This window comes from Stutzerimonas frequens (assembly GCF_024448335.1).
Taxonomy (GTDB): Bacteria; Pseudomonadota; Gammaproteobacteria; order Pseudomonadales; family Pseudomonadaceae; genus Stutzerimonas; species Stutzerimonas frequens.
This window is the reverse complement of record NZ_JAMOHM010000012.1, coordinates 56,022-111,199: the sequence shown is the minus strand read 5'-3', so window position 1 is coordinate 111,199 and position 55,178 is coordinate 56,022. Positions and strand designations below refer to the sequence as shown.

At 65.7% G+C, this 55,178-nt stretch carries 56 protein-coding genes, 1 pseudogene and 2 riboswitches (2 of these 59 cut by a window edge); of the genes and pseudogenes, 31 read left to right on the top strand and 26 right to left on the bottom strand.

Going from position 1 to position 55,178, the window contains the following annotated elements:
- Positions 1-292, top strand: partial view of a catalase gene (locus NAO55_RS16385; RefSeq protein ID WP_102840421.1) — the 3' end only. The gene continues 1,166 nt to the left of window position 1, outside the view; 292 of the gene's 1,458 nt are visible here — the last part of the coding sequence; its start codon lies off the left edge, out of view; it ends in the stop codon at positions 290-292.
- Between the two features lie 66 nt (positions 293-358).
- Here the strand turns inward: NAO55_RS16385 and uvrA are convergent, their stop codons facing one another.
- A complete protein-coding gene (gene uvrA / locus NAO55_RS16380; RefSeq protein WP_102840422.1) occupies positions 359-3,196 on the bottom strand; it encodes an excinuclease ABC subunit UvrA in 2,838 nt (945 codons plus the stop codon).
- Between the two features lie 131 nt (positions 3,197-3,327).
- Between uvrA and NAO55_RS16375 the strand changes: the two genes are divergently transcribed.
- From NAO55_RS16375 to NAO55_RS16360, 4 genes are all read left to right on the top strand, one after another.
- Positions 3,328-4,695: an MFS transporter gene (locus tag NAO55_RS16375; protein ID WP_102840423.1), complete on the top strand. Its 1,368-nt coding sequence runs from the start codon at positions 3,328-3,330 to the stop codon at positions 4,693-4,695.
- Positions 4,696-4,857: 162 nt separating this feature from the next.
- Positions 4,858-5,349, top strand: coding sequence for a single-stranded DNA-binding protein (locus NAO55_RS16370; RefSeq protein ID WP_003281797.1), 492 nt, complete (start codon positions 4,858-4,860; stop codon positions 5,347-5,349).
- Between the two features lie 11 nt (positions 5,350-5,360).
- Positions 5,361-6,245: a sugar nucleotide-binding protein gene (locus tag NAO55_RS16365; protein WP_102840424.1), complete on the top strand. Its 885-nt coding sequence runs from the start codon at positions 5,361-5,363 to the stop codon at positions 6,243-6,245.
- Positions 6,238-7,167: an NAD-dependent epimerase/dehydratase family protein gene (locus NAO55_RS16360; protein ID WP_102840425.1), complete on the top strand. Its 930-nt coding sequence runs from the start codon at positions 6,238-6,240 to the stop codon at positions 7,165-7,167. Before NAO55_RS16365 ends, NAO55_RS16360 begins: the two co-directional genes overlap by 8 nt.
- A gap of 68 nt (positions 7,168-7,235) precedes the next feature.
- On the opposite strand, the gene NAO55_RS16355 is transcribed toward NAO55_RS16360, so the two are convergent.
- Entirely contained in the window at positions 7,236-7,934 is a 699-nt protein-coding gene (locus NAO55_RS16355) for an OmpW/AlkL family protein (protein WP_102840426.1), read from the bottom strand.
- Positions 7,935-8,118: 184 nt separating this feature from the next.
- Between NAO55_RS16355 and NAO55_RS16350 the strand changes: the two genes are divergently transcribed.
- The 6 genes from NAO55_RS16350 to NAO55_RS16325 are packed head-to-tail and all read left to right on the top strand — an operon-like array spanning position 8,119 to position 13,016.
- Positions 8,119-8,904, top strand: a complete 786-nt coding sequence (locus NAO55_RS16350; RefSeq protein WP_102840427.1) for a DUF3450 domain-containing protein — start codon at positions 8,119-8,121, stop codon at positions 8,902-8,904.
- On the top strand, positions 8,901-10,247 hold the full coding sequence (locus tag NAO55_RS16345; protein ID WP_102840428.1) for a MotA/TolQ/ExbB proton channel family protein: 1,347 nt from the start codon (positions 8,901-8,903) through the stop codon (positions 10,245-10,247). Before NAO55_RS16350 ends, NAO55_RS16345 begins: the two co-directional genes overlap by 4 nt.
- Positions 10,240-10,785 carry a MotA/TolQ/ExbB proton channel family protein gene (locus NAO55_RS16340; RefSeq protein WP_011912010.1) on the top strand — a complete coding sequence of 182 codons (546 nt, stop codon included), beginning with the start codon at positions 10,240-10,242 and terminating at the stop codon, positions 10,783-10,785. Before NAO55_RS16345 ends, NAO55_RS16340 begins: the two co-directional genes overlap by 8 nt.
- A gap of 11 nt (positions 10,786-10,796) precedes the next feature.
- Complete coding sequence (locus NAO55_RS16335; protein WP_102840429.1) at positions 10,797-11,210, top strand: ExbD/TolR family protein; 414 nt, start codon at positions 10,797-10,799, stop codon at positions 11,208-11,210.
- Positions 11,210-11,923, top strand: a complete 714-nt coding sequence (locus tag NAO55_RS16330; protein WP_102840430.1) for an energy transducer TonB — start codon at positions 11,210-11,212, stop codon at positions 11,921-11,923. Before NAO55_RS16335 ends, NAO55_RS16330 begins: the two co-directional genes overlap by 1 nt.
- A gap of 1 nt (position 11,924) precedes the next feature.
- Positions 11,925-13,016 (top strand): tetratricopeptide repeat protein, encoded by a 1,092-nt coding sequence (locus tag NAO55_RS16325; protein WP_102840431.1) that lies wholly within the window; start codon positions 11,925-11,927, stop codon positions 13,014-13,016.
- A 51-nt stretch (positions 13,017-13,067) separates the two neighbouring features.
- Here NAO55_RS16325 and NAO55_RS16320 read toward each other — a convergent pair whose 3' ends face one another.
- Genes NAO55_RS16320 through NAO55_RS16305 form a run of 4 tightly spaced genes read right to left on the bottom strand, consistent with a single transcriptional unit; the run spans position 13,068 to position 16,209 of the window.
- On the bottom strand, positions 13,068-13,580 hold the full coding sequence (locus tag NAO55_RS16320) for a DUF3299 domain-containing protein (protein ID WP_102840432.1): 513 nt from the start codon (positions 13,578-13,580) through the stop codon (positions 13,068-13,070).
- 8 nt (positions 13,581-13,588) lie between these two features.
- Complete coding sequence (locus NAO55_RS16315) at positions 13,589-14,854, bottom strand: ABC transporter permease (protein ID WP_102840433.1); 1,266 nt, start codon at positions 14,852-14,854, stop codon at positions 13,589-13,591.
- Positions 14,855-14,857: 3 nt separating this feature from the next.
- Positions 14,858-15,565 (bottom strand): ABC transporter ATP-binding protein, encoded by a 708-nt coding sequence (locus tag NAO55_RS16310; protein ID WP_102840434.1) that lies wholly within the window; start codon positions 15,563-15,565, stop codon positions 14,858-14,860.
- Between the two features lie 17 nt (positions 15,566-15,582).
- Entirely contained in the window at positions 15,583-16,209 is a 627-nt protein-coding gene (locus tag NAO55_RS16305) for a DUF2796 domain-containing protein (RefSeq protein WP_102840435.1), read from the bottom strand.
- Between the two features lie 96 nt (positions 16,210-16,305).
- On the opposite strand from NAO55_RS16305, the gene NAO55_RS16300 reads away from it, so the two are divergent.
- Complete coding sequence (locus tag NAO55_RS16300) at positions 16,306-16,692, top strand: hypothetical protein (protein WP_102840436.1); 387 nt, start codon at positions 16,306-16,308, stop codon at positions 16,690-16,692.
- On the opposite strand, the gene trxA is transcribed toward NAO55_RS16300, so the two are convergent.
- Complete coding sequence (gene trxA, locus NAO55_RS16295) at positions 16,686-17,555, bottom strand: thioredoxin (protein ID WP_102840437.1); 870 nt, start codon at positions 17,553-17,555, stop codon at positions 16,686-16,688. The two genes, NAO55_RS16300 and trxA, sit on opposite strands and share 7 nt — an antisense overlap.
- 207 nt (positions 17,556-17,762) lie before the next feature.
- On the opposite strand from trxA, the gene yedE reads away from it, so the two are divergent.
- Together yedE and yedF are read left to right on the top strand one after the other, a co-directional pair.
- Positions 17,763-18,989: a selenium metabolism membrane protein YedE/FdhT gene (yedE, locus tag NAO55_RS16290; protein WP_102840438.1), complete on the top strand. Its 1,227-nt coding sequence runs from the start codon at positions 17,763-17,765 to the stop codon at positions 18,987-18,989.
- The gene (gene yedF / locus NAO55_RS16285) at positions 18,958-19,197 is read left to right on the top strand and encodes a sulfurtransferase-like selenium metabolism protein YedF (RefSeq protein WP_013981735.1); all 240 of its coding nucleotides are present in this window, start codon (positions 18,958-18,960) and stop codon (positions 19,195-19,197) included. The genes yedE and yedF overlap by 32 nt, the downstream gene beginning before the upstream one ends.
- 19 nt (positions 19,198-19,216) lie before the next feature.
- Here yedF and thpR read toward each other — a convergent pair whose 3' ends face one another.
- The 3 genes from thpR to NAO55_RS16270 are packed head-to-tail and all read right to left on the bottom strand — an operon-like array spanning position 19,217 to position 20,829.
- Positions 19,217-19,738, bottom strand: coding sequence for an RNA 2',3'-cyclic phosphodiesterase (gene thpR, locus NAO55_RS16280; RefSeq protein ID WP_102840439.1), 522 nt, complete (start codon positions 19,736-19,738; stop codon positions 19,217-19,219).
- A gap of 15 nt (positions 19,739-19,753) precedes the next feature.
- Positions 19,754-20,407 carry a class I SAM-dependent methyltransferase gene (locus NAO55_RS16275; protein ID WP_014595794.1) on the bottom strand — a complete coding sequence of 218 codons (654 nt, stop codon included), beginning with the start codon at positions 20,405-20,407 and terminating at the stop codon, positions 19,754-19,756.
- A complete protein-coding gene (locus NAO55_RS16270; protein ID WP_041755354.1) occupies positions 20,404-20,829 on the bottom strand; it encodes a YbaY family lipoprotein in 426 nt (141 codons plus the stop codon). Before NAO55_RS16270 ends, NAO55_RS16275 begins: the two co-directional genes overlap by 4 nt.
- Positions 20,830-20,942: 113 nt before the next feature.
- Here NAO55_RS16270 and nrdR point away from each other — a divergent pair, with 113 nt between their 5' ends.
- From nrdR to NAO55_RS16210, 12 genes are all read left to right on the top strand, one after another.
- Complete coding sequence (gene nrdR, locus NAO55_RS16265; RefSeq protein WP_003304016.1) at positions 20,943-21,410, top strand: transcriptional regulator NrdR; 468 nt, start codon at positions 20,943-20,945, stop codon at positions 21,408-21,410.
- Complete coding sequence (ribD, locus tag NAO55_RS16260; RefSeq protein WP_102840440.1) at positions 21,407-22,507, top strand: bifunctional diaminohydroxyphosphoribosylaminopyrimidine deaminase/5-amino-6-(5-phosphoribosylamino)uracil reductase RibD; 1,101 nt, start codon at positions 21,407-21,409, stop codon at positions 22,505-22,507. Before nrdR ends, ribD begins: the two co-directional genes overlap by 4 nt.
- Positions 22,508-22,634: 127 nt before the next feature.
- Positions 22,635-22,773: riboswitch (FMN riboswitch) on the top strand.
- 120 nt (positions 22,774-22,893) lie between these two features.
- Positions 22,894-23,556 (top strand): riboflavin synthase, encoded by a 663-nt coding sequence (locus NAO55_RS16255; RefSeq protein WP_011912026.1) that lies wholly within the window; start codon positions 22,894-22,896, stop codon positions 23,554-23,556.
- A gap of 11 nt (positions 23,557-23,567) precedes the next feature.
- On the top strand, positions 23,568-24,647 hold the full coding sequence (gene ribBA / locus NAO55_RS16250) for a bifunctional 3,4-dihydroxy-2-butanone-4-phosphate synthase/GTP cyclohydrolase II (RefSeq protein WP_011912027.1): 1,080 nt from the start codon (positions 23,568-23,570) through the stop codon (positions 24,645-24,647).
- A 183-nt stretch (positions 24,648-24,830) separates the two neighbouring features.
- Positions 24,831-25,307, top strand: a complete 477-nt coding sequence (gene ribH, locus NAO55_RS16245) for a 6,7-dimethyl-8-ribityllumazine synthase (RefSeq protein ID WP_011912028.1) — start codon at positions 24,831-24,833, stop codon at positions 25,305-25,307.
- On the top strand, positions 25,304-25,789 hold the full coding sequence (gene nusB, locus NAO55_RS16240; RefSeq protein ID WP_011912029.1) for a transcription antitermination factor NusB: 486 nt from the start codon (positions 25,304-25,306) through the stop codon (positions 25,787-25,789). Before ribH ends, nusB begins: the two co-directional genes overlap by 4 nt.
- 12 nt (positions 25,790-25,801) lie before the next feature.
- On the top strand, positions 25,802-26,764 hold the full coding sequence (gene thiL / locus NAO55_RS16235; protein ID WP_102840441.1) for a thiamine-phosphate kinase: 963 nt from the start codon (positions 25,802-25,804) through the stop codon (positions 26,762-26,764).
- A 51-nt stretch (positions 26,765-26,815) separates the two neighbouring features.
- Entirely contained in the window at positions 26,816-27,313 is a 498-nt protein-coding gene (locus tag NAO55_RS16230) for a phosphatidylglycerophosphatase A family protein (protein WP_102840442.1), read from the top strand.
- Between the two features lie 84 nt (positions 27,314-27,397).
- Positions 27,398-28,045 carry a retropepsin-like aspartic protease family protein gene (locus NAO55_RS16225; RefSeq protein ID WP_102840443.1) on the top strand — a complete coding sequence of 216 codons (648 nt, stop codon included), beginning with the start codon at positions 27,398-27,400 and terminating at the stop codon, positions 28,043-28,045.
- 122 nt (positions 28,046-28,167) lie between these two features.
- Positions 28,168-28,785, top strand: coding sequence for a GTP cyclohydrolase II (ribA, locus tag NAO55_RS16220; RefSeq protein WP_063544111.1), 618 nt, complete (start codon positions 28,168-28,170; stop codon positions 28,783-28,785).
- Complete coding sequence (locus tag NAO55_RS16215) at positions 28,782-29,189, top strand: hypothetical protein (RefSeq protein WP_102840444.1); 408 nt, start codon at positions 28,782-28,784, stop codon at positions 29,187-29,189. The genes ribA and NAO55_RS16215 overlap by 4 nt, the downstream gene beginning before the upstream one ends.
- Positions 29,186-29,986 carry a cobalamin-binding protein gene (locus NAO55_RS16210; protein ID WP_102840445.1) on the top strand — a complete coding sequence of 267 codons (801 nt, stop codon included), beginning with the start codon at positions 29,186-29,188 and terminating at the stop codon, positions 29,984-29,986. The genes NAO55_RS16215 and NAO55_RS16210 overlap by 4 nt, the downstream gene beginning before the upstream one ends.
- Before the next feature lie 22 nt (positions 29,987-30,008).
- Here the strand turns inward: NAO55_RS16210 and NAO55_RS16205 are convergent, their stop codons facing one another.
- The 4 genes from NAO55_RS16205 to NAO55_RS16190 form a co-directional block, all read right to left on the bottom strand.
- Positions 30,009-31,874, bottom strand: a complete 1,866-nt coding sequence (locus NAO55_RS16205) for a TonB-dependent receptor domain-containing protein (RefSeq protein WP_102840446.1) — start codon at positions 31,872-31,874, stop codon at positions 30,009-30,011.
- Between the two features lie 97 nt (positions 31,875-31,971).
- Positions 31,972-32,188, bottom strand: a riboswitch (cobalamin riboswitch).
- A gap of 107 nt (positions 32,189-32,295) precedes the next feature.
- On the bottom strand, positions 32,296-35,949 hold the full coding sequence (locus NAO55_RS16200) for an AAA family ATPase (RefSeq protein WP_102840447.1): 3,654 nt from the start codon (positions 35,947-35,949) through the stop codon (positions 32,296-32,298).
- Complete coding sequence (locus NAO55_RS16195) at positions 35,946-37,181, bottom strand: exonuclease SbcCD subunit D C-terminal domain-containing protein (protein WP_102840448.1); 1,236 nt, start codon at positions 37,179-37,181, stop codon at positions 35,946-35,948. Before NAO55_RS16195 ends, NAO55_RS16200 begins: the two co-directional genes overlap by 4 nt.
- An 811-nt stretch (positions 37,182-37,992) precedes the next feature.
- Complete coding sequence (locus tag NAO55_RS16190) at positions 37,993-38,865, bottom strand: helix-turn-helix transcriptional regulator (RefSeq protein WP_102840449.1); 873 nt, start codon at positions 38,863-38,865, stop codon at positions 37,993-37,995.
- 315 nt (positions 38,866-39,180) lie between these two features.
- Here NAO55_RS16190 and NAO55_RS16185 point away from each other — a divergent pair, with 315 nt between their 5' ends.
- The gene (locus tag NAO55_RS16185) at positions 39,181-39,396 is read left to right on the top strand and encodes a hypothetical protein (protein ID WP_014595808.1); all 216 of its coding nucleotides are present in this window, start codon (positions 39,181-39,183) and stop codon (positions 39,394-39,396) included.
- A gap of 6 nt (positions 39,397-39,402) precedes the next feature.
- On the opposite strand, the gene NAO55_RS16180 is transcribed toward NAO55_RS16185, so the two are convergent.
- The 4 genes from NAO55_RS16180 to NAO55_RS16165 are packed head-to-tail and all read right to left on the bottom strand — an operon-like array spanning position 39,403 to position 42,004.
- Positions 39,403-40,719: an ATP-binding protein gene (locus tag NAO55_RS16180; RefSeq protein WP_102840450.1), complete on the bottom strand. Its 1,317-nt coding sequence runs from the start codon at positions 40,717-40,719 to the stop codon at positions 39,403-39,405.
- Positions 40,716-41,381: a response regulator transcription factor gene (locus tag NAO55_RS16175; RefSeq protein ID WP_102840451.1), complete on the bottom strand. Its 666-nt coding sequence runs from the start codon at positions 41,379-41,381 to the stop codon at positions 40,716-40,718. The genes NAO55_RS16180 and NAO55_RS16175 overlap by 4 nt, the downstream gene beginning before the upstream one ends.
- A complete protein-coding gene (locus NAO55_RS16170; protein ID WP_058075208.1) occupies positions 41,381-41,686 on the bottom strand; it encodes a PepSY domain-containing protein in 306 nt (101 codons plus the stop codon). The genes NAO55_RS16175 and NAO55_RS16170 overlap by 1 nt, the downstream gene beginning before the upstream one ends.
- Positions 41,687-41,695: 9 nt before the next feature.
- Positions 41,696-42,004, bottom strand: coding sequence for a PepSY domain-containing protein (locus NAO55_RS16165; RefSeq protein ID WP_102840452.1), 309 nt, complete (start codon positions 42,002-42,004; stop codon positions 41,696-41,698).
- A 148-nt stretch (positions 42,005-42,152) separates the two neighbouring features.
- On the opposite strand from NAO55_RS16165, the gene NAO55_RS16160 reads away from it, so the two are divergent.
- Both NAO55_RS16160 and NAO55_RS16155 read left to right on the top strand, forming a co-directional pair.
- Positions 42,153-42,512: a copper-binding protein gene (locus tag NAO55_RS16160; protein ID WP_102840453.1), complete on the top strand. Its 360-nt coding sequence runs from the start codon at positions 42,153-42,155 to the stop codon at positions 42,510-42,512.
- 118 nt (positions 42,513-42,630) lie between these two features.
- A complete protein-coding gene (locus NAO55_RS16155) occupies positions 42,631-42,897 on the top strand; it encodes a PepSY domain-containing protein (protein ID WP_102840454.1) in 267 nt (88 codons plus the stop codon).
- Between the two features lie 117 nt (positions 42,898-43,014).
- On the opposite strand, the gene malE is transcribed toward NAO55_RS16155, so the two are convergent.
- The 3 genes and pseudogenes from malE to NAO55_RS16140 form a co-directional block, all read right to left on the bottom strand.
- Positions 43,015-44,292, bottom strand: a complete 1,278-nt coding sequence (gene malE, locus NAO55_RS16150; protein WP_102840455.1) for a maltose/maltodextrin ABC transporter substrate-binding protein MalE — start codon at positions 44,290-44,292, stop codon at positions 43,015-43,017.
- Between the two features lie 14 nt (positions 44,293-44,306).
- Complete coding sequence (locus tag NAO55_RS16145; RefSeq protein ID WP_102840456.1) at positions 44,307-45,923, bottom strand: methyl-accepting chemotaxis protein; 1,617 nt, start codon at positions 45,921-45,923, stop codon at positions 44,307-44,309.
- 159 nt (positions 45,924-46,082) lie between these two features.
- Positions 46,083-46,958: pseudogene (locus NAO55_RS16140) on the bottom strand (thiamine pyrophosphate-dependent enzyme); the annotation flags it as partial.
- A gap of 260 nt (positions 46,959-47,218) precedes the next feature.
- Between NAO55_RS16140 and NAO55_RS16135 the strand changes: the two are divergent.
- Together NAO55_RS16135 and NAO55_RS16130 are read left to right on the top strand one after the other, a co-directional pair.
- A complete protein-coding gene (locus NAO55_RS16135) occupies positions 47,219-48,103 on the top strand; it encodes an RluA family pseudouridine synthase (RefSeq protein WP_102840457.1) in 885 nt (294 codons plus the stop codon).
- 64 nt (positions 48,104-48,167) lie between these two features.
- Positions 48,168-48,947, top strand: a complete 780-nt coding sequence (locus tag NAO55_RS16130; RefSeq protein WP_102840458.1) for a DNA-formamidopyrimidine glycosylase family protein — start codon at positions 48,168-48,170, stop codon at positions 48,945-48,947.
- 248 nt (positions 48,948-49,195) lie between these two features.
- On the opposite strand, the gene NAO55_RS16125 is transcribed toward NAO55_RS16130, so the two are convergent.
- From NAO55_RS16125 to NAO55_RS16105, 5 genes are all read right to left on the bottom strand, one after another.
- The gene (locus NAO55_RS16125) at positions 49,196-50,092 is read right to left on the bottom strand and encodes a ribose-phosphate pyrophosphokinase (protein ID WP_102840459.1); all 897 of its coding nucleotides are present in this window, start codon (positions 50,090-50,092) and stop codon (positions 49,196-49,198) included.
- Complete coding sequence (locus tag NAO55_RS16120; protein ID WP_063544142.1) at positions 50,092-51,672, bottom strand: thymidine phosphorylase family protein; 1,581 nt, start codon at positions 51,670-51,672, stop codon at positions 50,092-50,094. Before NAO55_RS16120 ends, NAO55_RS16125 begins: the two co-directional genes overlap by 1 nt.
- Positions 51,673-51,780: 108 nt before the next feature.
- The gene (locus NAO55_RS16115; protein WP_003301975.1) at positions 51,781-52,551 is read right to left on the bottom strand and encodes a 3-hydroxybutyrate dehydrogenase; all 771 of its coding nucleotides are present in this window, start codon (positions 52,549-52,551) and stop codon (positions 51,781-51,783) included.
- Positions 52,552-52,661: 110 nt separating this feature from the next.
- Positions 52,662-54,053 (bottom strand): GntP family permease, encoded by a 1,392-nt coding sequence (locus NAO55_RS16110; protein WP_102840460.1) that lies wholly within the window; start codon positions 54,051-54,053, stop codon positions 52,662-52,664.
- A gap of 271 nt (positions 54,054-54,324) precedes the next feature.
- A protein-coding gene (locus tag NAO55_RS16105; RefSeq protein ID WP_045159158.1) for a short-chain fatty acid transporter crosses the window boundary here: on the bottom strand, positions 54,325-55,178 show its 3' portion. Its footprint extends 487 nt past the window's final position; 854 of the gene's 1,341 nt are visible here — the last part of the coding sequence; its start codon lies off the right edge, out of view; the stop codon is at positions 54,325-54,327.

The following is a 55,178-nucleotide window of genomic DNA, read 5'->3' as shown; positions in this document are numbered from 1 at the left end:
CGACGCCCCCAAGCAGGCGACGCAGTACGCCGAGCCGGCGCTTGCGCTCTCTGGCGCAGCTGACCGGTATGACCACAGGGCCGATGACGATTATTTCAGTCAGGCGGGTGCTCTGTTCCGTCTGATGACAGCCGAGCAGCAGAACCTGCTGATCGGCAATGTCGTCGGTGCGATGATGGGCGTTTCGCGTGACGTACAGGTGCGTCAGCTGGGCCACTTCTTCAAGGCCGACCCGGCATACGGGGCGGGTGTCGCTCGCGGACTGGGTATCGATCCGAACGAAGTCGCCTAAGCCATATCGAGCGTGGAGCGTTTAGAAACCGGCCTCGTAAGAGGCCGGTTTTTTTGTGCCTGCTCGTCAGTGGCGGTCGCGCTCCAGCAGCGGTTTGAGGAAATGCCCGGTGTGCGACTGCGGCATTTCCGCGACCTCTTCCGGTGTGCCGCTGGCGATGATCTGACCGCCCTTGGAGCCGCCCTCCGGCCCGAGGTCGACCAGCCAGTCGGCGGTCTTGATCACGTCCAGGTTGTGCTCGATGACCACCACGGTGTTGCCGTGGTCGCGTAGGCGATGCAGCACGTCGAGCAGTTGCTGGATGTCGGCGAAATGCAGGCCGGTGGTGGGTTCGTCGAGGATGTACAGGGTCTTGCCGGTGTCGCGCTTGGACAGTTCGCGGGACAGCTTGACCCGCTGCGCCTCGCCGCCGGATAGCGTGGTCGCGCTCTGTCCCAGCTTGATGTACGACAGCCCGACGTCCATCAGCGTCTGCAGCTTGCGCGCCACCGCCGGCACCGGATCGAAGAATTCGCGGGCTTCCTCGATGGTCATGTCCAGCACCTCGGTGATGCTCTTGCCCTTGTACTTCACCTCCAGTGTCTCGCGGTTGTAGCGCTTGCCCTTGCACACATCGCAGGGAACGTAGATATCCGGCAGAAAGTGCATCTCCACCTTGATCACGCCGTCGCCCTGGCAGGCTTCGCAGCGGCCACCCTTGACGTTGAAGGAGAAGCGCCCGGGCCCGTAACCGCGCGAACGGGCTTCCGGCACGCCAGCGAACAGCTCGCGAATCGGCGTGAACAGCCCGGTGTAGGTCGCCGGGTTGGAGCGGGGTGTGCGGCCGATGGGGCTCTGGTCGATGTCGACGACCTTGTCCAGGTGCTGCAGGCCATCGAAGCTATCGTAGGGTGCGACCTCCAGCGTGGTCGCACCATTGAGTGCCGTGGCGGTGATCGGGAACAGTGTGTTGTTGATCAGCGTCGATTTGCCCGAGCCGGACACGCCGGTGATGCAGGTAAGCAGGCCAACCGGGATCTCCAGATCGACGTTGCGCAGGTTGTTGCCACGGGCGCCCTTGAGCTTGAGCAGCTTTTTCGAATCGCGACGGGTGCGCTCCGGCGGATAGTTGATCTTTACCCGGCCGGACAGGTACTTGCCAGTCAGCGAGTTCGGGTGCGCCATCACCTCGTCCGGCGTGCCTTCGGCGACGATGCGGCCGCCGTGCACGCCGGCACCCGGTCCGATGTCGACTACGTAGTCGGCAAGGCGGATGGCGTCCTCGTCGTGCTCGACCACGATCACCGTATTGCCGATGTCGCGTAGGTGGCGCAGGGTTCCGAGCAGGCGTTCATTGTCGCGCTGGTGCAGGCCGATCGACGGCTCATCGAGGATGTACATCACGCCGACCAGGCCGGCGCCGATCTGGCTCGCCAGTCGGATGCGCTGGGCCTCGCCGCCGGACAGCGTGTCCGCGCTGCGGTCCAGGGTCAGGTAGTCGAGGCCGACGTTGACCAGGAACTGCAGACGCTCGCGAATCTCTTTGAGGATCTTGTCGGCGATTTCGCCGCGACGGCCGCTGAGCGAAAGTCCGCCGAAATAATCGGTGGCGTCACCGATGGGCAGTGCCGTGACTGCCGGCAGGGTCTTGTCGCCGACCCATACGTGGCGGGCTTCGCGGCGCAAGCGCGTGCCGCGGCATTCCGGGCAGGGCTGGGTGCTGAGGTATTTGGCCAGCTCCTCGCGTACGGAATTGGATTCGGTCTCGCGGTAGCGACGCTCGAGGTTGGGGATGATGCCTTCGAACGGGTGCGAACGTTTGACGATGTCGCCGCGGTCGTTGAGATAGCGGAACTCGACGTTCTCACGGCCACTGCCACGCAAAATGTACTTCTGATGGTCAGCTGCCAGCGAGTCGAAGGGTTCGTCCAGGCTGAAGCCGTAATGCGAGGCCAGTGAACCGAGCATCTGGAAATAGTAGACGTTGCGCCGGTCCCAGCCGCGAATCGCGCCCTCGGCCAGGGTCAGCTCGCCGTTGACCAGGCGCTTGGCATCGAAAAACTGCTTCACTCCGAGGCCATCGCAGGTCGGGCAGGCCCCTGCCGGATTGTTGAAAGAGAACAGCTTGGGTTCCAGCTCGCTGATGGAGTGACCGCAGATCGGGCAGGCGAATCGCGCCGAGAAGATCATCTCCTCGCCTTCGTCATCCTCCTCCATGGGCGCGACCAGCGCGATGCCGTCCGCCAGTTTCAGCGCCGTCTCGAAGGATTCGGCCAGACGCTGCTGCAGGTCGCCGCGAACCTTGAAGCGATCCACCACGACATCGATGGAGTGCTTCTTCTGTTTGTCCAGCTTGGGCAGTTCGTCCAGCTCATAGAGGCGGCCGTTGACGCGGGCGCGGACGAAGCCCTGGGCACGCAGCTCATCGAACACCGCCAGGTGCTCGCCCTTGCGCTCGCGGATGACCGGAGCCAGCAGCATCAGCTTGCGGCCCTCGGGCAGTGCCAGCACCTGGTCGACCATCTGGCTGACGGTCTGCGCTTCCAGCGGTGCATCATGGTCCGGGCAACGCGGCGTGCCGACCCGTGCGTAGAGCAGGCGCAGGTAGTCGTAGATCTCGGTGATGGTACCGACGGTGGAGCGCGGGTTGTGTGAGGTTGATTTTTGCTCGATGGAAATGGCCGGGGAGAGCCCTTCGATGGTATCGACATCAGGCTTTTCCATCATCGAGAGGAACTGCCGGGCGTAGGCCGAGAGCGATTCGACGTAGCGGCGCTGGCCTTCGGCATAAAGCGTATCGAACGCCAGCGAAGACTTGCCGGAGCCGGAGAGGCCGGTTATGACGATCAGCTTGTCGCGTGGCAGGGTGAGATCGATGTTCTTCAAGTTGTGGGTGCGGGCCCCACGAATCAGAATCTTGTCCAAAACAGCCTCGCGTGGCGGGCGAAAACCCGAAAGTATACGGCCGGGGTAACAGCCGCGGCAAAACCGTGCGCCTGTGCCGAACAGGGTAGGGCTGCTAGAATCGCCGCCGGTTCATACAAGCGAGACCCTCCATGCAGGACCCCTACAGCGAGCGCATGAGCGCCAGCGAAACTCGCGCAGCCTCCGGGCTGGCGCTGGTGTTCGCTTTCCGCATGCTCGGCATGTTCATGGTTTTGCCCGTGCTGGCGACCTACGGTATGGATCTGGACGGCGCAACGCCGACCCTGATCGGATTGGCCATCGGTGCCTATGGTTTGACCCAGGCGCTGCTGCAAATTCCCTTCGGTATTCTGTCCGACCGCATCGGGCGCTTGCCGATCATCTATTTCGGGCTGGCGATCTTCGCCGCCGGCGCGGTGCTGGCGGCGATGTCCGACAGCATCTGGGGTGTAATCGCAGGACGGGTGCTGCAGGGCGCCGGTGCGATCTCCGCCGCGGTGATGGCCTTGCTCTCCGACCTAACCCGCGAGCAGCATCGAACCAAGGCGATGGCGCTGATCGGGGTGAGCATCGGCCTGTCCTTTGCAGTGGCGATGATCATCGGGCCCTTGCTGACGCGCGCCTTCGGCCTTTCCGGGTTGTTCTGGGTGACGGCGGCGATGGCGGTGCTCGGTGGCGTAATCGTGACGGTGCTGCCCAAGGCCCAGGTGCATGTCCGCCATCGCGAATCCGGCGTTGCCAAGCAGGCGCTGGGTATGACGCTGCGTCATCCGGATCTGTTGCGCCTGGATTTCAGCATCCTGGCATTACACGCGATCCTCATGGCGAGTTTCGTCGCGCTGCCGCTGGCGCTGGTGGAGCAGGGGGCACTGCCCAAGGACGAGCACTGGTGGGTCTACCTCACCGCGTTGTTGATCGGCTTCTTCGGCATGGTCCCGTTCATCATCTATGGCGAGAAGAAGCGCCAGATGCGCCGCGTGTTGCTCGGTGCCGTCTCTGCGCTGCTGTTGTGCGAGCTGTTCTTCTGGTGGTTTGGCAATGGCCTGTGGATGCTGGTGATAGGCATGGTCGCCTTCTTCGTGGCCTTCAATCTGCTTGAAGCCTCGCTGCCATCCTTGATCAGCAAGGTAGCGCCGGCCGGCGGCAAGGGCACCGCCATGGGGGTCTATTCCACCAGTCAGTTCCTCGGTGCCGGGCTGGGCGGCGTCCTGGGCGGCATGCTCTATCAGCAGGGCGGGCTGGCCCTGGTGTTCGCTGGCTGCGCGGCACTCTGCGCACTGTGGTTCGTGATCGCCTTCAGCATGCGCGAGCCTCCCTATGTCACCAGCCTGCGCCTGCCACTTTCGGCCGGCGCGCTGAGCAACACCCGGCTCGAGGCCGACCTGCTGCACGTGCCTGGCGTGAGCGATGTGCTGATCGTGCTTGACGAGGCGGCGGCCTATGTGAAGGTCGATACGCTGTATCTGGATAGGGACGCACTCGACCGCCTGGTCGCCTGAACGCTGGCGCAGAGGACGCCGCAGTGCATGCCGGGGCGCAACTTGAGGGCGCGTCGGTTGGTTGTCAGGGGTGGCTGAGGTAAGATTCGCGGTCATCGGGTTTTTGGAGGCAGGATCGCCTCTGGTGCCCATTTAAATCATATGTTCCAAGAGGAGTTACCCATGGCCAGAGGGGTGAACAAAGTCATCTTGATCGGCAATGTCGGCGGCGACCCGGAAACCCGCTACATGCCCAATGGCAATGCGGTGACCAACATCACGCTGGCAACCACCGACAGCTGGAAAGACAAGCAGACCGGTCAGCTGCAAGAGCGCACCGAGTGGCACCGTGTAGTGCTGTTCGGCAAGGTCGCGGAGATCGCCGGCGAGTACCTGCGCAAGGGGTCGCAGTGCTACATCGAAGGTCGCCTGCAGACGCGCGAGTGGGAGAAGGATGGCGTCAAGCGCTATACCACCGAGATCGTCGTTGACATGAACGGCACCATGCAGCTGCTCGGCGGCCGTGGCGGTAGCTCCGATGACGCACCACGCCAGCCGCGTCCGCAGCGCGAGCCGCAGCAGGCCCCGCGTCAGCAGGCTCAGCCGCAGCAGCCTGCTGCCCGGCAGCAGCCCGCGCCGGACTATGACAGCTTCGACGACGACATCCCCTTCTGAGTCCTTCCTGAATGCGAATGCGCCTGATGCTGTTGGGCGGCGGCAATGCCCTGGGTCAGGCGCTCATCCGCCTCGGCGCCGAGGAAGATATCGGCTTTCTCGCGCCGCGCCCGCCCGCCCAGGGCTGGGATGCCGCCAGTCTTACCCAGTTGCTCGACGACAACCGTCCGGATGTCGTCATCAACCTCGCCTACTACTACGACTGGTTCCAGAGCGGGCAGCCCAACGAACCGGCGCTCGCGGCTCAGGAGCGCGCTGTGGAGCGGCTTGCCGAGCTGTGCCAGCACCACGATTTCGTTCTCCTGCAGCCTTCGAGCTACCGCGTGTTCGATGGTGCGCGCACCACTGCCTACAGCGAAAAGGATGAAGTCGCGCCGCTGGATGCCCGGGGGCAGGCGCTCTGGCGCATCGAGCAGAGCGTGCGGGCGCTGTGCCCGCGTCATGTGCTGTTGCGTTTCGGCTGGCTGCTCGACGACAGTCGTGACGGTGTGTTGGGGCGTGTCTTGCAACGGCTGGAGCAGAGCGAGGCGATACTGCTGGCGGACGATCGCCGTGGCAATCCGACGCCGGTGGACGACGCGGCCCGGGTGATCCTCGCAGTGCTCAAACAGCTCGATTGCCAGGCGCCGTTGTGGGGAACCTACCATTACGGCGGTCACGAAGCTTCGACGCCGCTGCTGGTCGCGCAGGCGCTGCTGGGTGAGGCCGCCAGGTATCGCGATGTGACGACTGCCAAGCTGACGCCGGTCGCTCACGCCGACTGTTCCGATGCCGCGGCTGAGCCGCAGCACGGTGTGTTGGCCTGCAAGAAGATATTCACCACCTTCGGCATCAAGCCGCGTGCCTGGCGCACCGGCCTGCCGAGCCTGCTGGAGCGTTATTACCGCCATGGCTGATGCCCCGATCCTGATCACAGGTGGCGCCGGCTTCATCGGCTCCAATCTGGTCGATGCCCTGCTGGCGCGCGGCTATGCCGTCCGCGTGCTGGATAACCTTTCCACCGGCAAACGCGAGAACCTGCAACAGCATGAGCGGCTCGAACTCATCGTCGGCGACGTGGCCGACGTCGACTGTGTTCGTCGCGCGGTACAGGGCTGCCGGGCCGTCGTGCATTTGGCCGCTGTCGCGTCGGTACAGGCGTCGGTGGATGATCCGGTCGGCACCCACCAGAGCAATCTGATAGGCACCTTGAATCTTTGCGAGGCGATGCGAGAGGCGGGTGTGAAGCGCGTGCTTTTCGCCTCGAGCGCGGCGGTCTATGGCAACAATGGCGAAGGCCAGGCCATCGATGAAGATACCGCGAAGGCGCCGCTGACCCCTTACGCTGCAGATAAGCTGGCCAGCGAGCATTACCTGGATTTCTATCGGCGCCAGCATGCTCTGGAGCCGGTGGTGTTCCGCTTCTTCAATGTCTACGGCCCACGGCAGGATCCGTCGTCGCCCTATTCCGGTGTGATCAGCATCTTTACCGAGCGGGCGCAGAAGGGGCTGCCGATTGCGGTTTTCGGCGATGGGGAGCAGACGCGGGACTTCATCTATGTAGGGGATCTGGTCGAGGTGCTGGTGCAGGCACTTGAAGCTCAGGATGCGCCAAAAGGGGCGGTGAACGTGGGGCTCAACAAGGCGACGTCGTTGAACCAGCTGCTCGACGCCATTGGCGATGTGCTGGGCGGTCTGCCCGAGGTGAGCTACCAGGCGGCGCGCTCGGGAGACATTCGTCATTCACGGGCGAACAATGCGCGACTGGTTCAGCGCTACCGCGTGCCGGAACCGCCGACCAGCATGCGCCAAGGGCTGGCCCGTTTATTGGGCAAGTAAGCGAAACCGGAAAAGACAAAAGGCGCCCATGGCGCCTTTTGTCTCTGCGATTCGGTTGGACCGATGCGTCAGAACTTGTAGCCGAGGCCGACCATGTAGACCATCGGATCCACGTCTACGTCTACCTTTGTCTTGGTGACGCCAAGTGCCGTCGGGCCTTTAACAGTAGCTTCGGTATCGATATCGATGTAGCGAACCTGAGCGTTAATCATAAGTTTGTCGGTCAGCATGTAGTCAGCGCCAACCTGGAAAGCCAGTCCCCAAGAGTCATCGACATCAAGACTGCTAAAGCCTTGTGCTTTGCGTTCGCTGCTTAGATCTTCTTGGAAAAAAGTGGTGTAGTTGATACCCACGCCAACATATGGCTGAAAAGCAGCCTTATTGTCCAACGGGTAGTAAACGACGCTAAGAGTCGGTGGCAGGTGCTTCAGATCGCCCAATTTCCCGTCGAGACCTGGAATGCCTACAGCATTGCTCACGCCTTTTACTCCTACCTCATGGCTGAACGGAGTTGCGGCGAGCAGTTCGATACCGACCTTGTCCGTCACCATGTAAGCGAAGTTCAAACCCAATTGGGTATCGCTGTTCAAGGTAGCGCTAGTGCCGCCAGCACTGGCTCCGTCAAACTTCAGATTGCCGCTATCCTCACGCGGATCAACGGTAACCGCACCAGCGCGAACGATGATGTCCCCGGCCTCGAAAGCCTGGGCGAGGGGTGCGATCAGCGCCAGGGCCAGCGCGGAAGCAGTGAACAGGGTCTTGCGCATGATGATGCTCCGTTTGTTGGAATGCGATTGGCCGCCATGTTAGGGAGCAGGCGCCGGGGCTTTTTGATCCAGCTCAATGAAAGCCGCGTCGCCAGCTGCGACGTAATGCCCGGGTTGCTTTGCGTCAATTGCTGGATGATAATGTTTCTCTTTTGAGTTAACGACCGTCTGCAAGGACCCCTCCATGCCTTCCTTCATCACCCGCCTGTTGGCGGTTGCCGTGCTGCCGTGCTGCTTGCACCTGTATGCGGGGTCGCTCTCCGCGGCTCCGCTCGACGCTGCGCTCGAAGAGAGCGAGCGCCTGTCTGCCGAAGCCAAGGCTTCGCAAGCGCGGATCAACCAGCTTGACGATGCCACGCGCGAGGCGCTCAACGAGTACCGCAGCGCTTTGCAGCAGGCTGAGGCATTGAAAGGTTATAACAGTCAGTTGCGCGACTTGGTGGCTGCACAGCGCGAGGAACTCGAGGGCTTTCAGCGCCAGCTGGACAGCATCGAGCGCACCCAGGAAGCGGTGACGCCGCAGATGAGTCGCATGGTCGAGGTGCTTGGCGAATTCATTGCCGCCGACCTGCCGTTCCTGCCCGAGGAGCGCGCCGATCGTCTGGCCGGTCTGCAGGATCTGCTGCCGCGCGCCGATGTCAGCCTGGCGGAGAAGTACCGGCGCATCCTCGAGGCCTATCAGATCGAAAGCGACTACGGTCGCACGCTGGAAGCCTGGCGCGGCGAACTGCCGGGCAACGGTGATTCGCGTAGCGTCGAGTTCCTCCGCCTGGGGCGGGTGATGCTCTATTACCAGACCCTCGATGCCCACGAGAGCGGCTGGTGGAACCCGCAGACGCGCAGCTGGGAAGTGCTCGATGGCAGCGCCCGACGGCCGCTGACCCAGGCTATCGCCATTGCCCGCCAGCAGCAGGCGCCCGCCTATCTGCAACTGCCCGTGAAGACCCTGGCCGAGGAGGCCGCGCAATGAGCCGTCTGTTTTCCCTGTTCCTTGTCGCGCTGCTGCCGCTCACCTCGCATGCGGCGGAGCCGCTCAGCCCTGACCAGTTGCTCGAACGCATCCGCAGCGACCGCGCGGCCGAGGTTAGTGCCATGCAGGCTCGCGAGCAGGCCTTCGTGCGTGACCGTGGCGAGCAGCAGCAACTGCTTTCCCGTGCCCGTGCCGCACTGGCCGAGCAGAAGGCCGAGGCCGAGCGACTGAAGGCCGATTTCGACCGCCAGGAAGCGGAGCTGGCCGAGCAGGAAAGGCTCTTGGCCCAGCGCGTCGGTCATCTCGGTGAGCTGTTCGGCGTGGTGCGGCAGAGCGCCGGTGATATCGCCGGTCAGTGGCAGGACAGCCTGCTCAATGCCCAATATCCCGAGCGCCTCGAGCAGCTGCGCAGCCTGGCCGAAAGTCGCGCGCTGCCATCGGCCGACGATCTCGATGCGTTCTGGATGACCTTGCTCGAAGACCTGGCGGCCAGCGGCCGCGTCGAGCGCGTGCAGCTGCCGGTGGTGGGCACCGATGGTGCGCGTAGCGAGCAGCCGGTACTGCGCGTCGGCAGCTTCTCGGCTTTCACCAGCGACGCCTTCCTGCGCTATGACGCCGATGCCGGGGAGCTGTTGGTGCCGCCGCGTCAGCCGTCCGGCAAGGGCCTGATCGAGGATTACCTGAAAAGCTCCGATGCCCTGGCCACGCTGCCGGTCGATCCGAGCCGCGGCACCCTGCTGGCGCAGTTGCAGCGCCAGCCGGACCTGTGGGATCGCGTCAAGCAGGGTGGTCTGGTCGGTGGCGTGATCCTGGTGCTCGGCGCCATTGGCCTGCTGCTGGCGATCTGGCGCATGGTCTATCTCGGCGGCATTGGCCGCAAGGTTGGAAGCCAGATGCGCGAGCTCAATCATCCGCGCGACGACAACCCGCTCGGCCGCATCATCGGCGTACTGGGGCCCAAGCCGCAGCTGTCGGACCTGGAGACGCTGGAGCTCAAGCTGGACGAAGCCATCCTGCAGGAAACCCCGCCGCTGGAGCGCGGCCAACCGCTGCTCAAGCTGCTCGCCGCCGTGGCGCCGCTGCTAGGCCTGCTGGGTACCGTGACCGGCATGATCATCACCTTCCAGGCCATCACCCAGAGTGGTGGCGGCGATTCGCGGCTGATGGCCGACGGCATTTCCCAGGCGCTGGTGACCACGGTGCTGGGCCTGGTGGTGGCGATCCCGCTGCTGTTCCTGCACAGCCTGTTGGCCAGCCGCAGCAAGGCGCTGATCCAGCTGCTGGAGCAGCAGAGTGCGGGGCTGATCGCGCTGCATCTGTCCGGAGCACCACGCCGTGACTGATCTGCGCGCTCACTGGCTGAGTGTCGTCGACAGCGGTCACGCGCTGCTCGACTTCATGACCGCGGGTGGGGTGGTGATGTGGGCATTGGCCGGCCTCTGCGTGCTGTATTGGACGCTGGTGTTCGAGCGCCTGTGGTTCATGCGTCGGGTCTTCCCGCATTGGGTAGAGTCGCGCCGGCAGGCCTGGGCGCAGCTGGCCGATGAACCCGGCAGCTGGCAGCGCGCCGTGCGCCTGGCCTGGCTGGCGCAGGCACAGCAGCAGCTGTCCGGCCCGCTGCGGTTGAGCAAGACGCTGGTTGCGATGTATCCGCTGCTCGGCCTGCTCGGCACGGTCAGCGGCATGATCGCGGTTTTCGATGTGCTGGCGCTCAGCGGCACCGGCAACCCTCGCGGCATGGCTGCGGGCGTCTGGCAGGCGACCCTGCCGACCATGGCCGGCATGGTGCTGGCCATCACGGGATTGTTCAGTCTGGCGCGCCTCGAGCGAATCGCGCGCCAGTCTCTCGACCGGCTGGCCGACCAGCTGCGTCACGATTGAGGATTAGCGGGATGCGTATGCGTCGTCACCATTACCAGCAGGAAGAAGACACCGGCATCGATCTCACGCCGATGCTCGACGTGGTCTTCATCATGCTGATCTTCTTCATCGTCACCAGCTCCTTCATCAAGGAGTCGGGTGTCGAGGTCCAGCGCCCGCAGGCCGATACCGCGAGCACGCAGGACAAGGGCAACATCCTTATCGCCGTCACCGCCGATGGCCAGGTCTGGATCGACAAGCAGGCGGTGGACGTGCGCAGCGTTCGCGCCCATGTCGAGCGGCTGCGGGTGGATCAGCCGGAGGGCGCGGTGGTCGTCCAGGCCGACCAGGATGCTCGCACCGGGCTCGTGGTACAGGTGATGGACCAGGCGCGCCAGGCCGGCGTGCAGGACGTGGCGCTGGCTGCCAGCACGGGGTCGCGCTGATGCAACCGCGGCTGGTCCGTTTCAGTCTGGCCTTCGTCGCCGCCTGCGTCGTGGCGCTGCTGCTGTTCGCCCTGATGCTGAGCATGGTCAATCCACCGCGCAGCAAGATTCAGGAAGACCCGCTGGCCATCGCCAATTTCGTGCGTATGGATGGACGCAATGAAGACAGCGCCACGCGCACTCGCCAGCAGGCGCCGCAACCACCGCAGCCGAAAACGCCGCAACCACCGACGCCACCGACACCGAACATGGCCACGCCAGATGCCAACCTGCCGAAGCTCGACCTCGATCTGCCGAGCATCGATGCGGGCATTTCGGTCGCGACCGCGCCGGCGCCCAGCCTGTCCGGCCTGACCGCTGCACAGAGCGCGCCCGCGGCCGCTCCGGCACCGGCTAGCGCGGCGGTTGAGGCGGCTGGCAAGCCGGGTGGCCGTGAGCAGGAAGTCATGCCGCTCAACGACGTGCGCCCGGAATATCCCTATCGCGCCCGGCAGCAGGGCATCGAGGGCCATATCAAGCTTGCCTTCACCATCAATCCCCAGGGGCGGGTGGAGAACATCCGCGTACTGGAGGCGTCACCACGCAACGTGTTCGATCGCGAGGCCCGGCGTGCCGCGGCCCGCTGGCGTTTCGCCCCGCGCACCGAGAACGGCGCGCCGGTATCCCGAGAAGCCGTTAAAACCCTGCACTTCCGCCTGCAAGGAGAACGCTGAAATGCTTCGTCTGCTGCTTGTGCTGACCCTTTCCCTCGCTGCTTCGGTTCAGGCTGCCCAGGCCATCGACCCGGCCGTGTTCATGGCGCTCGAGCGAGCGCAGACCGCGCAGAGCAAGGGCGACTATGCGGCTGCACGCAAGGCGCTGGAGGGCGCGAGCGCCAAGCCGGGGAGCAACGAAGAGGCTTTGCTCTGGCGCAGCCGAGGCTATCTGGCCTGGGCCGAAGGCAACAACCGGCAGGCGCTGGAGTGGCTGGACAAGGCCGTGGCCAGCGGCAAGCTGGACGAGCAACTGCTGGCCGGCGAGCGCCTCAACCTGGCACGCCTGAACCTGGTCGAGGGGCGCTATGCCAAGGTCGTCAGCCTGCTGGGCTCGGCCAATCAGGCCGACGAGGAGATCCTGCAGATGCTCGTGCAGGCCTATCAGGGCCTCGGTCAGCATGCCAAGGCCCTGCCGCTGGCCGAGCGTTACGTGCAGGCTAATCCGAAAGCCGGCGACACCTGGCTGCAGTTCCTGGTCGCCGGCAATGCCGAACTCAAACGCTATCAGGCCGCCGAACGCTGGCAACAGAAACTCTTGCTGCGCCATCCCGATCAGGTCAAGGCCTGGCGGCAACTCGCCGGCCTTCAGCAGCTGGCCGGTGCCGAGGATCGCGCGCTGGCTACCCTACGGGCGGCGCACACCAAGGGGCTGCGCTTCACTGAGGCCGAGCTGGACAACCTGGTCGCGCTGGCCAGCGCCGCCGGCCAGCCCTGGCAGGGCGCCAAGCTGTTGGAAGGCATGCTTGCCTCGCGCTTGCTGCCGAGCAATGCGCAACGTCAGGAACGCATGGGCATGCTCTGGTGGCAGGCACGTGAGCGTACCGAAGCCGCCAAGATCTATCGGCAGTTGGCGACCCAAACCGGCAGCGCCAAGTTCTGGATGAATGTCGCACAGCTCGAACTGGAACAGGCCCGCTGGCAGGCCGGTCTCGAAGCGCTGAAACAGGCGGAGCGAGCCGGAGCGGAGCGTCGCCGGGTGCGCGAATGGCGGGAGTGGGCTGAAGACGAGCTCAGCTTCGAGCGCGAACGGCAGGTCGCCAGCGTCCGCTGATTGGCGTGGCGACCACGGCGATCGCTATCGCCGTCGTCCTGCGCCTGCTGGTCACTGCAACTCGTAGGGATAGATCTTCTGCGCCTGCATGCGGTAGCCGGCCTCTGCTAGCTCGCTGCTGGCATGCTCGACGCGCATGGGCCCCTCGATCCAGAACGGCTCGTACAGCGCTTCTACCCGCACGCCCAGTTCGCTGGTGGCATGCACGATCTGGTTGGACGGTGGTGGCGGCACATGGATGCAGGCGCCGAAATAGGGCACCAGCAGGAACTCAATGACGCGCCCTTCGTCGGTCATGTCCAGCGGCACGATATAGCCTGGCAACTTCACCATCTGCCCATCGAGCGCTTCGACCACTGGTGCGGCCGGCGACTGCTGTGCCGCAGCCGGGCCGGCCTCGGCGGCGAGCGGATCGGCGAGCTGGGACATGTCATGTATCGCCAGCGGCGGTGGCGGCGGAGGGGCTCCTTCCGGAATCAGCTCCGACCATTGCAGCAGACGGACTTCAGCCGCGTGCAGGGGCAGCGCGCAGGCCAGGAGCAGGGCGAACAGCAGGCGTGGCATGGGCTTCCTCATAGTCGGATCGACAGGCCATCGGCCAGCGATTGGCGATAGGCCCGCCAGGCCGGCACGCTGCCCATCAGCAGCGCGGCCAGCAGGATAGCGCCAAGCAGGCTCCACTCATAGGCGCTCGGCCAGGCCAGCGGCAGATACAGGCCGTACAGGCTCTGCAGCGGCGCCTGTGCGATGGCGATCCCTGCATACAACAGGGCCAGCCCCAGCAGCGTGCCCGCCAGCGCCAGACCGAAGGCCTCGATGATCAACAGTGCGGCGATATGCCAGGGGCGGGCGCCCACCGAGCGCAGGATCGCCATCTCCCGGCGACGTTCGTTGAGGCTGGTGAGGATCGCCGTCAGCATACCGATCAACCCGGTCAGCACGACGAACAGCGAGACCACGAACAGCGCCTTCTCGGCCGTGCCCATCAGGCTCCAGAGCTCCTGCAAGGCGACACCCGGCAGGATCGCCAGCAGCGGCTCGCCACGGTACTGGTTGATTTCCCGCTGCAGGGTGAAGGTGGCGATCTTGCTGTTCAATCCGAGCAGGAACGCCGTAATCTGCTGCGGTTGCAGGTCGAGCGCGCGCGCCTGATCCGCATCGATACGCGCCGCGCCGCGGGCCGGCACGCCGTTCTGCCAGTCGATGTGCAGCGCTTCCATGCCGGCCAGGCTGATGTGCAGGGTGCGGTCGACCGGCGTGCCGGTGCGCTGCAAGACACCAACCACGCGGAACGGCTTGTCATCGTGCTGCACCAGGCTGACCCGGGCGACGCCATGGGCCAGCACGATACTGTCGTCGAGCCGGTAGCCCAGCGCGCTGGCCACTTCGGCGCCCAGTACCACCTCGAACGGGTCGCTTTCGAAGGCGCGGCCTTCGGCCAGCTGCAGCGGCTGCTTGCGGCCGTAGCGGTAATGCTTGAAGTAAGCGCCGCTGGTGCCCATCACCCGATAACCGCGATGGGAGTCGCCGAGGGAAATCGGGATCGCCCAGTCGACACGCGGGTGTTCGGCGAAGTGCTGGTAGCTGTCCCAGCGGATGTTGTTCGTCGCATTTCCGATGCGAAACACCGAATAGAGCAGCAGATTCACCGAGCCGGAGCGGGCGCCGACTACCAGATCGGTGCCGCTGATGGTGCTGGCGAAGCTGGCGCGGGTTTCATTGCGCACCCGTTCGACGGCAAGCAGCAGGCACACCGACAGTGCAATGGCGAAGACGGTCAGCAGGGCGGTGAAGCGGCGATTGTTCAGGCTCGCCAGGGCCAGGCGCAGAAGATACATCGCTCAGCACTCCGGCGCGCGTGCGGCGCGATTGAGATCGGCCAGCGACAGGCTGCGGTCGAACAGCGGTGCGAGGCTTTGATCATGGCTGACGAACAGCAGGCTGGCGCCCGCCGCCCGGCACTCGGAAAAGAGCAGTTGCAGGAAGGCTTCGCGGCTGTCCGCATCCAGTGCCGAGGTCGGTTCGTCGGCGATGACCAGCTCCGGCTGGCCGATCAGCGCTCGGGCGGCAGCCACGCGCTGCTGCTGGCCGATGGACAGCGCATCGGCCCGCCGCTCGAACAGCTCCTGTGCCAGCCCCAGGTGCTCCAGCAGGCTGGCCGCGGCGGCGTCCGTGCTGCCGTGCCGCTTGCGCGCACGTTCGGCACGTAGCCGCGAAAAATGGCAGGGCAGGCCGACGTTTTCACGCACCGATAGAAAAGGCAGCAGGTTGAACTGCTGGAAGATGTAGCCGGTGTGATCGACCCGGAAGCGATCACGGGCGCCCGCCGACAGGCTGCCGAGGTCACGGTCGAGCAGGCGCACGCTGCCGCGCGCGGCCTTCTGCACGCCGCCGATTAGACCGAGCAGGGTGGTCTTGCCGCTGCCCGAGGGGCCTTTGAGAAACAGGCTCTCGCCGCGCTCGAGGCGCAAGCAGGGGATGTCCAGCAGCTCGGCCTGGCGTGGCCAGGCGAAGCCGAGGTTGTCGATTGCGAGAAGTGGAGCGGTCATCGATGTCCAGTGCTGGTTCAGAAAGGCAGCTGCGTGCGCGCCGGGGTCAGTTCCGCGCCCTGTTGGCCGTTGGGGCCGATCAGTTGTACCTGAATCTTCTCCGTGCCGGGGAAACGTTCGAACAGGCCCTTGAGATCCAGCGCCTGTAGTGCCCCCGGATCGCTGCAATCGAACTGGTAGCTTGCCTCGATATCACTGTGGCCGCCGTGTTCGTCTGCGGCGGCATGGCTGTGTTCGTGCTGGTGGTCATCGTCCTGGTCGCGGCGCTGGTAACCGGCGTGGGCCGAACCGAGCAGTTCGCCATGCAGCTGCTGTTCGCTCACCACGCAGTCGGCAGCCTTTGGCAGGCCGAACAGTGTCGCCGGTTGCTCGAGTTGGGCCCGTGCTTCGGCGATCTTCGCTTCGTCCGCTGGTGTGGCAGGCGCGTGTTCGAAGCCGACCAGATTCATGGCCGGGCTGATGAACTCCAGTTCAAGACGCTTGCCATCCAGCGCGGCGTTCAGGCGAGCCGCACCATGTTCGTGGGCGCCGAGGCTGGCAGCTTCTTCATGTTCGTGATGATGATCTTCATGTGCTTGGCTGTAGCTCAGGGGCAACAGAAGCACGGGTACGGCGAGCAGTAAGTGGCGCATGGTCAGCTCCATTGGCAAGGGTCCGTTACGTTATAACAACTTTGCCGCTTGGCTGGCCAGCGCGGCCCGTGCATGTGAGCATGAACGGATATTTCAGGAGGGGACAGCATGATCCGAATCCGCGGACGCATAGGGGACTGGCCGGTCGATCTGGAAATCGAACTGGGCGAACAGGACTGGTCGGGCCTGACGCGTGGGCTGGGCGCCGTCGAGATCAGCTCGGCCGGGCGGCCTGCAACGGCGGCGTCGCCGCCGGCCGATGCGCTTTGGCACAGCGCCCGGGAATGCCTGCGCAGTGCCGGGAAGCTGGAAGGGCCGCAGTTGTTCGCCGAGCTGGAGGCGATCACCGGGAGCACGCAGCTGGCCAAGCGGTTGCTGGTGCGGCTGCGTCATTGCGATGAGGTGCGGGTCGAGCATGGCAACGATTCGGCCTGCTATCACTGGATCGGCGAGCCCGCCGACGGACTCGCCACCAGCGGCGGCCGGGATCAGTAGATCGCCTGATAGAGCTTGCGGCGATACAGCGTCACCAGCGGATGGTCGTTGCCGAGCAGGTCGAAGACCTGCAGCAGGGTCTTGTGCGGCAGCCCGTCGGCATAGCTTCGGTTGCGCACGAACAGCCTGAGCAGCCCGTCCAGCGCCGCTTCATACTGCTGCCGCGCCAGCTGCTGGACGGCCAGCTGGTACGCCGCCTCGTCATCCTCGCCGTTCTGCGCCAGGCGGCTCTTCAGCGTGGCGGCATCGGGCAGGTCATTGGCCTGACGCAGGAACGTCAGCTGCGCGCGCGCGCCGGCCAGTGCCTGCTTGTGCTCATCGCCCTTCACGGCATTGAGCACGGTTTCCGCCTCGCCCAGCTCGCCCCGTTCGGCAAGGCAGCGCGCGTACAGAATCAGGCCGGCGGCGTTCTCGTTGTCCTCGCTGAGCAGCTGCTGCAGCTGCGCCTCTGCCTCGGCAAAACGGCCTTCGGCGAAGGCTGCCTCAGCGCTTTCCAGCAGATTGCCCTGCGGCGATGCCGGGGCCTGTAAATGGGGCTCGAGCATGGCGCGAATCGCGGATTCCGGCTGCGCACCGGCGAAACCGTCCACCGGCTGGCCGTCCTTGAACAGCACCACGGTCGGCAGGCTGCGGATACCGAAGCGGGCAACGACCTCCTGCTCGATGTCGCAGTTGACCTTGGCCAGCAGCAACTCGCCCTGGTACTCCTCGGTGATCTTCGCCAGCAGGGGCATCAGCGCCTTGCACGGCGCGCACCATTCGGCCCAGAAATCCACCAGCACCGGCTTGTGGAACGAGTTCTCGAGCACCAGCTGTTCGAAACTGGCGGTGGTGACATCGAAGATATAGGGCGTCTGGCTCATCGGAATTCTCGTCGGCGACGGGTGACTGGGAAGCTGTGCATGGTAAGTGGGGGCGCCGCCGGCGAGAAGCAAGAGCTCGCGTGATGGATGCCATTGGTCTATGGTTGCGCCGCCTCTACGACGCGGTATCGCGATCGCCTCGTCGAGGCGAAACCCTTTTCCTAGACCGGTGCGGCGTTTGCAGTCGCGCGTCATAAGGAGCTTCAGATGTCCTTCCTCTCCGATTTCCGGGAGCGCTATCTCGTGCGCTTCTGGTCACCCCTGCCGGCGCTCGTCGCGCTGGGCGTCGCTTCCGCCTACTACTTCGCCATCACCGGGACCTTCTGGGCCGTCACCGGCGAGTTCACTCGCTGGGGTGGACACGTCATTTCCTGGTTCGGCTACACCCCGCAGGAGTGGAGCTATTTCAAGCTGATCGGCCTGGCCGGTACGCCGCTCGATCGCATCGACGGCGTGATGATCATCGGCATGCTGCTTGGCGCGCTCTGTGCGGCGCTGTGGGCGAACAACGTCAGCCTGCGCTGGCCGACCAGCAGGCGCCGCCTGCTGCAGGGTCTGGTCGGCGGCATCATCGCCGGCTTCGGTGCGCGTCTGGCCATGGGCTGCAACCTGGCGGCCTTCTTCACCGGCATTCCAATGTTCTCGCTGCATGCCTGGGCCTTCATGCTGGCCACCGTGGGCGGCGCCTGGATCGGCGTGAAGATCTGCCTGCTGCCCTGGCTGCGCACGCCGCTGAAGGTCGGTAGCCAGGCCAGTTCGCTGTTCGGTGACGTGGAAGGCACGCGGCGGCGGGCCTCGTTGCAGGCGCGCCTCGGCACCGGGGTGGCGGTGCTGGCCATCGCATTCGCCGCCTGGCGCTTCGACACCTCGCTGGTGCTGGGCATGGCGGTGCTGTTCGGCCTGTTGTTCGGCGGGCTGATCGAGCGGGCGCAGATCTGCTTCACCAGTGCCGCTCGTGACCTCTGGACCACCGGCCGAACCCGCGCGGCCTACGGCATTCTTCTCGGCATGGCGGTGGCCTGCGTCGGTACGTTCGGTGCCATCGCGCTGGGGGCAAGTCCGAAGATTTTCTGGATGGGGCCGAACGCGATTCTCGGCGGCGTGCTGTTCGGCATCGGCATCGTCGTCGCCGGCGGCTGCGAAACCGGCTGGATGTATCGCGCCATGGAAGGGCAGGTGCACTTCTGGGTGGTGGGCGTCGGCAACGTCATCGGCGGCACGCTGGTGGCGGTGTACTGGGACCAGCTCGGCACGTCGCTGGCGCTGCCCTATCCGAAGATCAATCTGCTGGAGAGCTTCGGCCCGGCCAGCGGATTGCTGCTGACCTTTGCCGGCCTGGCCATCGCCATGCTGCTGGTGCACCTCAACGCACGTCGTTTTCAACCGAAAAGGAGTCCTGCCCGTGAGCCAGGCCAAACCGAATCTCTCGCTTGATCTGCGGGGCGAGCACTGCCCGTATAACGCCATCGCCACGCTGGAAACCCTGGCGACCATGCAGCCAGGGCAGTTGCTGGAAGTGGTGACGGACTGTTCGCAGTCGGTGCACGGCATTCCCGAGGACGCCACGGCCAAGGGTTACAACTGCCTGGCGGTGGAGCAGCACGGTCCGCTGTTCCGCTTTCTCATCGAAGTGCCGCGCTGAGCGGGCCATGTGACGGTCGCTATGGCGCGGCCAGCGGCCAGCGTCCCAGCGCGTCGTAGCGCACGCCGCCCGGCGTTGCCGTCGACAGATAGAGGCCGAAGTGGTCGGCGTGCCAGGCGAAGCCCGGCGCGGCGCCGCTCGGTCGGCTGCGGGCCTGGCGAGCCAGCGTCAGGTGCGGGAGGAATGGCCGGCTGTCGAGCACCACGCCGAGCGCGGCCAGATGCTCGGCGAGGGTAGCGACCAGCCTCGACAGGGCCTGCGGCGTCGTGCTCGGTTGCAGGCAGATGAAGCCCTTGCCGATGGTGGTGAGCCGGTCCAGCCGGAGGTCGAATGCCGTCCCCTCGATGCCTGATGCCATGGTCAGCAGTGCCTCCAGCCGCTCCTTCGGCTGAGCACCGAGAAAGGCCAGGGTCATGTGCAGATTGGCCTCGGCCACCGGGCGCCCGTCGAATGCCTGGCCGTCACGCCAGGCGCAGATGGCCGTCGCCTGCTCGGGCGGGCAGGGCAGGGCGAAGAACAGGCGCAGACTTTCCTCGCTCATGGTGTCTCCGTATGGCTAGCGCGTCGCGTGGTAGAGGCTCACCTGGCGAAACTCCGCCGGCTCTGCCAGATCCGGCCAGGTGCAGGCATCGAGCACGTCCAGGCGCCGGTACAGCGGGTGGGCGAAGTCCCGCACGCGGGAATCGGCCACCAGCGCTTCCCGGCCTCGGCTGAGAAACTGATCCAGCAGCGGCAGGTTGGCGCGGTCGTAGAGCACATCGGCGACGAGGATCAGATCGAAGCGATCCGCTTCGCCGAAGAAGTCCTGCGAATAGCGTAGCTCGACACCGTTGAGCGCGGCGTTCGCCCGGCAGGCGGCGAGCGCCAGCGGGTCCAGGTCGCAGGCCACCACCTCGGCGGCTCCTGCCTTGGCCGCGGCGATGGCAGCGACGCCGGAACCCGCGCCGAAATCCAGCACGCGCTTGCCGCGCACCCAGTCCGGGCGCTCGGCCAGCCAGCGGGCCAGGACCAGCCCGCTGGCCCAGCAGAAACACCAATATGGTGGCTCGTCGAGAATGCGCCGGGTTTCCTCGGGGCTGAAGGCGCGATCCATGTTGGCCGCATCGATCAGCCAGAGGCGCAGCTCGGTGTCCGGCAGCGTCTCGGCGACCAGGCGGGCATCGCCCAGCAGTTCGTGCAGCGCGGCCTGCAGCTGCGCCGGTGCGCTCACGGTGCCGGAACCAGCTGCAGCGGTCCGAGCGCCTGGCTGGCAGCGCTCGATATGGTGCGCGGCGGCAGGCGCATGATCAGCTGGCCGGCGCGCGTGACGCGGCCGCGCAGCTCGACGCGCTGGCCGGCCGGGAAGGCGTCGGGGTTGAACTGGAGGATGAACGGCAGCTCGCTGCCGCGGCCCTTGAGCTGCACGTTGCTGAGCAGGCGGTCGGGCTGGTCGCGACGGTCGACCTCCAAGAGGGCCAGCTCCACGTCGCTGCCGGCCGGTGCGCCGATCAGGCTGCCGCTCAGTTCGTTGAGCAGTTTGGAGTGGGGTGCGGTGCTCAGCTCGACGGGAGCCGTCGGTGGTTCGCTGGGTTGGCTGCCGCAGCCGACGAGCAGCGTCAGCAGGGCGGGCAGAACGAGAAAACGTGATGGCACAGACGGCCTCCTGAACGGCGATTGCGGGCTTGTATAGCAGCAAAGCCGTCGCCTTGTCTTGCCGGTCGGATGCGCTACCATGGCCGTCCCGACGTACGACCGATTCCAGCCCCATGCATTGTCCCTTCTGCGGTGCCCACGACACCAAGGTCATCGATTCCCGCCTGGTCGCCGAGGGCGATCAGGTGCGCCGCCGCCGCGAGTGCCTGGCCTGTGGCGAGCGCTTCACCACCTTTGAAACCGCCGAGCTGGTGATGCCGCGACTGATCAAGTCCGACGGCAGTCGCCAGCCGTTCGACGAGCAGAAACTGCGCGCCGGCATGCAGCGTGCGCTGGAAAAACGTCCGGTCAGCGTCGAGCGCCTGGAAGCTGCGATCGCCCATATCAAGCATCAGCTGCGCGCCACCGGCGAGCGCGAGATCAAGTCGCGGGTGCTCGGCGAGCTGGTGATGGCCGAGCTGCAGAAGCTCGACGAGGTCGCCTATATCCGCTTCGCCTCGGTCTACCGCCGCTTCCAGGACCTCAACGAGTTCCGCGAGGAAATCGAGCGGCTGTCCCGCGAGCCGGCCAAGCCCGAATGACGGCCGATCACGCCTGGATGGCCCGGGCGCTGCAGTTGGCGCGCAAGGGCCTTTATTCGACCCATCCGAACCCGCGGGTCGGCTGCGTCATCGTCGCCGATGGCGAGCTGGTCGGTGAGGGCTGGCACGTACGCGCCGGCGAGCCGCATGCCGAGGTCCATGCGCTGCGCCAGGCCGGCGAGCGCGCCCGCGGTGCCACCGCCTACGTCACCCTCGAACCCTGCAGCCATTACGGGCGCACGCCGCCCTGTGCCGAAGCGCTGGTCAAGACCGGGGTCGGACGCGTGGTGGCGGCCATGCAGGACCCCAATCCGCAGGTCGCCGGGAATGGTCTGGAGCTGCTGCGCAGCGCCGGTATCGAAGTTGCCAGCGGTGTGCTGGAGACCGAGGCGCGGGAACTCAATGCGGGCTTTATCAAGCGCATGGAAAGCGGTCTGCCATACGTGCGCGCCAAGCTGGCGATGAGCCTGGACGGGCGCACGGCGATGGCCAGCGGCGAGAGCCAGTGGATCACCGGCCCGGCGGCGCGTGCCGAGGTGCAGCGCCTGCGCGCCCGCTCCAGCGTGGTGCTGACCGGCGCCGACACCGTGCTGATGGATGCCGCGCGGCTGACCGTGCGCGGCGCCGAATTGGGGCTGGACGCGGAAACCACTGCGCTAGCGCTGCAGCGCCCGCCGCTGCGGGTGCTGGTCGATGGCCGGCTGCGCGTGCCGCTGGATGCGCCGTTCTTTCAGGCTGGTCCGGCGCTGGTCGTCACGGTGGTCGCCGGCCGCGAGGAGACCTATCTTCGCGCCGGCCACGAGGCGCTGGTGCTGGGGCAGGAGCGGGTCGACCTGAGCGCGCTGCTGCGCGAGCTGGCTGCCCGTGGTGCCAACGAGGTGCTGGTCGAGGCCGGACCGCGGCTGGTCGGTGCGTTCGCCAGCCTCGGCCTGATCGACGAGTACCAGGTGTTCATGGCGGCCAAGTTTCTCGGCTCCTCGGCGCGGCCGCTGCTGGAGCTTCCGCTCGAGCGCATGAGCGAGGCGCGCGAGCTGAAGATCGTCGACATCCGGGCGGTGGGCGACGACTGGAAGATCCTGGCGCGCCCGGCCAACTGATCGGCAACCCGTGTCGGCGGTGTCCGCCGATAGCCTGCGTCTTGCATTCAGATAGCTGCTACCGGGCGATAACGGGCTGCCCCGCGTCGCTATTTGTGTTAAAAACGCTGCCGGGCCGCAAACGGCCCAACGTTCTCAGGGCGGGGTGCGATTCCCCACCGGCGGTAATGGCCACGGCCTAGCCCGCGAGCGCTTGCCCAGGCAAGGTCAGCAGACCCGGTGTGATTCCGGGGCCGACGGTATAGTCCGGATGAGAGAGAGCGGGATATTCCGATGGGCGCCGTCCGTGCACCCGTCATGCATCCCTATCGATCCGTAGCGCCCTGTTTTTCATAAACAGGAGTTCGTCGTATGCAGCGTTTTACCCGCCTTCCACGGGAGGCCACATGTTCACCGGAATAATCGAAGCCATCGGCACCATCCGTGCGCTCACACCCAAGGGCGGCGACGTCCGCGTGCTGGTCGAAACCGGCAAGCTGGATCTGGGCGACGTCAAGCTGGGCGACAGCATCGCTGTCAACGGCGTCTGCCTGACGGCGGTGGAGCTGCCGGGCAACGGCTTCTGGGCCGACGTCAGCCGCGAAACTCTGGCGCGCACCGCCTTCATCGATCTCAAGGCCGGCAGTCGGGTCAACCTGGAAAAGGCCCTGACCCCTACCAGCCGCCTCGGCGGCCATCTGGTCAGCGGCCACGTCGATGGTGTCGGCGAGGTCGTGGCGCGGGAAGATAATGCCCGCGCCGTGCAGTTCCGCATCCGCGCGCCGCGCGAGCTGGCCAAGTACATTGCGCTCAAGGGGTCGATCACCGTGGACGGCACCAGCCTCACGGTCAACGCGGTCAATGGCGCCGAATTCGAGCTGACCATCGTGCCGCACACCCTCGGCGAAACCATCATGGCCGACTACCGCCCCGGGCGGCAGGTGAACCTGGAGGTCGACCTGCTGGCGCGTTACCTGGAGCGCCTGATGATGGGCGACAAGGCCGCCGAACCCAAGGCCTCGGGGCTCACCGAAGGTTTTCTCGCCGAGCACGGCTACTTGAAGAATTGAGGAGACGCCCGATGGCGCTCAATACCGCTGAAGAACTGATCGAAGACATCCGCGCCGGCAAGATGGTCATCCTCATGGATGACGAGGACCGCGAGAACGAGGGCGACATCATTGTCGCCTCCGAGTGCGTGACCGCCGAGCACATCAATTTCATGGCGCGCTTCGCCCGCGGCCTGATCTGCATGCCCATGACCCGCGAACGCTGCGAGCTGCTCAAGCTGCCGCTGATGGCGCCGCGCAACGGCTCGGGCTTCGGTACCAAGTTCACCGTTTCCATCGAGGCCGCCGAAGGGGTGACCACCGGCATTTCCGCGGCCGACCGCGCGCGTACCGTGCAGGCCGCCGTGGCGAAGAACGCCAAGGCCGAGGACATCGTCAGCCCCGGCCACATCTTTCCGCTGATGGCGCAACCGGGTGGCGTGTTGGCGCGGGCCGGCCACACCGAGGCCGCCTGTGACCTGGCGCGCATGGCCGGGTTCGAGGCCAGCGGCGTGATCTGCGAGATCATGAACGACGACGGCACCATGGCCCGCCGGCCGGAGCTCGAGCTGTTCGCCGAGCAGCACGGGCTGAAGATCGGCACCATCGCCGACCTGATCCACTACCGCATGATCCACGAGCGTACCGTGCAGCGGGTTTCCGAGCAGCCGCTGGAAACCGAGCTGGGCCAGTTCAACCTGGTCACCTACCGCGACGGCGTCGAGGACACCGTGCACATGGCGCTGACCCGCGGTGAGATTTCCCCGGAAGAGCCGACCCTGGTGCGCGTACACAACATGGAGCCGCTGCGTGATCTGCTGCTGGTCACCGTGCCGGGTCGCTGGAGCCTGCGCGCGGCGATGAGCGAGGTGGCCAAGGCCGGCAAGGGCGTGGTGCTGCTGCTCGGCAATCCGCTGACCGGCCCGCAGCTGCTGGCGCAGCTGACCCGTCAGCAGCCGCCGACCCCGGCCACCTACAGCACCGTCGGCGCCGGTTCGCAGATCCTGCGTGACCTGGGCGTGCGCAAGATGCGCCTGATGAGCGCGCCGATGAAGTTCAACGCGATATCCGGCTTCGATCTGGAAGTTGTAGAATACCTGCCCGCTGAGTAAGGGTGCCGCGCTACTGCGCTTGGACATACTGCGTTGAAAACAGGCGAGGCTTGCTCATTTACCTCGGTAAACTCCGCCGCCTCACCTGCTTTCGCCTTGTCTGTCCTGCGCTCGCTACGCGCTGCTCCGTAGGGCTGTCCTGTTTTGTCCATAAGCTCTTTAACGCTATACGAGATTTGTACCATGCCCCTGAAGACCATCGAAGGAACCTTCATCGCCCCGCAGGGCAAATACGCCCTGGTCGTAGGCCGCTTCAACAGCTTCGTCGTCGAGAGCCTGGTCAGCGGCGCGGTCGACGCGCTGGTTCGCCACGGCGTCAGCGAAAACGACATCACCATCATCCGTGCACCGGGTGCCTTCGAGATTCCGCTGGTCGCGCAGAAGGTCGCGCAGCAGGGTGAATACGACGCCATCATCGCCCTCGGCGCGGTCATCCGCGGTGGTACGCCGCACTTCGAATACGTCGCCGGTGAGTGCACCAAGGGCCTGGCCCAGGTCTCCATGGAGTTCGGCGTACCGGTTGCCTTTGGCGTGCTGACCGTCGATTCCATCGAACAGGCCATCGAGCGTTCCGGCACCAAGGCCGGTAACAAGGGCGCCGAAGCCGCACTCTCCGCACTGGAAATGGTGAGCCTGCTTTCGCAGCTGGAGGCGAAGTGAGCCTGAATCACGACGATAGCCAGGACGCACCGCAGCCCAAGGCCAAGGGCAAGATCGCCACGCGCCGGGTCGCGCGCAGCCTGGCGATGCAGGCGTTGTATCAGTGGCACATGGCCGGTCAGAGCCTCAACGAGATCGAGGCGCAGTTCCGCGTCGACAACGATTTCAGCGGTGTCGACGGTGCCTACTTCCACGAACTGCTCAACGGCGTGGCGCGCAAGAAGACCGAGGTCGACCAGGCCATTGCGCCGAATCTCGACCGTCCGCTGGACGAGCTCGATCCGGTGGAGCTGGCCATCCTGCGCCTGTCGACCTACGAGCTGATGCAGCGCATCGACGTGCCGTACCGCGTGGTCATCAACGAAGGCATCGAGCTGGCCAAGGTCTACGGCGCCACCGACGGACACAAGTTCGTCAACGGCGTGCTGGACAAGCTGGCCCCCTCGCTGCGCAGCGCCGAAGTGCGCAACCACAAGCGCTGAGGGCCGCTCGCCTTGCTGGGTGAGTTCGAGCTGATCCGTCACTACTTCGCCGCCGCCGCTTGCGCCAGGGCCGGCGGCGAAGTCGTTCTCGGCATCGGCGATGATTGCGCCCTGTTGAAGATTCCCACTGGTGAGCAGCTGGCGGTATCCACCGACACGCTGGTCGCCGGCGTGCATTTCCCTGATCCCTGCGATCCGTTTCTGCTCGGCCAGCGCGCCTTGGCCGTCGCCGCCAGCGACCTGGCCGGCATGGGCGCCATACCCATCGGCTTCACCCTTGCCCTGAGCCTGCCGAGCGGCGATCCGCTCTGGCTCGCCGAGTTCGCCCGTGGACTGGATGCCATGGCGCTCGACTGCAGCCTGCGTCTGATTGGCGGCGATACCACCCGTGGCCCGCTGTGCCTGACGGTAACGGTGTTCGGCCGCGTGCCGGCCGGGCAGGCGCTGACCCGCGCCGGCGCGCAGACCGGTGATCTGCTCTGCGTCGGTGGTGTGCTGGGCGAAGCAGCCGGAGCGCTGCCCCTGGTGCTTGGTCAGGCGGAAGCCGATGCGGATGTCGCCGAACACCTGCTGGCGCGCTACTGGTCGCCACAGCCTCAGCTGGCCCTGGGCGAGGTGCTACGAGGCAAGGCCACGGCGGCGCTGGATATCTCCGACGGGCTGCTGGCTGATTGTGGGCATATTGCCAAGGCTTCGGGCGTGGCCTTGCAGATCGAGCGTGATCGGCTGCCGTTGTCCGAGCCGCTGCGCCGTTTCGCTGGCGACGCCGAAGCGCTGCGTTGCGCGCTGGCTGGCGGCGACGACTACCTGCTGGCCTTCACCCTGCCGCCTGCCGAACTGGCGCCGCTGCAGGCTGCCGGCTGGCCGGTGCAGGTCATCGGCCGGGTGACGGCGGGGCAGGGGGTGCAGCTGCTGGACGCGGCGGGCAACGAGGTGGCCGTGTCCGAACGCGGCTACAACCATTTCAATCCATGAGGGCGTTGCGGGCCTGCTCAGCCCGCGATCAATCCGAGAAGGAACGCTGTTTTGACTGATACCTCGCCGGTCGCGGCCAAGCCGCAAACTCTGGTCTGGTCCGATCCCTGGCACAACCTGGCGTTCGGCTTCGGTTCCGGACTGATGCCCAAGGCGCCGGGCACCTGGGGTTCGCTGGTAGCGCTGCCGTTCGTGCCGCTGTGGCAGTTGCTGCCAGGCTGGGGTTATCTGCTGATGCTCGGCTTGACCATGCTGTTCGGCGTCTGGCTGTGCGGCAAGGTGGCGCGCGAACTCGGCGTGCACGACCACGAAGGCATCGTCTGGGATGAGTTCGTCGGCATCTGGATCACCTTCTGGCTGGTGCCGGAGGGCTGGTACTGGCTGCTGCTCGGCTTCGTGGTGTTTCGCGTGATGGATATCGCCAAGCCCTGGCCGATCAGCTGGGTGGATCGGCATATTCATGGTGGGGTGGGCATCATGCTCGACGATGTCCTCGCCGGGGTCGCCGCCTGGGCGGTCATGCAGGGACTGGTGGCGCTGTTGGTTTGATTGTGCGTCCGGTCGCTGCAGGCGGTCGGCCATTGAAGGATGATCGGCGTTCGCCCCGGGCCCGGTTTCGAGGAAGAAATAGCCATGCGTAGCGTCTCCGTTCTGTTCGCCAGCCTGTTGCTCCTGCCCGCGCTGGCGCAGGCCGCCTCCATGGTGCAAGTGGTCGGGCTGTTTCCGGGCGCTGCGGTGGTCAACGTCGACGGCCAGCGCAAGCTGGTCAGGGTCGGGCAGACCGGGCCGGGTGGCGTCCAGGTGGTCAGCGCCGATGCCAGCGGCGCGGTGCTGCGGGTCGACGGCGTCGAGCGTCACTACAACCTGAGCCGTGAATACAGCGGCGCCTATGCAGCGCCGAGCAAGACCCAGCTGAGCGTGGCCAAGGGCACCGGCGGCCATTACTGGATTGCCGGTGCGATCAATGGCCAGTCGATCCAGTTCCTCGTCGATACCGGCGCCACTTCGGTGGCGATCAACGAGCATCAGGCCCGTCGCTTGGGCATCGACTATCGCGTCAACGGCCGGCCGATGGTGGTGAGCACCGCCAGCGGCACGGCCAAGGCCTGGCGCGTGCACCTGAACAGCGTCAAGGTCGGCGCGATCGAAGTGCTTGGCGTCGAGGCCGTAGTCGTCGCGGGCGGCTCGCCCACCGAGGCGCTGCTTGGCATGAGCTTCCTTGGTCGGGTCAGCTGGCGCGAGGAGCAGGGCGTGCTGGTGCTGGAGTCGAAGACCTCCTGAGTTCAGGCTGATCCGTCCGCCTACACGGCACGATAGACACACTCGACGGCGAACTCTTCAGCCAGATGTGCCCCCGGTTAGTGTTATAGTGTCCGCTTTTCTGCCGCCTGGGATTTCCGCCCGTGTCTGTCGTGTTCGTCGCCGCTTCCCAACTGCCGACACCGTTCGGCGTGTTCACCATGCATGGTTTTCTCGACCAGGACACTGGCAAGGAACATGTCGCGCTGACCCTCGGCGACGTGGCCGATGGCAAGCCGGTGCTTGGGCGTCTGCATTCCGAATGCCTGACCGGCGATGCGCTGTTCAGCCTGCGTTGTGACTGCGGCTTCCAGCTGGAAGCGGCACTGCGCGCGATTGCCGACGAAGGCCGCGGCGTGCTGCTCTATCTGCGTCAGGAAGGACGCGGCATCGGCCTGCTGAACAAGATCCGCGCCTACGAACTGCAGGACGCTGGCGCCGATACCGTCGAGGCCAACGAGCGCCTGGGCTTCGCCCCGGACATGCGTGACTACGGCATCTGCCTGCCGATGCTCGAGCACCTGGGCATCGCCGAGATCAAGCTGATGACCAACAACCCGCGCAAGGTCAAGGCGCTGCAAGGCTTCGGCATCCGCGTGGCCGAGCGCAAGCCGCTGCAGGTCGCGCACAACCCGCACAACCGCAAGTACCTCGCCACCAAGGCCGGCAAACTCGGCCACATGCTCGGCGAGATCCACCAGGGTGAAGCCGAGCAGTCGTGAACCGCCTCGCCGCCCGCCGCCAGCTCGCGCGTGACGGCTGGCTGCACACCCTCCTGATGGTGATACCTGTGCTGGCGCTGGGCCGTGCACCGGCACTGAGCGTTGACTGGGGCCTGCCTCTTTTCGCTGCCGGCCTGGTCTCGCTGTTCTTCAGCCTGCCGGCCTTCACCGCCTTCAAGCACGCACTGATTGCCACCGAGCAGGCGTTGGGAGGCCCTATGGAGGCCGACGCCTGGGCACGCTTGCGTCGCCTCCGCCGGCGTGGCCTGCTGATCGCCTCGCTGCCGGCCTGGTTCGCGGCCGCCGGGGCTCTGCTGGGCATGGAACCGGTTGCCCGCCTGTTGCTGGTATTCGGCAGCCTGGTGCTGCTGGTGCTCTACCGTATTCCGCGGCAGCTGCACTGATGCGTCTCCTGCTGGCCGTCCTGGCTCTGCTGGCCACGTTGCCTGCGGTTGCCGCGCAGCGGGTCGTAAGCCTGGCGCCCTCGCTCAGCGAAATCATGCTGGAGCTCGATGCCGTAGACCGTCTGGCCGGTGTGCTGGACGGCGGCGAACGTCCCGCTGCCCTGGCTCAGGTACCGTCGGTGGGGCGTTATGGACAGGTGGAGATGGAGACCTTGCTCAGCCTGCGCCCCGATCTCGTGCTGCTCTGGCCGGATAGCGTGCCGCGCAGCCAGCGCGAGCAGCTGCAGCAGTTCGGTGTTCCCGTGCTGGTGGTGGCGCAGACTCGCCTCGACGGGCTGGCCGAGCAATTCAGGGTGATCGGCCAGGCGGTCGGCCGCACGGAGCAGGGCGAGCGTCTGGCCGAGGCGTTTCGCGCCGGCCTCGCCGAGCTGCGCACAGCCTACGCCCGTGAACGGCCGTTGCGGGTGTTCTACCAGGTCTGGAACCGCCCGCTGTATACCCTCGGCGGGCAGCAGATCATCAGCGAAGCGATCGAGGTGTGTGGCGGGCGCAACGTCTTCGCCGACCTGACCCTGGCCGCGCCGCAGGTGAGCATCGAAGCGGTGCTCGCCCGCGACCCGGAAGTCATCCTGGCCGGTAGCGGGGCGCAGCTGGACGAATGGCAGGCCTGGCCACAGCTAGATGCCGTGCGCAACGGGCGATTGCTGGAAGTGCCCGACAAGGGCCTGGAGCGCCCGAGCTTCCAGATGCTGGGGGCGATCCGGAAGCTCTGCGAGGTGATGGCGGCAGCGCCCTGAGCGGGCGTGCCGGTAGACGCGATTACAGTGATGGAGTCCAGGTGACGGCGAACAGCGCGGTGCGGCCTTCGGTGTTGTATCCGTAGCGTCCGTTGGCGGTGCTGTAGGTGGTTTCCGCATAGTCCTTGTCGAACAGGTTGTTCAGCTTCAGGTCCAGCTTAACCTCCGAGTTGGCCTGCCAACTCCCACGCAAGCCAAGCAGGCCGTAGCCGCCGAGCTCGATGGTATTTTCAGCGTTGTCATAGCGTCCGCTGACGGCGCGCCAGCCCGCGCCTACCGAAAAGTCACCGAACTGGCGGTCCAGATCCAGGCTTAGCGTGCGCTTGGCGCGACGGGCGAGTGTATGACCGCTATCGCGATCGCGCGGGTCGATCAGGCCGGCAGCGAGGCTAGCCTGCCAACCGAACACGTCCTGCCGGAGGGTGGCCTCCAGGCCGTTGATCCGTGCGGTCTGGACATTCTGAGGAATCCAGAAGGCGTCCGAGACGATGGCATCCTCGATGTCAGTGCGGTACAGCGACAATTCCAGCGACCCGCTGTCGCTATAGCGGTTGCGCCATTGCAGCTCGTAGCTCTTGGATTTTTCGGGCGTAAGGTCCGGGTTTCCGAGCCAGGAGTCGTACAGTTCGTTAAATGTCGGGGCGCGGAAGCCCTCGCTGTAGGACACGATCACGTCGTTGCGGGTATCCAGCGGTACGGTTAGCGCCGCGTTCCAGGTGTTCTCGCTGCCGTACTGTTCGTTCTTGTCGTGGCGCAGGCCAATCTCTGTAGAAAAGGCGTTGCCGGTATAGCGGTGCTGGATGAAGGCCGCCTGGTTCCAACGGGAGTCTTGGGCAAAGTCGCTCGAGCTGTGCAGCTGGTCCTCATGCCAATCGGCACCCAGCAACAATTGATGGGCCGGATCGAGCTGAAGTGTATTCACCCAGCTGGCCGAGTCACGATAGGTCGAGTAGCTGAAAAACACATAGTCAGGAGCCAGGGGGCTGTCGTTTCCGGTGTCCCGCTTGTCCTCGCTGTGCCCGACCTCAAGGCGGCTGTTCCAGACATCATTGAGTTTGGCGTCAACGAACCCGGAGATGCTGCTCAACTGGAAATCCACGGTCGGCTGAAAGCCGTCGAAGGTGTCGTCGAACTCAAGTTCGCCTCGCTGATCGAGCGCGCTGACACCCGCCTCGAGCCGATCATTAAAGCGGTGTGCAACGTTCAGACTGAGCGAACGATTGCGGTAAGCGTCGTCATCGCCATTGGCGCCGAAGCTATCGCGCGTCGCGTCGATACCTTGAGTCTCATCCATCGCGACCCCCAGGTTGAAGCGAGTCTGGCCATTCCCACCGGAGAGGTTCAGGCTGCGTTCGAAGGTGCCGTTGCTTCCCGCGCCGAAGCGGACCGCAGGCGCAAGCCCCTGACCGCTACCTTGGCGGGTGAAGATTTGCACCACGCCGCCGATGGCATCCGAGCCATACAGCGCCGACCGCGGGCCGCGCACGACTTCTATCCGTTCGATCTGATCGGGGCTTAGAAATTCGAGGCTGCTGGTGCCGCTGGAGGTTGCGGCGATGCGCTGACCATCGACCAGAACCAGGGTCTGGGTACTGGAGGTGCCGCGAAGAAACAGGCCGGTTTGGCTGCCTGCTCCGCCTGTGCGGGTGATGCTTACGCCTGGCACACGCTCCAGCAGCTCCGCGACGCTGCGAATCTGCAACCGCTCGATATCATCTCGGTTGAATACAGTGGTTGCCGCCGGGGTCTGGCTGCGTCGCTGTGGTTCGCGGTTTGCGCTGACCACCGTATCGGAAAGCTTCAGCGCTTCGTCGCGTGTCAGCTCAGCAGCAAACACCTGCACGCCAGGCAGCAGCGCCACGGCGAGGGCAAGTCGGGACAGTTTCATTCTTGGAATTCCTCAAAAGATCGCAGACTTTTGAGGAGGGCAGGAACAAGCGCGGGGATGACGGGCAGCAGCGCTTGACGGTGCTGCCCTCCGCAACACCAGTCGAATCCGTCAGGCCGGTCTCCGGGCTTTCGACACGCATCACGCTCACCTTCCCATGTCGGAACACAGTGGTTGTCGAGCGGACGGCGATTCCTGAGGATCGCGGTCGATTACCGTTGCGGGGGCAGCGCCGGCCTTGCTCTTCGAGCGCACCGGCTTCCCGTTTAATGCGGACCTTGCGGTCGTGCACACCTGGGCGGATAAGAAAAACGCGCGAACCTTACGGCCGATGCTGGCGAAACACAAGCGGACCGATGGCCGCAAGCCTGTCAGTGCCGAGTCTGCGAAGGCGGCAAGGTCGCGCCTGAAAGCGCGACCGCTAGGACAGCCCGCCGACGATCTTCAGCCCGCTCTGCCCGTTGCCCTGACGCTGCACCTGAATCTGCACCGGGATGCGTTCGTGCATCTCGGCCACGTGGCTGATCACTGCCACCTTGCGGCCCTGGGCTTGCAGCGAATCCAGCGCGTCCATGGCGATCTGCAGCGACTCGGGATCGAGGCTGCCGAAGCCCTCGTCGATAAACAGCGATTCGATCCTGAGCTTGCTCGATGCCATCGAGGCCAGGCCCAGTGCCAGGGCCAGCGAAACGAGGAAGGTCTCGCCGCCGGACAGCGAATGCACCGAGCGCAGCTCGTCGCCCATCTCGGTATCCATTACCAGCAACCCCAGCGGACTGCCGCCGCGCTTGAGCCGATAACGCCGCGCCAGTTGGCGCAGCTGCACGTTGGCGTGCTGCACCAGAAGATCCAGGTTGTAGGCCTGGGCGATCTTGCGGAAGGCGCCGCCGTCGCTTGAGCCGATCAGCGCGGCGATACGCCCCCAGCGCTGCATTTCGGCGCGCGCCTCGCCGATCTGTGCCAGCAACGCCTGGCTCTGGCGGCGGCGCTTGTCGTCGTCGAGCAGCGCGGCCAGGGTTTCGGCGCAGCGCTGCTCGGCCTGTTCGCAGCGGTGCAGCTGTTCGGCATGTGCCTGTTGCAACTGCTCGGCTTCCGGCACTTCGGCCTGTTGCTGCTGGTGGCTGGCCAGCCGATTGAGGCAGCCATCCAGCCGTTCGCGGCAGCGGGTCAGGGTTTCGGCGTTCTGCTGCAGGCGCTGGCGCGCCTCGGCCAGCAACGTGTCGTCCATCTGCAGCAGCTGGGCGAGGGTGATGTCGTCCAGTGCCGGATGGGCGGTACGCCAGGCGCCCAGTTCCGCGTTCAGCGCGTCGCGTTCCTGCTGCAACTCGGCGTGGCGCTGGCGGCAGTTCTGTTGCTCGCTGTGCAGGCGCGTCAGGCCAAGTTTGCTCTCGTTGAGCTGCTGATCGATCCCGGCCTGGGTTTGCCGCGCAGTCTGGATGGCTGCATCCAGCTGCTGTTGCCAGGCGCTGGCGCTGCTTTGCCCGCCGAGGCTGGCCCGCAGCGTCTGCTGGCAGGCGAGCAGCAATTTCTCGCGCTCAGCCAGTCGCGCGCTGCAGCCTGCCTGTTTCTCCTGGCGATGGCGCTGCTGCAACTGCTCGTCGCTGCGGCGCTGTTCGCCCTGGCGCAGCTCCTCACTCAGCTCGGTCTGCGCCAGCAGCTGCTGCAGCCGCGTGGCGATGCTGGCGTCCAGCTGCATAAAGGTCTGCGCCGGGTCTTCGCGCCAGCGCTGCAGTTGCTTGACTGGCAGCAGTTCGGCGAAGGCAGCCAGCTCCTCGTCGAGTTGTTGGCTATCGCGGGCCAGGGCATCGCGCTGGCGCGCGAGCTGTTGAGTCGCCTCGACACAGGCCTCGCGCGCGGCCTGCCAGGCCTGCTGGAGGGTTTCGCTGCGCTGTTGCAACCCGAGCAGTTGTTGTTGCTGCCGGCTGGCATCGGCGATCTGTTGGTTCAGGTTCGCCAGTTGGGCTTCCAGCCAGTCCGCGCGTGTTCCTTCGGGTTGGCGAAGCAGTTCGGCATGCGCTGGCAGGGCGTGCAGACGCGGGGCCAGCGCCTGCAGCTGCGCCTCGACTTCCACCTGCCGCTGTTGGCTCTGACGCAATTGAGTGCTGAGCGCGACATGGCGATCGCGCAGTTCCTGCAGGCGCTGGTCCTGGGCCTGCAGTGCTTCGCGGGCGCGTTCGGCCTCGCGGTCGTCCTGCTGATCGAGGCCTGCGAGCAGGGTATCGGCCGCATGCCAGGGATGTTCCTGGCTGCCACAGACCGGGCAGGGCTCGCCCGGCACCAGCGCGGCGCGTAGCGCCTCGACATTCGCACTGCGCGCCAGGCGCTGGCGTTCGAGCAAGGCGAGGGTGACGTTCAGCGCCTGCTCGGCGGCGTCGCGCTCGACGCGAACCTGCTTGCCCAGCGGCACCAGGCCATCCAGCTCGGCCTGCTGGCCGGTGGTGGCATCGCTCAGTTCGCGTCGGCTGGTTTCGAGCCCGCGTTGCTGCGCCCAAAGCTCGCGCAGGGCCGCAGTTTCGCGCTCGGCCTGGCGCCATTGGTCCAGCTGCCCGTGCAGTTGGGTGAGCTGTTCGGCCAGGCCGACTTGGCTGCCGCGCTCACGTTGCAGAGCGTCTAGCGCCTCGCGGGCCAGGCTTTGCTGGTTTTCGGCGGCCTTGGCCCGCGCTTCCAATGCCGGGAGTTCGCCCTGACCTTGATGCAGCCGTGCCGCCAGCTGCACGGCCTGTTGCAGGCGCGGGCGGTAGCCGTCCCAGGCGCTGCAGAGCGGTTGCAGCGCGGTGCTCTTGTCCAGTTGCTGGCTCAGCGCGGCAAGTTCCGCCGCGGCGCGCTGCTGGCGTTCGGCGAGCTGCGTGAGCGTCGCTGCGCCTGCAGTCACCTCGGCATCGGCCCGGGTGCTGTCCTCGCGGATAGTGGTCAGGTCGGCATTCAGATGCTGCAGGCGTTCCTCTTCACGGCGCGCCTGGACGAGCCGCGGCTCGGCGTCCTGGCGCGCCTGTTCGGCCGAACGCAGTTGCTCGCTGGCGGCGCTGCATTGGCTCTGCAGCTCGGCCAGGCGCTGCTGCACGGCCTGTTCCTCATGCTGCAGGCGCGCCAGGCTGTCGGCGGCCTTGTCCAGCAGCGGGCCGAGATCCTGCAGGCGCAGGAAACGATGGCGTTGCGGCGCCAGTTGCTCGAACAGGTCGAGGATGCGCCGGGCCTCGGCGAGGTTTTTGCGCTCGTCTTCGGCATCCTGCAGTTGCTGGCATGCCGCTTCGCGCTCGTTTTCCAGACGCTGCAGTTCGCTGAGCCATTGCCGCTGCGCTTCCAGCGCCCTGAGCTGCTGCTGCAGCGCTTTCAGTTCGTCGAGCTGAGCCTGATGTTCGTTCTCCAGAACCTCGCGCTGCTCGGGCTCCAGTGGTTGCAGCCCACCAGCCTGCTGCTCCAGACGGACGAGGCCTTCCTTCGCCTCTTTGGCGGCCTCGAAGGCGGCCTGGCCGAGGCGGCTGTAGAGGCCGGTATCGGTGAGCTTTTCCAGCAGTTGGCCGCGCTCGTCATCCTTTGCTTTTAAGAAAGCGCTGAATTCACTTTGCGCGAGGAGAACGGCCCTGGTGAACTGGGATAGATTGAGACCGAGCTTGAGTTGAATTAACCCTTCAAACTCGCGTTTCTTGCCGCTGGCCAGGAGCGTGCCGCTGTCGAGATCCGTAAGGCTCTGGCTGCTGGCCTGCAGGCGGCCGTCGATCTTCTCGCGGGCGCGCTTGACCTCCCAGCGTGCGCGGTAGCGGTGGCCGTCGACGCCGACGAAATCGACCTCGGCGTAACCGCTGCCGCAGCCGCGGCGCAGCAGGTTGCGCTCGTCGCCACCGCCGATCTCGGCATCCACCTCGGGCACCTTGTTCAGCGGCGAAACGCTGTCGAGTCGCGGCGTGCTGCCGAACAGCGCCAGGCACAGGGCGTCGAGAATGGTGCTCTTGCCCGCGCCGGTGGGCCCGGTGATGGCGAACAGCCCGGCGCTGGCCAGGGGTTCCGCGGTGAAATCGATGACCTGCTCACCGGCCAGCGACGCCAGGTTCTTCAGGCGGATGGCGAGGATCTTCATCGGTCGTCCTCCGCATGGGCGAACTCGACCCGTTGCAGCAGGGTGGCGAAATCATCCAGCGCCTGTTCATCTGCCGGATTGCCGTACTGTTCTTCCCAGGCGCGTGCGAACAGTTCCTGAGGGGTGATCTGGTCGAGGCCGAGGAGCACGTCCGACTCCGTCTCGCCGCGCTTGCCGGCGTATTCGCTGGCGATGCGCACCAGCCGGCAGGCCTTGCCGGTTATCGCGGTTTCGATGCGCTGGCGCAGGTCCGGCAGCGGCTCGTCGAGCAGCACGCGTACCTCCAGCCAGGGCAGGTGTTCGTCGAACAGGCCGGTGGGCGGCAGCGCCTCCAGCGCGGCGATCACCTCGGCCAGCGGGGCGCGGCCGATGCGGATCATCTCCACCGCACGCGGCACCGCCAGACTGTCGACCTGTTTCAGGGCCTCGCCGTCAACTTCGACCAGCAGCACCTGATGGGGGTAATTGACCTCGGCGAAGGACAGCGGCAGCGGCGAGCCGCTATAGCGGATGCGCGCCTGCCCGGCGACCTGCTGCGGCTTGTGCAGGTGGCCGAGGGCGACGTAGGCGACGGACTCGGGAAACAGGCTGGCCGGCAGGGCCTCGGCATTGCCGATGACGATATTGCGCTCGGACTCCTCCGACACCGCGCCGCCGGCCATGTGCGCATGGCTCATGGCGACCAGCGCCTGGCCGGGCTGGCGCACGGCCTCGGCGGCGGCGATGAGGCGTTCATGCACCTGGCGAATGCCGGCCATGTAGTCGTCGCCCAGCGTCATTCCGGTGACCTCGGCCGGGCGCAGGAAGGGCAGGGTGAGACACCAGGCGGCGGTATTGCCATTGGCGTCGTGCAGCGGCACCAGCAGCCGCTGATGGTCGAGCTGGCCCTCGGCGACCCAGCTGATGCGGCCAACGGCATGGGCATTGAGGCGCTTCATCAACGGCGCCGGCAGCTCGATGCGCCCGCCCGAGTCGTGGTTGCCGGCGATCATCACGATGTCCAGCTGCGGGAGCTTTTCGTGGGCGCGGACGATGAAGTCGTAGAGGCGCTCCTGGGCCTTGAGTGGCGGGTTGACCGTGTCGAACACGTCGCCGGCGATCAGCAGGGCGTCGGCGCGGTGGGCTACCAGCTGGTCGAGCAGCCAGGCGAGGAACTGCGCGTGTTCGTGGTCGCGGTCCTGGCCGTGGAGGGTCTGGCCGAGGTGCCAGTCGGAGGTGTGGATCAGGCGCATGCGAGGGAGTTTTCTTCGTAGGTGTCGCGACGGGCCGCGGCTGGGTGGAGGAGGCTGGGCGCAGCGTTTGTGCAGCGTATCCGTAGGCGCGGAGGAGCGTGTCGAGTCTCTGCTGGCGAAGCTTTTGGACGTTGGTTTCGCGGGATACAGCCTATCGCGGTGATGGGAAGGTGCATTGGTTTCGCCCTGCTGGGCGAGTCCCTTTTGGCAGTCGCCCCAAAAGGAACCAAAAAGTCTTGCCCCTGCATCCGGGTCTCGCTGCGCTCGACTTCCCTCATTCCATCCACGTTCCGGGGGCCGGCGTACAAGGGCCATCCATGGCCCTTTACGCCTCTCGCGGCATCCATGCCGCTCACTCCTCTCCACGCGGATTCCATTCGGCCTCCTGAAAGGGGCGTTCGGCGTCGCCTGGCAGATTTTTGACTGGTAAACGAGCGAAGCGGCCTCCCGCTATTAATAAACTTACAGACGGCTCGGTCTCGAATCCCCTTCAGGAGGCCGAGCGTAGGTGCTGCGCAGGGGGGCGCGAGGCATGGATGCCGAGCGAGGAGCGATGGGCCAGGGATGGCCCTTCGCGACGACCCCCGGAGCAGCGCTGGAGCGAGGGAAGTTTTGCGAAGCAAAACCCGTATGTAGTGGTGGCCTTCTTTTTGGTTACTTTTTCTTGGCCAGACAAGAAAAAGTGACGCGCCGTGCAAGGCGCAACCTGCAGGTCGGGCCGAGGAAAGCGCGGCGTCGTACGCATAGGTCTGCGCCGGCAACAGTTCGTGAGCAAGCTCGCTCCTGCAAGTGGCCACGTTACGCCTAACCCTCACGAGTACAACCACCCCTTCAACGCCTGCAGATTCCCCACCTGCAGCTGCTGCGCGGCCGCATTGGCCTGCACCGTATTCGGATCGATGCCGAAGCGCTGCAGCACGTACTGCACCAGGGCGCCACGGGTCTCCACCGGCAGTTGGCCGTCGAGCATGCCGTAATCCACCTCGATGATCGCCTTCTGCGCCGGGCTCAGCCGTGCATCCGGCTCGATCAGCACGGTCACCGGTGTGTTCCACGCTTCGTCCTGCTCGCGGGTATGTTCGCTTTCGTCCATCAGGTCCGGTTCGCCGCGGAAGCGGCTGAGCACGAAGTCGCGGTATTCGCGGTTCTTCTCGCAGTAGGCGCGCACGTGCCAGCGCATGCCGGTGAAGACCAGCGTGTGCGGCGCCATCACGCGGATCTCCACCTCCGGGTTGGCCAGCGAGACGTACTCGCTCTCCAGCCGCAGCCCCTCGCGGCAGGCCTGCAGGATCGGGCGTAGCACCTCGGGGCGGATGCTGCGGTCCGGCACCTGCAGCACTTCCGTATGTGCATAGGCCAGCGCCAGGCCTTCGATGTGCGGAGCGCGCACGCGGTTCTGGTCGAGCAGGTGCAGGTAGGCGCTGGCGCTGCCGTCGATGAACAGCGGCTGGAAGGCCTTGCTCGGCTTATAGCCTTTCAGGTGACGGTCATATGTCAGGTTTTTGGGCGCATGTTCGTTGAGGTAGGTGTTGATGTCCTTCGAGGCCTGCTGGCGGCTGATGCCGAAGCTCTGCATCAGGTGGCCCGTGGTCAGGCGGCCTTCCCACCAGGCAATGGTCTCGATCAACCGGTAGCGCAGCGCCAGGTCCCAGCGTATCTGACTGATCGATTGCTTCCTTTTCATCGCCGTTGCACCTGTACCGAAGGTTTACATGCCTATGTCGAGCGGGTCGACGTGTCGCGCAACGCTACATATATTCAAGGCGTGTTTCAACTCGATACGGGTGACCGACATGAATCTGCTGATCGCTGCACTGACATGGTCCGGCGTGGCGTTCGTCGCGATGGCATTGCTGGCCTGGCTGGCGTACGCCGACGGTGAACGAAAGGGCTGAGACAGGTTGCAGTTTGGTGAAGGCTGAGCGCTTCCCGATGGACGGCTGGAATCTCCGAGCCTGGTACAGGGTCTTTGTGTCAGGCTCACCTGTAGAGATGCTCCATGAAGACTTTGTCCCGTCACCTGGCCGAAACCTTCACTTCGCAATACCGCACCCGTGTCGAACCAAAGGCGGACGGCCGTCTGGAAGTCCATGTCGGCTACCCGATCAACGGCACCCACGCCACGCGCATCGTCGCCGGGCACCAGGTTCAGAACACGCTGCTGGTGGAAACCATCCTCGAAGACATGCGCAACGAACTGGCCCGCCCGCAATAGCCCCGCTTAGCGCATCGCGGGCAGTGCGATACGCACGCGTAGCCCGCCCAGCGGACTTTCCTCTAGGCTCCACTCGCCACGCCACGCCGTCAGGATATCGCTGACGATCCCCAGCCCCAGGCCGTGGCCTTCTGCGCGCTCGTCCAGCCGCACGCCGCGGTTGATGACCATCTCCCGTTGCTGGGCCGGAATGCCCGGCCCGTCATCGTCCACCAGCAGCACGAAGCCGTCGCGCGATCGCTCGATGGTCAGCTCGACGCGGCTGTTCGCCCATTTGCAGGCGTTGTCCAGCAGGTTGCCCAGCAGCTCGAGCATGTCCTCGCGATCACGCGGCAGGCGGCAGCCAGCTGGGGCGTGCCAGCGCAGCTCGAGGTGGGAGCGGTGGATCATCGCCAGGGTATCGAACAGCGCCGGCAGTTCGGCGTCGCAGTCGAAATGCGCACCGGGCAGCACGTCGACCGACAGCCGCGCGCGACCCAGCTCGCGGCTGACCCGTTGCTGGATCTGCTCCAGCTGCTCCTGCAGGCTGGCCTGCAGTTCGGGGTGGGCGGCGAGTTCTTCGCGCTGCACCAGGCTGCCGAGTACCGCCAGTGGTGTTTTCAGCGCATGGCCGAGGTTGCCCAGTGCGTGCCGTGAGCGTTGCAGGGTCTCCTCGGTGTGGCTGAGCAGATGATTGATTTGCTCCACCAGCGGCTGCAGTTCGACCGGCGCCTGCTGATCCAGTTGCTGGCGCTGGCCCTGTTGCAGCTGGGCGATCTGCAGCCGGGCACGTTCCAGCGGGCGCAGCGCCAGGCCCATGGCGTAGCGCTGCAAGAGCAGCAGGGCGAGCAGGGCGAAACCGACCAGTCCCAGGCCGCTCAGCCGCACGCGGGCGAAGCTGTCGAGAACCGGCGTGTAGTCCTGCGCCACGCTGATGACGATCGGCTGTCCGTCGCGGCGGTACTCGGCGCGGTAACCCAGCAGGCGCTGGCCTTGCGGGCCCTCCATGAGCTCCTCGGTCAGCCCCGGGCGCTCCGGCCATTGCGGCGTGGCGTCCCACAGCGAGCGTGAGCGCCAGGTGCGGCCGGGCAGCTCGATCTTGAAGTAGTGACCGGAAAACGGCCGCTGATAACGTGGGTTGAGGCGCTGCACATCCAGCTGGTCACCGTTCGGTCCTTTCACCAGAGCGATCAGCAGCCCCTCGGTTTCCTCGCGCAGGTCGGTTTCCAGGCTGCGCCTGAGGCCTGACTCGAACAGCCACAGGCTGGTCTGCACCAACACCAGCGCGACCAGTAGCAGGGTGGCGATCAGCGCCAGGCTGAGGCTGCGCTGGATCGACTTCACGGCTGGCCGCCGAAGCGATAGCCCTGGCCGCGGCGCGTTTCGATCAATTCGCGGCCGAGCTTGCCGCGCAGCCGATTGATGTGCACCTCGATGACGTTGGAGTCGCGCTCGGTTTCACCGTCGTAGAGGTGTTCGGTGAGCTGACTTTTCGACAGCAGCTGCCCCGGATGCAGCATGAAATAGCGCAGCAGGCGGAACTCGCCGGCGGTCAGTTCGATGTCCTTGCCGTCCTTGCGGCAGCACTGGCGCGATTCGTCCAGTTCCAGGCCGCCAGCCTGCAGCAGCGGCTGGTTGGCCAGACCGTGGGCACGGCGCAGCAGCGCCTGGATGCGCAGCAGCAGCTCCTCGGGATGGAAGGGTTTGGTCAGGTAGTCGTCGGCACCGGCCTTGAGGCCGTCGATGCGCTCGGCCCAGGAGCCGCGCGCGGTGAGGATCAGTACCGGGGTGGCGACCCCGGCGGCGCGCCAGGCGCGCAATACCTCGAGCCCCGGTTTGCCCGGCAATCCGAGGTCGAGAACGATCAGGTCGTAGGGCTCGCTGGCGCCCTGGTATTCGGCGTCTCGGCCATCGGCGAGCCAGTCGGTGGCGTAGCCCTGGCGGTTGAGACTGGCGATCAGTTCATCGGCCAGCGGCACGCTGTCTTCGACCAGCAGCAGGCGCATCAGTCTTCCTCATCCTTGATCAGGCGACCGTCGCGAGCATCGAATTCCAGCTCGCGGGCAACGCCCTGGGTGGTGAGCAGTTCGATTTCGTAGACGTAGCGGCCGTCTTCCTCTTCCAGCTCCGCTTCCAGCAGGCTGGCCCCCGGATGGTGCTCAAGGGCGCGCTGGAGCAAGGCTTCCAGCGGCATGATGAGGCCTTCGCGGCGCAGCCGCAGGGCTTCGTCCTGATCCAGGTCGCGGCTCACCGCCGGGGCGGCGGCGAGCAGCAGAACCAGTGGCAGCGTTACAAGAAGAGGGGCACGCATGGATGGCCTTTAGTCGTCCTGGTGGTCCTTCAGCACTTCGCCGGTCTTGGCGTCGAGTTCCATGTCCCATTGCACACCTTTGTCGTCGCGCAATTCAAGCTGATAGATGTGGCGGCCGTATTCCTCTTCCAGCTCGGTTTCTTCGATGGTGGCGCCGGGGTGCTTGGCCAGTGCGGCTTCGTTGAGCTTCTCGAATGACTGGATGGTGCCGGCATCGCGCAGCTTCAACGCTTCGTCCGGGCCGAGGTCGCGGGCCATGGCCAGGTTGGCGCCCAGGGCGAGGGTGGCGGCAGTGATCAGCGTAGTCAGTGTTTTCATGGTTCGTTTTCCTGTGTGGGTTTCGACGGTTCACAGGTTACGAATCGCGGCTTACGCCAAGCTGAACGCGTCGAAACATTCACCGGCAGCAATAGATGCGGGCGTATTGTCCAATACGCGTACGTCCACCTGTTTCAGGAGGTCTGTCATGAAAGCGCTTCATTGCATCACGCTAAGCCTGGCGGTACTCGTTCAGCCTGCGCTGGCCGAAGATCTACTCAAACCGACTACGCCGGCGCCTTCGCTGGACATCGACGCCGGACCCGCCACCGAAATGGTCTCCGAGCCGGTCGTGCATGCCACCGGCACGATCGAGGCCATAGATCGCGAGCGGGAGGTGGTAACCATCGCTCATGGCCCGGTCCCGGCGCTGAAGTGGCCGGCTTCGACCATGCAGTTTCAAGTCAGAGAGCAGCAGCTCGAAGGACTTGAAGTGGGCGACGCGGTCCGCATCGGCTTCCAGAGCGAGGGCGACGAGGCGGCGATCGTTTCCATCGACAAGCGCTGACACAGTCTCGATGCCCATGGCAGACGGGATGCAAGGAACCCTTTGCAGCCGCTGGGCTCGTATTCAACAGGGGCTGCGTTGCGGCCCGTGTCGATGAAACATCAAGAGGATTACGCGCATGTATCACAAGAAACTGACCGCAGCTCTTGCCATCGCCGTACTCGGAAGCGCCAGCGGCTTTGCTCTGGCAGACAAGCCGGGCGCCGACTGGATCACCCTCGAACAGGCCGTCGAGAAGGCCAAGGCCGCCGGCTACACCACGCTCCATTCGATCGACGCCGACGGTAACTCCTGGGAAGGCGAAGGCACCAAGGCCGACGGCAAGACCTGGGAATTCAAGATTGACGGCAAGACTGGCGAAGTCACCCACGACAAGGAAGACTGATCGCCACGGCCCGCTACGGCGGACCTTGCAGCAGACATCAGCTACCCTGGCGGCGCCAGTGCCGCCAGGGTTGATCTAAATACCTAATGCAGGTCACCGGCGCAGGCCGACCGGCCCTCAAAGCGCCTCCGGATCGGCTTCCGGCATGTCTTCCAATTCTTCGGAAACAACCTCGTCAGGCTCGGTACTCGACGCAGCGGCAGGCTCCGCCGCAATCTCTTCGCCGCGCATTTGCCGTGCCGCATTGCCCAGCGCGGTTGCCTCGTCGGTGCCTTGAGCAATGTCCAGCAGCGCGGCGTTGGCAGCCTCCCAGAACGAACTCATTTGCGGTGCCGAAGGCATTGGGCGACCGAAGGTGACGCCATCCATCGATATCCGCAGGTGCTCATCCGTGACCATGTCCCAGAAAAGCCGCTTGTTCAGCGGCACACCGATGGGCTTGTCGGCGTTCACTGTGCGCAGCCCTTCGCTATCCAACAGATAGCCTTCGATGAATTGCTTGGCAGCCGCGCCGTTCGGGCTTTGCGCGGCGATCATCGCGCCCATGACGCCAACGAAGGGGCGCGCCGGTTGACCGTCGACGGTGGGCAGGGGCGCGACACCGAAATCGACGCCGGCCCGGCGCAGCCCTTCCCATGACCAGGGGCCGGTTATCCACATCGCCTGTTTGCCTGCATGCATCGCCTGCTGTGCGGCATCGCCGGGCATCCCGCCTTGCGGCAGTACGCCGCTGTCGATGAAACGGCGCAACAGGCGGCCACCCGCCAGAGCGCCCGCGTTATCGATGCCGATATCTGCCGTGTCGTAGCTGCCATCGGGCTGACGCTTGAACACGTAGCCGCCGTTGGCTGCCAAGAGTGGCCAGCTGAAGTAGGCATTGGTGTAATCCCAGCCGATGGCATCGATGCCGCGCTTGCCGAGCTCGCTATCCAGCGTCTCGATTTCTTCGAACGAGGACGGGGGAGCCGTGATCAGTGCCTTGTTGTAGAGCAGCATGATGGCTTCGGCGCCGACCGGATAACCCCAGGTCCGTCCGCCGACGGTGAAGGCATCCCAGCCCACCGAGACCAGTGCTTCGCGCAATGCTTGCGGTGGCTCGACAGGGACGACCAGACCCTTGGCAATAAAATCGCCGAGGCGGTCCTGCGGCCAGAGGATGATGTCCGGCCCGCTACCGTTGCGGGCGGCTTCTTCGAATTTCTTCGCCAGATCGTCGGGATGTTCGACCCGGGCCGCAATGCCGGTCGCCTCGGTGAAGCGGGTCGCGACCTGTTGCAGGCCGCCGTGGCCTTTGTCGGCATTGATCCAAATGAGCAGTTTGCCCGGCTCGGCCGCAGAAACGTTCAAGCAGACGAGCAACGCCGGCAACAGGGCTGTGAGTGATTTCAAACGCATGGCTGCCCCCTGCTTCAGTAACGGTAACGTGAAATGTCGGTGAGCATCCGCTCGGCCAGGGCATGCAGATCGTCAGCCTGGCTGGAGGTCTGGTTGGCGGTGCCGGTATTGGTTTCGCTCATCAAGGCGATCTTCTCCACCTGTACAGCGATCAGGTTGCTGGCGGCGCTTTGTTCGCGAATGGCATATGAAATTTCGGAGGCCAGCGCTACGGTCTGGGTCGAAGCGTTGCGGATTTCCTGTACCGCTACGCCGGTTTCCTCCGCTCGGCTGGCGCTTTGCTGGACCGTATGCACGGCTTGCTGCATGCGCTTCACCACATCGTTGGCGCCTTGTTCGATGGCCGCGACGATACCGGTAATCTCTGCGGCGGATTCGGCGGTGCGTGCCGCCAGCTTGCGTACTTCATCGGCGACCACGGCGAAACCGCGGCCCTGTTCCCCGGCGCGTGCGGCTTCGATCGCCGCGTTGAGGGCAAGCAGGTTGGTCTGCGCGGCGACATCGCCGATCACCCCGGTAACGGTGGAGATGCGCGTGGTTTCCTGTTGCAGGTTATGCACGCTCTCGGCGGTGCCGTTCACTTCTTCGGCAATCATGCCCAGGTCGTCAATGGTGCTTTGCACCACCGCGACGCCTTCTGCGGCACGGTTGCCCGCCTCGGTCGACAGCTTGGCGGCATCCTCGGCGCGTTCGGCCACATGGTCGATGCTGACGGTCATTTCCTCGACGCCGGCGGCCATCTGCGTCGCCGCGTCGGCCTGGGCGACGGAGCTGCCGGAGAATTCGTTGGCATTGACCCGCAGCACGCCGGCGGCACGGCCCACATCCTCGGCGTTCTTGGCCAGGTCGTTGAAGCTGCGCTGCAGGGCTTCGATCATGGTGTCGAAGGCCTGCACGGTCTGGCCGATCTCATCGTTCGAACGGGACCCGACGCGGCGAGTCAGGTCGAGCGTTTCACCGATGGTCATGACAGTCCGTCGCATCGCCTGCAAGGGCGACATGATCGAGCGGCCCAGGGTAAGGCCGAAGCCCATCATCACCACCAGCGCCGCCAGCACGATGCCCAGCAGAAGCCGGAACGATGTGCGGTAGGCCTCGGCAGAGGCTTGCTGGGTGGCATTAAGGGCGGTGGTGGCATCGGTGGAAAGCTGATCCGCCAGCTGCCCGGTGAGAATGGCGGCATCCTCGATGAATGGGCTTGAGGCCAGTTCCATTGCGGCCTCGGTCTGGTTCTGGCGTGAGCGGGCCAGCGCCGTCTCGCCGACGATGAGGTAGGCCTTGACCGTCTTGCGGAATTCTTCCAGCGCTCGGGTGGCTTCTTCCGAGTCGGCATCGGCAATGGCCCGAGCCAGATCCTCATCGAACTCACGACCCTTGCGTTGCAACTGCTCATCGAGCGTTCGCTTGCGCGCGGAATCGGGGTCGGCGATGTGCCGGAAGATGATGCCGCGCAGTTCCTGATAACGACCGGCAAAGGTCTTCGCATTCACCAGGCGCGGAACCTCATTGCTGGTGATATGCGCGACCGATGCGTCGAGTTTTCGTAGCTGGATCAGCCCCAGCGCGCCGACGGCGAACAGCGATAGCAAAGCGATCGACACCAGCACGATCAGGCGAAGTTTGATGGTCATGCAAGCCTCTTGAACCTATGTTGCGCGCCGCACAGGGCGACGACGGACACGAGGCTTTCGGCTAGACAGGCGTTCTCTTGAGTCCTGACCGCCGGACGGTAAGCCGCAGCTCGGCGGGGGCCGACTGGTCGGCGCGCGGACGTACCGTCCGGCGCCGGGTCAGTCCTTGTCCCGCGCCGGCATTACCTTGCTCATCACCTGCTTGACCGACTGCTTGATGATGCCGCCCTGGTTCGGGTCGCCGTGCAGCAGCGCGGTGGCGAACTTCTTGGCCTGCTCCAGCTTGATGTGCGGCGGTAGCGGCGGCACGTCGGGATCGGTCTTGAATACGATCAGCACCGGCCGGTCGGCGGCAAACGCCTGATCCCAGGCGGCGGCGACCTGATCTTCGCGGTCGACGTAGATTCCCCTCAGACCAATGGATTCGGCGATGCGGTGGTAGGGCACATTGGGGATGTTCTGCGAGGCTTCGAACTTCGGATCGCCTTCCATCGCGCGCTGCTCCCAGGTCACCTGGTTCAGGTCCTCGTTATTGAACACGCAGCAGATCCATTGCGGGTTCTGCCACTCCTTCCAGTATTTGGCGACGGTGATGAGTTCGGCCATGTTGTTCATCTGCATCGCACCATCGCCCACCATGGCCACGACCGAACGCTCCGGATGGGCGAACTTGGCGGCGATGGCGTAGGGCACGGCGGCGCCCATCGAGGCCAGACCGCCGGATAACGAACCCATCATGCCGCGACGCAGCTTGACGTCGCGCGCATACCAGTTGGCGCAGGAACCCGAGTCGCTGGTGACGATAGCCGCATCCGGCAGGCGCGGCGACAGCTCGAACGCCACCCGCTGCGGATTGATCGGATCGGCCGCGACCATGGCGCGTTTTTCCAGCGTCTGGTCCCAGTCGGCTCGCCACTGCTCGATGTTCTGCCGCCAGCTACGCTCGGTCTTCTGGTTCAACAAGGGCAGCAGCGCGCGCAGGGTTTCCGCCGAATCGCCCTGCAGGTTCACTTCCATCGGGTAACGGATGCTGACCGTCATCGCCATGGAAACCTCGTCTGAGCAGGGCTGAAAGCCATTCAGCCATATAGGGAAGGCTGGTCCACCGGAGGCGCGCTGGACGCGCTCTTCGCGGCCCGATGTCTACTCTGGACCGGACCAGGCGGCGAGGGTTTCCCACCGTGTTCGCGGCGAGCATCGTGTGGGCTGCAAGCGAGCTGTCGTGAACCGCGCGGGTTCGGCGCGAGAGCGGGTATCATCGGCGACCCTGTTCCATCGCCGGCCGTTCTCGCACCATGTCCGCTTCCAACTCCCGCCCGAGCACCTTGCATCTGCCAGCCGGTGATTGGCGCACGGTGCTCGACTGCCTGTGCGATCACTTTCCCGCGATCGACCGGGCAACCTGGCTGGACCGCATGGCGCGTGGCCGTGTGCTGGATGCCCGGCAGCAACCGATCGGCCCGCAGCATGCCTACCGGGTCGGCCTGCGCATCCACTATTTTCGCGAGGTGCCGAACGAGACGCCGGTACCCTTCCAGGAGCGCATCCTGCATCTCGACGAACACCTGCTGGTCGCCGACAAGCCGCATTTCCTCTCGGTGATGCCGGCTGGTGAATATGTCGAGGAGACGCTGCTGGCCCGGCTGTGCAAACGGCTGGGCAACCCTGATCTGGTGCCGATCCACCGCATCGACCGGCTGACCGCCGGGCTGGTGCTGTTTTCGGTCAACCCGCAGAGCCGCGGAGCCTACCAGGCGCTGTTTCGCGAGCGGGCGATCCACAAGCGCTACGAGGCGATCTGCCCGGCGCTGCCCGGGCTCGAGTTTCCCCTGCGCCGGCAGCTGTGCATGGTGCCGGGCGAGCCGTTCTTTCTGATGCGCGAAGGCGACGGCGAGCCGAACAGCGAAACGCTGATCGAGGTGCTCGAGCGCCGCGACCGCCTCTGGCGCTACGCCCTGACGCCGGTCACCGGGCGCAAGCACCAGCTGCGTCTGCATATGGCGACCCTCGGCGCCGGTATCTGCAACGATCCCTTCTACCCGCAGCTGCTACCGCGCGAGGAGCGCGACCAGGACGATTACAGCCGCCCGCTCAAGCTCCTGGCGCGCGGCTTGCGCTTCCGCGATCCGCTGAGTGGTGAACCGCGCGAGTTCGAGAGCAGGCTGCAGCTGGCCTGGTAGCGCGCTACGCACCTTCGCCGCACGGGCGAGTCTGATCGACAAAGGCAGATCAGCTGGTGCATCCATGCCCGAAGGTCCATCCATCGTCATTCTCCGCGAGGAAGTCGCGGCATTCGCCGGTCAACGCATCGAGCGCGCCGAAGGCAGTGCCAAGGTCGACAAGGCACGGCTGACCGGCCAGGTGGTGCGTGAATTCCGCAGCTGGGGCAAGCATCTGCTGATCGAGCTGGAGGATGTCTCCGTGCGCATTCACCTGCTGCTGTTCGGCAGCTACCGCATCAACGAGCGCAAGGACTCCACGCCGCGTCTGAGCCTCGGCTTCGCCGACGGCGAGCTGAATTTCTATGCCTGTTCGGTGCAGCTCATCGAGGGGTCGCTGGATGCGGCCTACGACTGGAGCACGGATGTGATGAGTGCGGCCTGGAGTCCGCGCGGCACGCTCAAACGGCTGCGCGAACGCCCGCGGCTACTGGCCTGCGATGCGCTGCTGGACCAGACGCTGTTCGCCGGCTCCGGCAACATCATCAAGAACGAGGTGCTCTATCGCATCCGCGTGCACCCGCTGTCGCTGATCGGCGAACTGCCGTCGGCCAAGCTTCGCGAGTTTGTGCGCGAGGCGCGCACCTACAGCTTCCAGTTTCTCGAGTGGAAGCGGACCGGCGTGCTCAAGGCCAACTGGCTGGCGCACGGCAAGCACACCTGCGTGCGCTGCCGGATTGCGCTGGTGAAGGCGAAAGAACTGGGGCGCAGCCGGCGCCGGGCGTTCTTCTGCGAGCGCTGCCAGAAGCGCTACGGCGATTCAGCGCAGGTGGCGCTTGATGAGCCGAGCGTGGGTGAGGGGTAGGGTGGACAACGGCACAGCCTTGTCCACGAGGCTGATCCGTCCCACCGAGTTGGTTCGCAGGGTTTCGGTGGAAAAGCTGCGCGTTTTCCACCCTACGGTGGGCACGGCGTTGGGGTGCAGACGGTCGGCCCAGGCAGGGTGATAGTAGGGTGGACAACGGCGCAGCCTTGTCCACGCGGTTGATCCGTCGCCACCGAGGTGGCTCGCCGGGTATCGGTGGAAAAGCTACGCGTTTTCTACCCTACCTGTCAGTGCAGCAGCGGCCTGAGCGCCTCGGCCAGCTGCGGCGCCATGCTCACGGCGTTGCTTTCGTGGGCGATGCAGTCGGTGCTCCAGACGTGCCCGACACCGGCGGCGCGGATCACCTGCAGCGCGTCGCCGGCGAACAGCGCGTGGGTCACGGCCACGTCCACCGAGGCGGCGCCGGCGGCCAGCAGTTTCTGCGCGGCCTCGGCAAGCGTGCGCCCGGAGCTGGCGACGTCATCGAGCAGTACCACATGGCGCCCGGCGAACTGCAGGTCCGGCAAGGCGATCTCCACCTGATGGTCGCCATGGCGCAGCTTGTTGCACACGCCATGCTCGAAACCATGCTTGGCGGCGGCCGCCTCGATCCATTGCCGCGCCTCGGCATCCGGGCCGATCAGCAGCGCATCGGGATGCCGTTCGGCGATCAGTCGCGCCAGCGCCGGGGCCGCGCAAAGGGTGACCGCATCGGCCAGCGGCACCGCCTCCTGCAAGGTGGCGACGCGGTGCAGGTGCGGGTCGACGGTGATCAGTGCGTCGAACTGGCCGGCCAGCAGCTGGCCAATCACCTGCTGGCTGACCACCTCGCCCGGGTTGAAGGCGATATCCTGGCGCATGTAGGCCAGATAGGGTGTGATCAGGATCAGCCGCTTGGCGCCCAGGCGCCTCGCTTCGCCGGCCACCAGCAGCAGCTCGACCAGCTTTTCGTTGGGGTGGTCGAGGCCGCGGTAGAGCACCAATTGCTCGGCGATCGCTTCGCCTTCGGCCAGCGGCAGGCGCAGGCGCAGCTCGTCATCGGGAAAACGGTGGCGCTCGACTGAGGCGGCGGGCAGGCCGGAGGCTTCGGCCAGGCGCAGGGCGGCGGCGCGCTCGTCATCGAAATACAGCAGCTGGCTTTGCATCAGAACTCCACGAATACGGTTGGGACCTGCTCGGGGCTGCCGAGGCTGACGCCGCTGGCGCGTTCGGTGGCCTGGCGGGCGAAGGCGAGGTCGGCGGGAAAGTCCGCGTAAACGCGATACAGACAGTCGCCGGCCCGCACCGGTTCGCCGAGCTTGCGCAGGATGTCCACGCCGGCGCCCTGCACCTTGGGTGCGCCGGCCAGCCGGGCGATGCGTGCCAGCTGCAGGTTGTCGATGCCGGTGACCACCGCGTCGCAGTCGGCCAGTACATCGAAGCTGAGCCGTGCCAGCGGCGGATGGTTATGATCGAACGGCTTGCCGCCCTGGGCGGCGATGATCGAGCGCATCTTCTTCAGCGCCCGCCCGGAGTCGAGGATGTCACGGGCGATGGCGTAACCGTCGCCGCCGCGCACATCGGGATCGAACTCGAGCATGCGCCCGGCCAGGCGCAGGGCCTTCTGACGCAGGTCGATCGGCGCCGCCGGGTCGTTCTGCAACACCTGCATCACGTCGCGCGCCTCCAGTACCGGGCCGATGCCATTGCCGATCGGCTGGCGACCGTCGGTGATGACCACGTCCAGGGTCAGGCCCAGGCGCGTGGCCACGAACTCGAACAGCTTGCGCAGGCGCTGCGCCTCGGCCATCGAGCGCACCTTGGCGGTCGGGCCGATGGGAATGTCCAGCAGCAGATGGGTGGAACCGGCGGCGATCTTCTTCGACAGGATGGAGGCGACCATCTGCCCCGGCGAGTCGATCGACAGCGGCCGCTCGACGGCGATCAGCACGTCATCGGCCGGGGAGAGGTCGCTGCTGCCGCCCCAGGCCAGGCAGCCGCGTTCCTCGCGGACCATTTCGCAGAGGCGCTCGAACGGCAGTTCGACGTTGGCCAGCACCTCCATGGTGTCGGCGGTGCCGGCCGGCGAGGTGATGGCCCGCGAGCTGGTCTTCGGGCAGAGCATGCCGTGGGCGGCGACGATGGGCACCACCAGCATCGAGGTGCGGTTGCCGGGGATGCCGCCGATGCAGTGCTTGTCCACCACCGGGTGCTCGCGCCAGTCGAGCCGGCGGCCAACACGGATCATCGCGTCGGTGAGAAAGAAGACCTCCTCGCGATCCAGCTCGCCCTGGTTGCAGGCGACCACGAAGGCGGTCAGCTCGATCTTCGAGTAACGGTGCTCGGCGATGTCGCGCATGATCGCCAGGAAGTCATCCCGGTTCAGGCGCTCGCCGGCGATCTTGCGGTGCAGCGCCGGGATCGATGCGGCCGGCTCGGCCTGGGCGATCGCCGCGGGTACACCGGCTTCGGCGCCGAGCTGGGCGAAGGCATCTTCGGACAGGCCCAGCTCGTCGCAGCCGACGATGCTCGGGTCGTCCACCAGGTTGAGGCTGGCGAGGATGCGCCGGCCGTTGACGCGTATCTCCACCTTGGCCAGCGCCTGAAAGCCTTCGGCGCGGCAGGCGGCGCAGTCGCGGTGCAGATAGGCGACGTTCTCGCGGTAGGTGTCGATGGCGACCCGGCGCAGCGCCAGGTGCACCGGGGCTTTGCCGTTGAGCGACGTGTCGCTGGAAATGCTGGTCATGCGGGCGGTTTCGCTGGGAGGGTAGTTGCTATCTAGCCCCAGCGCTGCGGGCTTGCCAAGCGGCCGCGCAAGTTTTGCTCGTGCGCTTTGCCGCAGGTCAATCCACGGTTAGCGTGCGGCCCAGCCACCATCCATGTTCCATGCCGCGCCGCGTACCTGATCGCCGGCTTCGCTGCAGAGAAACAGCGCCATGGCGCCCAATTGGGCAGGGGTGACGAAATCCAGCGACGGTTGCTTCTCGGCCAGCAAGTCGTGGCGGGCGCGCTGCTCGTCGCCACTCTCTCGGGCGCGCTCGTCGATCTGCTGTTGCACCAGCGGGGTCAGCACCCAGCCGGGGCAGATGGCATTGCAGGTGATCGGCGTGGTGGCGGTTTCCAGCGCGACGACCTTGGTCAGCCCGACCAGGCCGTGCTTGGCGGCGACGTAGGCGGCCTTCTGCTCGGAGCCCACCAGCCCGTGCACCGAGGCGACGTTGATGATCCGTCCCCAGTTGCGCTCGCGCATGCCGGGCAGGGCCAGGCGTGTGGTGTGGAACGCCGAGGACAGGTTGATGGCGATGATGGCGTCCCAGCGCTCCACCGGAAACTGCTCCACCGGCGCGACATGCTGGATGCCGGCGTTGTTGACCAGAATGTCGACGCCGCCGAAGTCGCGCTCGGCATAGGCGAACAGCTCGGCGATCTGTGCCGGATCGGACACGTCCGCCCCGTGGTGCCCGACCTTGCGGCCGTGTCTGCCGACCTCCGCCAGCGCTGCCGAGGCATCGCCGAAGCCGTTGAGGATCAGATCGGCGCCGGCCTCGGCCAGCTTCAGCGCAATGCCCAGCCCGATGCCGCTGGTGGAGCCGGTGACCAGTGCGGTCTTGCCTGTGAGGTTCATGGTTTCTCCCGCTTGGTGGCGACCGCACGGGGCGGCGCCTTTGTTTTTCTTGTTGTCGGAAGGCAATCGCAGATGTCGTGATGCTCGCCGATATCGGCGAAGCGCCGCGATCAGACGATGCCGGTAGCGTAGTACACGCCGATCACGAAGAAGGCCGCGGTCGTGGCGATCAGGGTGATGGCGAAGATGTCCTTGTAGGATTCGCGGTGGGTCAGCCCGGTGACCGCCAGCAAGGTGATCACCGCGCCGTTGTGCGGCAGCGTGTCGAGGCCGCCGGAGGCCATCGAGGCGACCCGGTGCAGCACCTCCAGCGGAATCTGCGCGGCGTTGGCGGCGGCGACGAAGCTGTCAGCCATCGCCGCCAGGGCAATGCTCATGCCGCCGGAGGCCGAACCGGTGATGCCGGCGAGCAGGTTGACGGTGATCGCTTCGTTGATCAGCGGATTGGGAATCGCCGACAGCGCATCGGCCACCACGATGAAGCCCGGCAGCGAGGCGATCACCGCGCCGAAGCCGAATTCCGACGCGGTGTTCATCGCCGCCAGCAGTGAACCACCGACCGCCGTGCGGCTGCCCTCGGCGAGCTTGCCGCGCAGGGTGCCGAAGCTGGTCGCCAGTACCAGGGCGATGCCCAGCAGCAGCGCGGCCTCCACCGCCCAGATCGCGGTGAGCTTGCCGACCTCGGTGACCAGCGGTGCGCTCATGCCGGGCAGCTGCAGCGTGTGGCTGGTGCCGTAGAACTCGGGAATCCAGCGGGTGAACAGGAGGTTGGCGACCAGCACCAGCAGCAGCGGCGACAGCGCCAGCCAGGGGTTGGGCAGCGCGATGTCGGCGGGCGTCTCCGGCTCGTTGCGCAGGTTGGTGCCATAGCCTTCGCCGGCGGCAATGGCCTTGCCGAGCTGCCACTTGAGATAGATCATGCCCAGGCCGAATACGAAGAGGGTGCCGATCAGGCCCAGCCAGGGTGCGGCCCAGGTGTTGGTATTGAAGAAGGTGGTGGGGATGATGTTCTGGATCTGCGGCGTGCCGGGAATGGCCGTCATGGTGAAGGTGAACGCGCCGAGGGCGATGGTCGCCGGGATCAGCCGCTTGGGCATGTTGCTCTGGCGGAACATCTCGGCAGCGAACGGGTACACCGCGAACACCACGACGAACAGCGACACGCCGCCGTAGGTCAGCAGCGCGCAGACCAGCACGATCACCAGCATTGCCTGGCTGGTGCCGAGCAGGCGGATCGCTGCGGCGACGATGGAGCGCGAAAAACCCGACATCTCGATAAGCTTGCCGAACACCGCACCGAGCAGGAACACCGGGAAGTACAGCTTGATGAAGCCGACCATCTTCTCCATGAAGATGCCGGTGAAGGCCGGCGCCACGGCGGACGGGTCGGTGAGCAGCACCGCGCCCATGGCGGCGATGGGGGCGAACAGAATGACACTGTAGCCGCGGTAGGCGGCGAGCATCAGCAGGGCCAATGCAGCAAGGGCGATGACGACGCTCATCGGGGACGATCTCCTGGCCCCGTGCGGCACGACCGAACGCTGCCGAGGGCATTCGGGGACTCGCTGCTGCACGGCAGGCGCATTGTTTTTCTTGTTTCGGCTGCGGACAGGCCGCACGGTGATTTAGCGAGTTCCGTGCCAGATACGCAACTCGCTGATTTGCATGGTGTTTATCTTGAGTGTCCAGATCGTTGGACGGCGCTTGTGTCTTGCGTCCTGGACAGCCTGGTCCAGCATTCCGGACAGCGTTGCCGTCCGGAATGCTCCGGCCTCAGGTCAGGAAATAGAGCCCGCCGGCGATCACCACACCGGAGAACACCAGGCAGAGCAGGCAATAGCCCATGATGTCGCGGGCACCGAGCCCGGCGATGCCCAGCAGCGGCAGAGCCCAGAACGGCTGGATCATGTTGGTCCAGGCATCGCCCCAGGCGATCGCCATGGCCGTGACTTCCGGCGCCACGCCCAGCGCCGCGCCGGCCGGCAGCATGATCGGCCCCTGCACCGCCCACTGGCCGCCGCCGGAGGGCACGAAGACGTTGACCAGCCCGGCGCTGAGAAAGGCCAGCACCGGGAAGCTCTCGGCCGACGACCAGGCGATGAAGGTGTCGGTGACCTGCCGGCCGAGGGACAGGCCAGCGGCGTTGGCGCCGACCATCATCCCCATGATCCCGGCGTAGAAGGGGAACTGCACGACGATGCCGGCGATGCCGCGGATGCTTTCCTCGATGGCGCGCATGTAGCGCTCCGGCGTGCCGTGCATCAGCAGGCCGGCGAAGAGGAAGATCGAGATCACGATGTTCAGGCTCAGCGCCAGACCGTTCTCGCTGAAGTGACGGTAGAAGAACAGCACCGCCAGCGCGACCATGATCAGGCCGAGAATGCGGCTGTCGTCCAGGCGCTGGGTGGCGGTTTCCCGCGGGATATCGCTCGGCTGGGGCTCTTCCAGCAGCGCCGGATCGACCACTTTCGGCGTCTTCGGCTGCATGGCCCAGTTCAGCAGCGGCAGGCCCACCACCAGCACGGCGATGATGATCAGGTTGTAGGAGGCGAACAGCGTCTGGCCGACGCCGATGGCTTCGGTCAGCGCGCCGCCGGTCATCTTCTCCAGATCGGCCCCGCCGCTGG

Bases quoted from the DNA above. Each gene is read 5' to 3' on its own strand.
- NAO55_RS16375 (WP_102840423.1), top strand. From the start codon at position 3,328: ATGCAGGACCCCTACAGCGAGCGCATGAGCGCCAGCGAAACTCGCGCA.
- NAO55_RS16370 (WP_003281797.1), top strand. From the start codon at position 4,858: ATGGCCAGAGGGGTGAACAAAGTCATCTTGATCGGCAATGTCGGCGGC.
- NAO55_RS16365 (WP_102840424.1), top strand. From the start codon at position 5,361: ATGCGAATGCGCCTGATGCTGTTGGGCGGCGGCAATGCCCTGGGTCAG.
- NAO55_RS16360 (WP_102840425.1), top strand. From the start codon at position 6,238: ATGGCTGATGCCCCGATCCTGATCACAGGTGGCGCCGGCTTCATCGGC.
- NAO55_RS16355 (WP_102840426.1), bottom strand. From the start codon at position 7,934: ATGCGCAAGACCCTGTTCACTGCTTCCGCGCTGGCCCTGGCGCTGATC.
- NAO55_RS16350 (WP_102840427.1), top strand. From the start codon at position 8,119: ATGCCTTCCTTCATCACCCGCCTGTTGGCGGTTGCCGTGCTGCCGTGC.
- NAO55_RS16345 (WP_102840428.1), top strand. From the start codon at position 8,901: ATGAGCCGTCTGTTTTCCCTGTTCCTTGTCGCGCTGCTGCCGCTCACC.
- NAO55_RS16335 (WP_102840429.1), top strand. From the start codon at position 10,797: ATGCGTATGCGTCGTCACCATTACCAGCAGGAAGAAGACACCGGCATC.
- NAO55_RS16330 (WP_102840430.1), top strand. From the start codon at position 11,210: ATGCAACCGCGGCTGGTCCGTTTCAGTCTGGCCTTCGTCGCCGCCTGC.
- NAO55_RS16325 (WP_102840431.1), top strand. From the start codon at position 11,925: ATGCTTCGTCTGCTGCTTGTGCTGACCCTTTCCCTCGCTGCTTCGGTT.
- NAO55_RS16320 (WP_102840432.1), bottom strand. From the start codon at position 13,580: ATGCCACGCCTGCTGTTCGCCCTGCTCCTGGCCTGCGCGCTGCCCCTG.
- NAO55_RS16315 (WP_102840433.1), bottom strand. From the start codon at position 14,854: ATGTATCTTCTGCGCCTGGCCCTGGCGAGCCTGAACAATCGCCGCTTC.
- NAO55_RS16310 (WP_102840434.1), bottom strand. From the start codon at position 15,565: ATGACCGCTCCACTTCTCGCAATCGACAACCTCGGCTTCGCCTGGCCA.
- NAO55_RS16305 (WP_102840435.1), bottom strand. From the start codon at position 16,209: ATGGAGCTGACCATGCGCCACTTACTGCTCGCCGTACCCGTGCTTCTG.
- NAO55_RS16300 (WP_102840436.1), top strand. From the start codon at position 16,306: ATGATCCGAATCCGCGGACGCATAGGGGACTGGCCGGTCGATCTGGAA.
- trxA (WP_102840437.1), bottom strand. From the start codon at position 17,555: ATGAGCCAGACGCCCTATATCTTCGATGTCACCACCGCCAGTTTCGAA.
- yedE (WP_102840438.1), top strand. From the start codon at position 17,763: ATGTCCTTCCTCTCCGATTTCCGGGAGCGCTATCTCGTGCGCTTCTGG.
- thpR (WP_102840439.1), bottom strand. From the start codon at position 19,738: ATGAGCGAGGAAAGTCTGCGCCTGTTCTTCGCCCTGCCCTGCCCGCCC.
- nrdR (WP_003304016.1), top strand. From the start codon at position 20,943: ATGCATTGTCCCTTCTGCGGTGCCCACGACACCAAGGTCATCGATTCC.
- ribD (WP_102840440.1), top strand. From the start codon at position 21,407: ATGACGGCCGATCACGCCTGGATGGCCCGGGCGCTGCAGTTGGCGCGC.
- NAO55_RS16255 (WP_011912026.1), top strand. From the start codon at position 22,894: ATGTTCACCGGAATAATCGAAGCCATCGGCACCATCCGTGCGCTCACA.
- ribBA (WP_011912027.1), top strand. From the start codon at position 23,568: ATGGCGCTCAATACCGCTGAAGAACTGATCGAAGACATCCGCGCCGGC.
- ribH (WP_011912028.1), top strand. From the start codon at position 24,831: ATGCCCCTGAAGACCATCGAAGGAACCTTCATCGCCCCGCAGGGCAAA.
- NAO55_RS16225 (WP_102840443.1), top strand. From the start codon at position 27,398: ATGCGTAGCGTCTCCGTTCTGTTCGCCAGCCTGTTGCTCCTGCCCGCG.
- NAO55_RS16205 (WP_102840446.1), bottom strand. From the start codon at position 31,874: ATGAAACTGTCCCGACTTGCCCTCGCCGTGGCGCTGCTGCCTGGCGTG.
- NAO55_RS16200 (WP_102840447.1), bottom strand. From the start codon at position 35,949: ATGAAGATCCTCGCCATCCGCCTGAAGAACCTGGCGTCGCTGGCCGGT.
- NAO55_RS16195 (WP_102840448.1), bottom strand. From the start codon at position 37,181: ATGCGCCTGATCCACACCTCCGACTGGCACCTCGGCCAGACCCTCCAC.
- NAO55_RS16190 (WP_102840449.1), bottom strand. From the start codon at position 38,865: ATGAAAAGGAAGCAATCGATCAGTCAGATACGCTGGGACCTGGCGCTG.
- NAO55_RS16185 (WP_014595808.1), top strand. From the start codon at position 39,181: ATGAAGACTTTGTCCCGTCACCTGGCCGAAACCTTCACTTCGCAATAC.
- NAO55_RS16175 (WP_102840451.1), bottom strand. From the start codon at position 41,381: ATGCGCCTGCTGCTGGTCGAAGACAGCGTGCCGCTGGCCGATGAACTG.
- NAO55_RS16170 (WP_058075208.1), bottom strand. From the start codon at position 41,686: ATGCGTGCCCCTCTTCTTGTAACGCTGCCACTGGTTCTGCTGCTCGCC.
- NAO55_RS16165 (WP_102840452.1), bottom strand. From the start codon at position 42,004: ATGAAAACACTGACTACGCTGATCACTGCCGCCACCCTCGCCCTGGGC.
- NAO55_RS16160 (WP_102840453.1), top strand. From the start codon at position 42,153: ATGAAAGCGCTTCATTGCATCACGCTAAGCCTGGCGGTACTCGTTCAG.
- NAO55_RS16155 (WP_102840454.1), top strand. From the start codon at position 42,631: ATGTATCACAAGAAACTGACCGCAGCTCTTGCCATCGCCGTACTCGGA.
- malE (WP_102840455.1), bottom strand. From the start codon at position 44,292: ATGCGTTTGAAATCACTCACAGCCCTGTTGCCGGCGTTGCTCGTCTGC.
- NAO55_RS16145 (WP_102840456.1), bottom strand. From the start codon at position 45,923: ATGACCATCAAACTTCGCCTGATCGTGCTGGTGTCGATCGCTTTGCTA.
- NAO55_RS16135 (WP_102840457.1), top strand. From the start codon at position 47,219: ATGTCCGCTTCCAACTCCCGCCCGAGCACCTTGCATCTGCCAGCCGGT.
- NAO55_RS16130 (WP_102840458.1), top strand. From the start codon at position 48,168: ATGCCCGAAGGTCCATCCATCGTCATTCTCCGCGAGGAAGTCGCGGCA.
- NAO55_RS16125 (WP_102840459.1), bottom strand. From the start codon at position 50,092: ATGCAAAGCCAGCTGCTGTATTTCGATGACGAGCGCGCCGCCGCCCTG.
- NAO55_RS16120 (WP_063544142.1), bottom strand. From the start codon at position 51,672: ATGACCAGCATTTCCAGCGACACGTCGCTCAACGGCAAAGCCCCGGTG.
- NAO55_RS16115 (WP_003301975.1), bottom strand. From the start codon at position 52,551: ATGAACCTCACAGGCAAGACCGCACTGGTCACCGGCTCCACCAGCGGC.
- NAO55_RS16110 (WP_102840460.1), bottom strand. From the start codon at position 54,053: ATGAGCGTCGTCATCGCCCTTGCTGCATTGGCCCTGCTGATGCTCGCC.